This is a genomic window from Mycobacterium sp., from assembly GCF_032159565.1.
In the GTDB taxonomy this organism is placed as follows: domain Bacteria; phylum Actinomycetota; class Actinomycetes; order Mycobacteriales; family Mycobacteriaceae; genus Mycobacterium.
The window spans coordinates 1-48,282 of sequence record NZ_JAVHWR010000029.1; the positions used below are offsets into that span (position 1 = coordinate 1).

42 protein-coding genes are annotated in these 48,282 nt (G+C 66.4%); 27 read left to right on the top strand and 15 right to left on the bottom strand.

Annotated elements, in window-relative coordinates:
• From QOC76_RS03630 to QOC76_RS03640, 3 genes are all read left to right on the top strand, one after another.
• A partial coding sequence (locus QOC76_RS03630; RefSeq protein WP_526354265.1) for an alpha/beta fold hydrolase occupies positions 1-183 on the top strand: 183 nt, incomplete at its 5' end.
• Between the two features lie 186 nt (positions 184-369).
• The gene (locus QOC76_RS03635; RefSeq protein WP_526354267.1) at positions 370-630 is read left to right on the top strand and encodes a hypothetical protein; all 261 of its coding nucleotides are present in this window, start codon (positions 370-372) and stop codon (positions 628-630) included.
• Between the two features lie 187 nt (positions 631-817).
• Positions 818-1,687, top strand: a complete 870-nt coding sequence (locus QOC76_RS03640; protein WP_526354269.1) for a hypothetical protein — start codon at positions 818-820, stop codon at positions 1,685-1,687.
• A 710-nt stretch (positions 1,688-2,397) separates the two neighbouring features.
• On the opposite strand, the gene QOC76_RS03645 is transcribed toward QOC76_RS03640, so the two are convergent.
• From QOC76_RS03645 to QOC76_RS03685, 9 genes are all read right to left on the bottom strand, one after another.
• On the bottom strand, positions 2,398-5,058 hold the full coding sequence (locus tag QOC76_RS03645) for a tetratricopeptide repeat protein (RefSeq protein WP_526354271.1): 2,661 nt from the start codon (positions 5,056-5,058) through the stop codon (positions 2,398-2,400).
• A gap of 735 nt (positions 5,059-5,793) precedes the next feature.
• Entirely contained in the window at positions 5,794-8,130 is a 2,337-nt protein-coding gene (dnaB, locus tag QOC76_RS03650; RefSeq protein WP_526354273.1) for a replicative DNA helicase, read from the bottom strand.
• A gap of 477 nt (positions 8,131-8,607) precedes the next feature.
• Positions 8,608-9,066, bottom strand: coding sequence for a 50S ribosomal protein L9 (gene rplI, locus QOC76_RS03655; RefSeq protein WP_526354275.1), 459 nt, complete (start codon positions 9,064-9,066; stop codon positions 8,608-8,610).
• Between the two features lie 30 nt (positions 9,067-9,096).
• Positions 9,097-9,357: a 30S ribosomal protein S18 gene (gene rpsR / locus QOC76_RS03660; protein WP_526354277.1), complete on the bottom strand. Its 261-nt coding sequence runs from the start codon at positions 9,355-9,357 to the stop codon at positions 9,097-9,099.
• Positions 9,358-9,393: 36 nt separating this feature from the next.
• Positions 9,394-9,909, bottom strand: a complete 516-nt coding sequence (gene ssb, locus QOC76_RS03665) for a single-stranded DNA-binding protein (RefSeq protein WP_526354279.1) — start codon at positions 9,907-9,909, stop codon at positions 9,394-9,396.
• Between the two features lie 104 nt (positions 9,910-10,013).
• A complete protein-coding gene (rpsF, locus tag QOC76_RS03670; RefSeq protein WP_526354281.1) occupies positions 10,014-10,304 on the bottom strand; it encodes a 30S ribosomal protein S6 in 291 nt (96 codons plus the stop codon).
• A gap of 229 nt (positions 10,305-10,533) precedes the next feature.
• Positions 10,534-12,171, bottom strand: a complete 1,638-nt coding sequence (locus QOC76_RS03675; RefSeq protein ID WP_526354343.1) for a glycosyltransferase family 87 protein — start codon at positions 12,169-12,171, stop codon at positions 10,534-10,536.
• A gap of 32 nt (positions 12,172-12,203) precedes the next feature.
• Positions 12,204-14,681: a transglycosylase domain-containing protein gene (locus tag QOC76_RS03680; protein WP_526354283.1), complete on the bottom strand. Its 2,478-nt coding sequence runs from the start codon at positions 14,679-14,681 to the stop codon at positions 12,204-12,206.
• On the bottom strand, positions 14,674-15,099 hold the full coding sequence (locus QOC76_RS03685) for a DUF5318 family protein (protein ID WP_526354285.1): 426 nt from the start codon (positions 15,097-15,099) through the stop codon (positions 14,674-14,676). Before QOC76_RS03685 ends, QOC76_RS03680 begins: the two co-directional genes overlap by 8 nt.
• A gap of 111 nt (positions 15,100-15,210) precedes the next feature.
• Between QOC76_RS03685 and QOC76_RS03690 the strand changes: the two genes are divergently transcribed.
• From QOC76_RS03690 to QOC76_RS03705, 4 genes are all read left to right on the top strand, one after another.
• Positions 15,211-16,107 carry a DUF1707 domain-containing protein gene (locus QOC76_RS03690; RefSeq protein WP_526354287.1) on the top strand — a complete coding sequence of 299 codons (897 nt, stop codon included), beginning with the start codon at positions 15,211-15,213 and terminating at the stop codon, positions 16,105-16,107.
• Between the two features lie 17 nt (positions 16,108-16,124).
• On the top strand, positions 16,125-17,000 hold the full coding sequence (locus tag QOC76_RS03695; protein ID WP_526354289.1) for a DUF1707 domain-containing protein: 876 nt from the start codon (positions 16,125-16,127) through the stop codon (positions 16,998-17,000).
• A 111-nt stretch (positions 17,001-17,111) separates the two neighbouring features.
• Positions 17,112-17,657 carry a PadR family transcriptional regulator gene (locus QOC76_RS03700; RefSeq protein WP_526354291.1) on the top strand — a complete coding sequence of 182 codons (546 nt, stop codon included), beginning with the start codon at positions 17,112-17,114 and terminating at the stop codon, positions 17,655-17,657.
• Between the two features lie 48 nt (positions 17,658-17,705).
• On the top strand, positions 17,706-18,812 hold the full coding sequence (locus QOC76_RS03705) for an inositol-3-phosphate synthase (RefSeq protein ID WP_526354293.1): 1,107 nt from the start codon (positions 17,706-17,708) through the stop codon (positions 18,810-18,812).
• On the opposite strand, the gene QOC76_RS03710 is transcribed toward QOC76_RS03705, so the two are convergent.
• Positions 18,809-20,017 carry an enhanced intracellular survival protein Eis gene (locus QOC76_RS03710; RefSeq protein ID WP_526354295.1) on the bottom strand — a complete coding sequence of 403 codons (1,209 nt, stop codon included), beginning with the start codon at positions 20,015-20,017 and terminating at the stop codon, positions 18,809-18,811. The genes QOC76_RS03705 and QOC76_RS03710 overlap by 4 nt on opposite strands.
• 66 nt (positions 20,018-20,083) lie before the next feature.
• Here QOC76_RS03710 and QOC76_RS03715 point away from each other — a divergent pair, with 66 nt between their 5' ends.
• The 6 genes from QOC76_RS03715 (at position 20,084) to QOC76_RS03740 (ending at position 25,734) form a co-directional block, all read left to right on the top strand.
• Entirely contained in the window at positions 20,084-20,998 is a 915-nt protein-coding gene (locus QOC76_RS03715) for an Rv0045c family esterase (protein WP_526354297.1), read from the top strand.
• Between the two features lie 41 nt (positions 20,999-21,039).
• Entirely contained in the window at positions 21,040-21,834 is a 795-nt protein-coding gene (locus QOC76_RS03720) for an LLM class F420-dependent oxidoreductase (RefSeq protein ID WP_526354299.1), read from the top strand.
• Between the two features lie 96 nt (positions 21,835-21,930).
• The gene (locus QOC76_RS03725; RefSeq protein ID WP_526354301.1) at positions 21,931-22,617 is read left to right on the top strand and encodes a GntR family transcriptional regulator; all 687 of its coding nucleotides are present in this window, start codon (positions 21,931-21,933) and stop codon (positions 22,615-22,617) included.
• A gap of 49 nt (positions 22,618-22,666) precedes the next feature.
• Positions 22,667-24,466, top strand: coding sequence for an ABC transporter substrate-binding protein/permease (locus QOC76_RS03730; RefSeq protein WP_526354303.1), 1,800 nt, complete (start codon positions 22,667-22,669; stop codon positions 24,464-24,466).
• Positions 24,466-25,206: an amino acid ABC transporter ATP-binding protein gene (locus QOC76_RS03735; protein WP_526354305.1), complete on the top strand. Its 741-nt coding sequence runs from the start codon at positions 24,466-24,468 to the stop codon at positions 25,204-25,206. Before QOC76_RS03730 ends, QOC76_RS03735 begins: the two co-directional genes overlap by 1 nt.
• 57 nt (positions 25,207-25,263) lie before the next feature.
• Positions 25,264-25,734: a MarR family winged helix-turn-helix transcriptional regulator gene (locus tag QOC76_RS03740; protein WP_526354307.1), complete on the top strand. Its 471-nt coding sequence runs from the start codon at positions 25,264-25,266 to the stop codon at positions 25,732-25,734.
• Here QOC76_RS03740 and ggh read toward each other — a convergent pair.
• Positions 25,731-27,071, bottom strand: coding sequence for a glucosylglycerate hydrolase (gene ggh / locus QOC76_RS03745; protein WP_526354345.1), 1,341 nt, complete (start codon positions 27,069-27,071; stop codon positions 25,731-25,733). The genes QOC76_RS03740 and ggh overlap by 4 nt on opposite strands.
• A 34-nt stretch (positions 27,072-27,105) precedes the next feature.
• On the opposite strand from ggh, the gene QOC76_RS03750 reads away from it, so the two are divergent.
• Positions 27,106-27,771, top strand: coding sequence for an SDR family oxidoreductase (locus QOC76_RS03750; RefSeq protein WP_526354309.1), 666 nt, complete (start codon positions 27,106-27,108; stop codon positions 27,769-27,771).
• A 52-nt stretch (positions 27,772-27,823) separates the two neighbouring features.
• Positions 27,824-28,240, top strand: coding sequence for an ester cyclase (locus QOC76_RS03755; RefSeq protein WP_526354311.1), 417 nt, complete (start codon positions 27,824-27,826; stop codon positions 28,238-28,240).
• On the opposite strand, the gene leuS is transcribed toward QOC76_RS03755, so the two are convergent.
• The gene (gene leuS / locus QOC76_RS03760) at positions 28,237-31,104 is read right to left on the bottom strand and encodes a leucine--tRNA ligase (protein ID WP_526354313.1); all 2,868 of its coding nucleotides are present in this window, start codon (positions 31,102-31,104) and stop codon (positions 28,237-28,239) included. The two genes, QOC76_RS03755 and leuS, sit on opposite strands and share 4 nt — an antisense overlap.
• Before the next feature lie 195 nt (positions 31,105-31,299).
• Here leuS and QOC76_RS03765 point away from each other — a divergent pair, with 195 nt between their 5' ends.
• Together QOC76_RS03765 and QOC76_RS03770 are read left to right on the top strand one after the other, a co-directional pair.
• Entirely contained in the window at positions 31,300-32,178 is an 879-nt protein-coding gene (locus QOC76_RS03765; protein WP_526354315.1) for an LpqN/LpqT family lipoprotein, read from the top strand.
• A 34-nt stretch (positions 32,179-32,212) separates the two neighbouring features.
• Positions 32,213-32,578 (top strand): hypothetical protein, encoded by a 366-nt coding sequence (locus QOC76_RS03770; protein WP_526354317.1) that lies wholly within the window; start codon positions 32,213-32,215, stop codon positions 32,576-32,578.
• Positions 32,579-32,584: 6 nt separating this feature from the next.
• Here the strand turns inward: QOC76_RS03770 and QOC76_RS03775 are convergent, their stop codons facing one another.
• The gene (locus QOC76_RS03775) at positions 32,585-33,190 is read right to left on the bottom strand and encodes a YqgE/AlgH family protein (RefSeq protein ID WP_526354319.1); all 606 of its coding nucleotides are present in this window, start codon (positions 33,188-33,190) and stop codon (positions 32,585-32,587) included.
• 78 nt (positions 33,191-33,268) lie between these two features.
• Between QOC76_RS03775 and QOC76_RS03780 the strand changes: the two genes are divergently transcribed.
• Both QOC76_RS03780 and QOC76_RS03785 read left to right on the top strand, forming a co-directional pair.
• On the top strand, positions 33,269-34,552 hold the full coding sequence (locus tag QOC76_RS03780; RefSeq protein WP_526354321.1) for an MFS transporter: 1,284 nt from the start codon (positions 33,269-33,271) through the stop codon (positions 34,550-34,552).
• A gap of 10 nt (positions 34,553-34,562) precedes the next feature.
• The gene (locus QOC76_RS03785) at positions 34,563-35,339 is read left to right on the top strand and encodes a TIGR03084 family metal-binding protein (RefSeq protein ID WP_526354323.1); all 777 of its coding nucleotides are present in this window, start codon (positions 34,563-34,565) and stop codon (positions 35,337-35,339) included.
• Here QOC76_RS03785 and QOC76_RS03790 read toward each other — a convergent pair.
• Both QOC76_RS03790 and QOC76_RS03795 read right to left on the bottom strand, forming a co-directional pair.
• Positions 35,336-35,815 carry a pullulanase gene (locus QOC76_RS03790; RefSeq protein WP_526354325.1) on the bottom strand — a complete coding sequence of 160 codons (480 nt, stop codon included), beginning with the start codon at positions 35,813-35,815 and terminating at the stop codon, positions 35,336-35,338. The two genes, QOC76_RS03785 and QOC76_RS03790, sit on opposite strands and share 4 nt — an antisense overlap.
• 18 nt (positions 35,816-35,833) lie before the next feature.
• Positions 35,834-37,315, bottom strand: coding sequence for a CCA tRNA nucleotidyltransferase (locus tag QOC76_RS03795; RefSeq protein ID WP_526354327.1), 1,482 nt, complete (start codon positions 37,313-37,315; stop codon positions 35,834-35,836).
• Between the two features lie 78 nt (positions 37,316-37,393).
• On the opposite strand from QOC76_RS03795, the gene QOC76_RS03800 reads away from it, so the two are divergent.
• The 8 genes from QOC76_RS03800 (at position 37,394) to QOC76_RS03835 (ending at position 48,162) form a co-directional block, all read left to right on the top strand.
• A complete protein-coding gene (locus QOC76_RS03800; RefSeq protein ID WP_526354329.1) occupies positions 37,394-38,206 on the top strand; it encodes an NUDIX hydrolase in 813 nt (270 codons plus the stop codon).
• The gene (locus QOC76_RS03805) at positions 38,203-40,584 is read left to right on the top strand and encodes a hypothetical protein (protein WP_526354331.1); all 2,382 of its coding nucleotides are present in this window, start codon (positions 38,203-38,205) and stop codon (positions 40,582-40,584) included. The genes QOC76_RS03800 and QOC76_RS03805 overlap by 4 nt, the downstream gene beginning before the upstream one ends.
• Positions 40,585-40,694: 110 nt before the next feature.
• Positions 40,695-44,381: a murein biosynthesis integral membrane protein MurJ gene (gene murJ / locus QOC76_RS03810; protein ID WP_526354347.1), complete on the top strand. Its 3,687-nt coding sequence runs from the start codon at positions 40,695-40,697 to the stop codon at positions 44,379-44,381.
• Between the two features lie 99 nt (positions 44,382-44,480).
• Complete coding sequence (gene sigM / locus QOC76_RS03815) at positions 44,481-45,071, top strand: RNA polymerase sigma factor SigM (RefSeq protein WP_526354333.1); 591 nt, start codon at positions 44,481-44,483, stop codon at positions 45,069-45,071.
• A gap of 14 nt (positions 45,072-45,085) precedes the next feature.
• A complete protein-coding gene (locus QOC76_RS03820; protein ID WP_526354335.1) occupies positions 45,086-45,445 on the top strand; it encodes a hypothetical protein in 360 nt (119 codons plus the stop codon).
• Between the two features lie 73 nt (positions 45,446-45,518).
• Complete coding sequence (gene trxB / locus QOC76_RS03825; RefSeq protein ID WP_526354337.1) at positions 45,519-46,502, top strand: thioredoxin-disulfide reductase; 984 nt, start codon at positions 45,519-45,521, stop codon at positions 46,500-46,502.
• Complete coding sequence (gene trxA, locus QOC76_RS03830) at positions 46,499-46,840, top strand: thioredoxin (protein ID WP_526354339.1); 342 nt, start codon at positions 46,499-46,501, stop codon at positions 46,838-46,840. The genes trxB and trxA overlap by 4 nt, the downstream gene beginning before the upstream one ends.
• 134 nt (positions 46,841-46,974) lie before the next feature.
• Positions 46,975-48,162: an N-acetylmuramoyl-L-alanine amidase gene (locus QOC76_RS03835; protein ID WP_526354341.1), complete on the top strand. Its 1,188-nt coding sequence runs from the start codon at positions 46,975-46,977 to the stop codon at positions 48,160-48,162.
• Positions 48,163-48,282: the final 120 nt, after the last annotated feature.

Here is a 48,282-nt window from a genome sequence, read left to right on the forward strand (position 1 = left end):
CCGCACTTCTCCTACCTGCTGGCCGGTCTGATTCCCCAAGCCAAGATCAAAATCTACCCCGACGCTGCCCACGGGTTCCTGTTCCAGCACGCCACCGAGTTCGCCGCCGACGTCAACGCATTCCTCAACGACTGCGAGTCAGATCAAACCAAAGCTCCTGCAGATTCGGGCAATGACGTGTGAACCCACACTCCTGCCTGCCGGCCAGGACAATCCGTCGAGGTCCGGGCGACAACCAACCGGCAGCAGCAAAGCACTACTTCATCGCGACGGCGGCACGGCTGCTTCCTACTCATATGATGATTGTCGGTTCTCAAATTCCGTGTCATATAACGATCCCCTGACAAGCGTTCACTTAGCGTTGTGCTCATGCATAGGATGACGGCGTCCCACCTATCGGGCCTCGATCCGCACAAGCCATACATGCTCAGGGTGTTCGGCGAGGACGATAGCGCATGGCAGTTGGTTCGGCCGCCCGCGCGGGTAGAGCACCGGCCCGTGAAGATGCCGTCAGACACCCCTGGCGAACCGGACAAAAACGCTTGGCTTGACACGGTGACGGTGGATCTCGCCGATGGCGGGGTGCGCATCTTCAACTGGTCCGACGACGTCGAAGTCCGCGTGCCCTAAAGCCATGCCCAATCGCGCAGAGCGTCGTCGCGCCGAAAGGCTCGGGATCGTCTTGCGAGCAACCCCAACGCAGTGCCGAATAGATCTCGAGGACTGGGACCCCGAGAACGCCAAGATGGTGTGGTCGGACCCCCGTCCCGATGCACTCCAACGAGGATTCATCGAACTCGCCGAGCTACTGGCCGAATTGGCCGACGATCCAGCTGTCGTGACCTTAGTCATTCCGGTCGATCTCGCGGAAGCGGTGCAGAAAAGACAACCTGACGTGCCCTACACGATTGAAAGCGGATCGGGTCTTGTGGGCGGCCGCACCATGGCGACGCCCGACGGACGCATCGACGTAATCATCAACGCCGGCTGGCTCTTGGCGTACGACGAGAACAACGTGCCGATACTGAACCCCGAACCCATGACGGTCATTCGCCGCACAGTCACCCACGAAGCACAGCACGTTGTCATGCACCAGCGTCTATCGGGGTTCGACGAGTACGGCTTTGACGCAGTGGAGGGAAATTTCAACAGACAGTTGGCCGGGAACGCGGCGAAACTGTGCGATGAACACCGGGCGGAGTGGCAAGCCGTACAACTGACTGAGCCCGAGCTGCCGTCGGTGGGCGCCGTGACCGACGTGCTGGAGGCGCTCGGTAAACAGCTCGCCGATGTCAACAACGCTTACCAGGCGGCATCGGGCGAGCCGGATGCCGTCTGGGATCTTGCACGCGGTGTCTTCACCGCGTGCGGGCCATTCTGGACGTCGCTCGGTTACTGGACGGCTCAGCATCGGGCAGACGACGCCAACATCGCGGACTTACCCGCCGAGATCGCCGCGCTGCCCCTGTGGCAGCGATACGGCGGCAACGTGTGGTCTCTCCTACAGGACAGCCTTCGGCCCCTTCCGGTCGAAGACCTGACGACTAGTGGCGAAGTCCTGGGCGCTGCAGCGGAACTCGTTGCGTCGACCTTGACGTCATCGCTGGAGACGATTGGCTTCACCTACGAAGACACCGACGCCGGGGCGGCCTTCTACATCACTCGCTTTGACTTTCCGGACCAGTGAGAAGCCGCAATGGATGACACCGAGGAGATTGAACCGTAGGTGGACCTTGGCATCGTTGATCGGCCCAGCGGCATCGAAAAGGCTCGTCTCTCGCGTCTATCCGAAATACGTTGTGCTGCATTATATTTGCTGGCGTGAAAATATCGACTCGGGGTAGAAAACTCTCCTGACGTTCGTCAAGTCGTTGACCAGCCCCCACCTCGATATTTTCGGCGGGGAGGGTCGTTGTGCTGCAACGCCTTTCGTGTTTGCTGAGTGCGCCAATGTTGTTGCTGCGCAACAGGGCTGGTAGCACCGGGCCGCCGCGCCGCAGAGGAAAGGTGCTGCGGCTGCAGGCGGACTCGGTGCTGTTGTCGCCGGTCGTGCCGAGGCCATACCGACTGCGAGTGTCAGCGGCTCACGGCCGGCTTCATTTCCTACGGCCCACTTCCAATGCGATCGTCGGCAGACAGTTGGTCGCACCGTAGCTCTTGCGCTCCGTCTCGACCTACGGGCTAAGCGGTGGACAGAGTTCTGGTCTTAACGTAGGTGACGCGCCGGATTCGGCTCGGGCGAGAGATTTCCCGGTTCTCACGGTGGTCACCGCGGCAGTGGTGAGCTCACGGATACTCGGCGTGGGCGTGCCGAGCCGCTGAGTCCAAGCCTCGGCGTTAATTCGTCGCCGCGCGAGCATGAGCAGCTGGACTTCGACCTGCGTAGCCCACTGCGGGTCACCACAGACGCGCCTTATAGGTTTCAAGCACGCCAAATGACGATTCTTGCCAATGTTCTAGGAAGGCAACAACAAAGCGAGTTAGGTCATGTTGATGTCCAAGGGCGGTCTCACAATCTGCTAGTAAGTACTTCCATTGCAGGACCGCTTCACGTTGCAACCCGATGATGTAATACCTATAGGCGAGCTCATGTCGGAGCTCGAGCGTGCTGAGGTGGTCGTGCCCTTGCGTGCGCGCGGAATCCGCTAGCATCTTAAGGATTTGACCACTGGAGGAGAAGAAATTGCGCTCCTTCTGAATATCGCCAATAAGTCGTTGGACGGCGTGGGTCGCATCGTGTTGGGTACCCAGGTACTTGATGCAATCGTCGGCCACCAGCCCAAGCTGCGACAGTGCTTCATCGACCTCGCCGGAAAGAGCGAGCGCTAGACCCATCAGTCTCCGGGTCGCGAGCGTTGCTCGGTGGTCAGGTCCTAAGACATGCGTTTCGTCGGCTACTAGCCCCGGTAGTTCGGCAAGCGCTTCATCGATGCCCCCTGACATTGTGGTCAATTCAAATCTCAGCTGTCGTGTCTTCAAGGTGTACGGATGCGCGGTTCCCATTAGTCGAATTTGCTCGCTGACCACGTCGTCGAACATCCTTAGGGCTTCATCTACTCGTCCCGACTTGCCGAGCGTTGCGGCGAGCTTTCCGCGAACCATGAGCGAGTTCCAATCGCTGGCCCGCCCCTGCACGCGTTCGTAGTCGGAAAGAACCTGCTGAAATTGGGCGACCGCTTCGTCAAAACGGCCAGCCCGTCCCAGAACGTCGGCGAGGTTCTGGCGGGCCGTCAGGATCTTGTGCTCACGCCGGCTAGCGGCTCCCTGGTCGGCATCTTTGAGTCCGTCGGCTTGCCGTTCAAAGTCATTCAGCACTTCCTGCAACTCGTTGGCCGCCTCTCTGAAATCACCGGTGTTGCAGAGCCAGCAGGCGCGGTCGTGACGTGTGCTGAGTGTCGTCTCATGATCGGCGCCCAGAGCCCGTCGGCAGTCGGCTAGGAGCTCATCGGATTCCTTAACCGCGTCCGCGGATTGAAGTTCATCGGACTCGGCGAGCCATAGGATGAGGCGCCGACGTAGCGCAAGGACATCGGGGTCGTCTAGGTTGCGAACTCGTGCGGACTCATTGACCAGCTCGCGGAATCGAGCGGTTGCATCTTTGAACAAGCCCGCGTCACCGAACCAATCGGCCTGTGTCGCCCGCATTTCAAGAAAGTCTTCATTACTGACGTCAGCGCCATGCTCCGTGCCAGCTTCTATGTACGGCGTCAACAGCTGTGCTGCTTGCGAATATTGGTAGCTGTGCGCCAGTTGCTCAGCAACTTCGTATGCGGCGGCGAGGAAGGTAAACGGGCGTTGGGCGCCGATGGGCGGCATCTCGAGCAGCCAGCGGCTGACTAGGAGCGACTTCTCGGATGTATCGACGATGAGCCGGTCGCCTCTGGCGGTATCGATCCAGTCGGCTAAGGCCGTGGTGGCCGCGTTACGAAATGCTCGGTGTGCGTCTGGCAGCAGAATTTCCTGCACAAGATGGTGGTTAGCTACTTGCACTTGTAACGCTTCACGGAAGCGGTCGCCATCGCCATCGTCCACCAGCCATGCACCGGTGCTGGATGCTGCCTCAAGACCTTGCAGGGTTGCGTCGCGCTGGTTGGCGATGTCGGGGCAGCGCTCGACGGCGTCGGCCACGACCGTGCGTAGGAAGGGCCAAAGCTGGGCTGGTGCGGTTTCTGGAAGAGCGCCGGCAGCTATCGCGAGGGCGAACTGGCGGTCGGCGGGTTGTTCGCGAAATCTATCCCGATATATGCCCTCAAGACTCTGCGGATATACGTTGATCGCTTCGATTGGTAGCGCGCCGCCGTTTGTGGCAATAGCGCGTTCCACTAGCGGACTTCCCAGGATCGCTTCCAGCGCCAGCGGATTCGGATGCCGTCGAACGGCAAGCGTCGCCACATCGGTGGCGGTTTGCGGCGCGTACGCCAACACGATTTCTCGCAATTCACCTTCTGTGAGGGAAGGCATGTGGTGTATCTCCGCGCGCCCGCCGGCTAGCGCGCTTTCGCGCCACTGAGCATAGATGGGCGCTTCGCGGCTCTCCGGCCATGCTGTGGCCACTACTAACACCGGTCGTTTCGGGCCTTGGCCAGAGACGGCGTCGAGCAAGTCGCCTACTGTGGTGCTCATGAAGTGGATGTCCTCGACGACCACGATTGCTGGCAATTCGGTGTGAGCAGCGCCAACGATGAGAGCAGCGACCTCGTGGCTTAGAGATGCTCGGCGCACAAGGACATCTGCGCCAAGGTCGACCTCGCTTCGCTCTGCCTCTTTGAGTTCTCGACGATTTTTCAGCCATCTGTAACCCGTGATCCCGCCGGAGACCATCCCCCCGAGCCCTGGGATCGCGAACCCGGCCAATTCTTTCAAGACCTCGTTGGCTCGCGTGAAACCGGCCTTTAGGAAAGCCTCTCGCACCGACTCCACATCGGCCCGCGCCACCTCGGCGATGGCTTTGTCCTTCACTGACGACACCCGGTTCCACGCCAACATGACCGGCACCAAGTGCGTCTCGATCTCGGGACGAACTTGTGCAATCACATCAATTGCGTCGCCAGTCTGCATGCGCTCGCACTGCAACTGCCACCAAGCGAACCCCGGTACCGCGTTTGGCGGCCATTCGAATCCCCGTACGTCCGGTCCTATTCGCTTCCGGGCCGGCAAGGGGTCACGGCTGTGAGCCGCACCTTCACCTCCCTCCGCGATCTGTGGCCAATACCCATCGGGGTCACGGTCCAGGCGAAGTGATCGGTAGAGTTCGCGGACTACCCTCGACTTCCCACTACCGGCTGGCCCCTCAAGCAAAACGATGCGAGGAAGGGCTGTGTCGCCATCCGTGATCTGCTGTAGTCGCTCTCTGAGCACACCGACCAAGAGACGGTGGCCGTCTCCAATGAGCTCTTCCATCGAAACGAACCACCCAACACGTCGTAGTAAGGGGTGACGAGCTGCACATTAAGCGCAGCCACGACGACGTCGATCTCGCTGCTGTTGGAAACAACAAGAGTCCAATATTCGCACACAAACATCGGTGAACATCACGATTTCCCTGCGGCCGAACAGGACGGATAGTCGCCGCGCACCACTGGTGAGCGAAACTGCTCGCCGCAATGACGATGCTGCGGACCGGCTTCCTTATGCGACAGTGATGGGCGGTCGTCTTCGAGAAGCCGCGTCACGATTGAGCGAGCGCGCCCAGGCACGCGCCGACGGGCGGAGGACGATACGTTGTTGTTGTTGTGGGCACGCTTTTTGGTTGTTGGCGGCTGCTGCTCATCCTTACTTTATTACGCCAATTTACTACTTGGCCATGTTGGTAAAGCGCGACAGGTGAAGTTGATGTGCGACCGTGACGGTTTTGGTCGGGCCGTTGCGGTGCTTGGCAAGGATCAGGTCGGCCTCGCCGCCGCGCGGGTCGTCGCGTTCGAAGGCATCCGGGCGGTGCATCAGGATCACCATGTCCGCATCCTGCTCGATGGCTCCCGATTCACGAAGGTCCGACAGCATGGGCTTCTTGTCAGTGCGCTGCTCCGGACCGCGGTTCAGCTGGCTCATCGCGACCACCGGCACCTCCAGCTCCTTCGCCAAAAGCTTGAGCTGACGGGAGAATTCGGAGACTTCCTGCTGGCGCGACTCGACCTTTTTGCCGGATGTCATCAGCTGTAGATAATCGATGACGATCAATTTCAGGTCGTGTTTCTGCTTGAGCCTTCGTGCTTTCGCGCGGATCTCCATCATCATCAGGTTCGGCGAGTCGTCGATATAGAGCGGCGCTTCGCTGATCTCGCTCATTCGCCGAGCCAGCCGTGTCCAGTCGTCGTCATTCATCCGGCCCGACCGCATATCCGCTAGCTTGATCTTCGCTTCGGCCGACAGCAGCCGCATCACGATCTCGGACTTACTCATCTCGAGCGAGAAGATGACGCTCGACATCCGGTTCTTGATCGAGCACGACCGCAAAAAATCCAGTCCCAGGGTCGAATTGTGTGTCGGCACCATCGCGCGGCTCGTGAGGTACATGTGGTCGGAGTTATCCACCTGCACGCAGCGCACCGGAACACTGTCAATGGCTTCTACGTCGACGATCAGCCTGGAATTCGAGCTCGTCGCGCCAGTACTTGCACGACAATCCTTGTGCACCAGCGCCTTTCGCGTGAGAGCAAAGACCTCATCGTCGGTCGAGAAAGTTATCTTAAACGCCACAGAAGTCGACGTAGTGCGGCCCTTCACCCGCTTGGTCGATGTCTGGCTCGGGTAGCCCAGGCCGACGATCAGCTCGGCGACATCTGAGGCGAGCCGGTGGCTCGTCACCGAGAATTCAATGGCGCCGCCGGCGGTGACTGTACCGACCGTATCGAGGAGGCCTGCGAGCAGAGCCCGCCGCTGTTCCTCGGATGCACGCAGGTACCTGAGCGGAATGCGCTTGTTCTCAAGAACGCCCAGCGTCCGCAACCGCGCCTGCAGCGTTCCTTTGGCACCTTCGGCCTCGATGCGCATCACTATCTCGGGATCGGCGGACGTGATTTGAGCGGCCGCCGTCGTACCGTCGCCAAGCCACGTTCCCAGCGTGTAGGGCGGCACCAGAAGTTCCGCGACCGGAGCCTGTATCGGCTTGGCGTTGACCACGGAATGGTTCAATCGGCGGTCCGCAGCGGCGCATCGCAACGTTTCGGCGATCTCCTGGGTGGAACGCACGGCCTGTGCCGACTTCCGCGACGCCCTCGTTTCGGTCAGCCATTGGTGCGCAGCGTCCGCAATGATCTCGGTGCCGTCCGAGAAGGTGACCCGATAGCAGGGTCGTCCGTGCATCACATCCGTAACGGCCACGACGCGCGTCGGCTTACCGTCAGCGCCGATCAACTCGTCCCCGACCGCGACTTCGCCCATCGTGGTCCACCCCGTCGGCGTCGGCAGGGGCGTATCCAGAGACAACGCCTTTCCCACCCCCGGCCTCGCGGCGATCACGATCATCTGACCGGGGTGCAGACCGTTCGTCACCTCGTCGAGTTCCAGGAACCCCGTCGGCACACCCCGCGAAATGCCGCCCTGCGACGCGATCGCATCGATCTCGTCCATGGTGGGCTGCAACAGGTCTTCCAGAGCCACGAAGTCCTCGGACGTGCGGCCGTCGGTGACGTCGTAGATCTCGGCCTGCGCCCGGTCGACGATCTCCGCAACGTCGGCTCCATCCGCGCCGGCGTAGCCGTACTGCACGACGCGGGTGCCGGCGTCGACCAGCCGACGCAGCAGTGCCTTCTCGGCGACGATGCCCGCGTAGTACCCGGCGTTGGCGGCGGTGGGCACGGTGGAGATCAGCGTATGCAGATACGGGGCGCCGCCGATCCGCCGCAGGAGACCTCGCCGGTCCAACTCCGCGGCCACCGTCACCGCATCCGCGGGTTCGCCGCGGCCGTAGAGGTCGAGGATCGCGTCGTAGACGCTCTGGTGATTGGGGCGGTAGAAGTCGGCGGGGCGCAGCCGCTCGAGCACGTCGGCGATGGCGTCCTTGCTCAGCAGCATCCCGCCGAGTACGGCTTGTTCTGCGGCCTCGTCCTGCGGCGGCTGGCGACCGAAGTCCTCAGAGCGGGGAGGGGCGTCGTCGAAAGCCGAACGGCCACGGTCGTCCACGACAGCCACGGCGGCCCCACCCCCCTCAAGTCGGTCGAACGCATGTTCGAAAGTCGCTACCGTGACTGTAAGCGAGGCCTCCGACGGGCACAACCTCCCGACGCCGGAACCGCTTGCGACGGCCAACGCTAGACGTTGCTGGAGCGGTCCAAAAGCCACCCTGTGTATGAACTTGTGAATGGGGTGTGGATATCTACGCCCACCCGTGTTGAGGCGTTGGGGAGAACCTGTGGACGGACGGCGACGTCTGCCACATCCCTGCAGATAAGCGGACCACAAGGGTGTGAGCTATCTGTGGATGACAATTTCTTCGGCGTGTCGGGCCGGGTTGCCTTCCCGGGCGTGTTGTGTTTCGGGTCAGCGCCGCCGAGGTTAACGGCAGGTTAGCTTCGCTGGGCGGATAAGCCGAATTACAGTTCGCCAGAAATACAGCAACGGCGGCGCGAAGGCGGTTTAGGCCCTCACGCCGCCAATTGACGCTGGTGTTTAAGACTCGGCGACGACGTTCACCGAAACGGCGGCATCCACATCGGGATGGAGCCGTACGGCTACAGGATGCGTGCCGAGGGTCTTGATGTGACCCTTCGGCAGTTGCACCGTCCGCTTGTCCAGATTCGGTCCGCCCGCCTTCTTGATGGCGCCGACGACGTCGGCGGCGGTGATGGAGCCGAACAACTTGCCGGAGTCGGAGGCGGTCCTGGCCGGCAGGTCCACCGTGCCCAGACCCTCGAGCGCGGTCTTCAGCTCGTTGGCGTGCTCGATGCCGCGGACCGTCTTGATCTCGCGGGCCCGGCGAATCGCATCGGCCTGACGCTCGGCCCCCCGACTGGCAGCGATCGCCAGTCCGCGCGGCAGCAGATAGTTGCGCCCGTAGCCGTCCTTCACCTCGACGGTGTCGCCCGGCGCACCGAGGTGATCGACCTCGGCCGTAAGAATCAGTTTCATCTGTTCAGACTTTCCTTCCGTCCTGCGGGCTCAGCGGGTCGCCGAGCTGAACGGCAGCAGCGCGACCTCGCGGGCGTTCTTCACCGCGATAGCGATGTCGCGCTGGTGCTGCACGCAGTTGCCGGTGACGCGACGGGCTCGGATCTTGCCTCGCTCGCTGATGTAGGTCCGCAGCAGAGCGGTGTCCTTGTAGTCGATGGTCTGCCCCTTCCCCTTCTTCGAGCAGAACACGCACTTGCGGGTCTTGACCGGCTTCTCTGGAGCCGGACGCCGCTTGGTGGCCTTGGCCATGTCTCTATCTCTTTCTCAATTGCTATTTTGTTGGTTCTAAAAGGGCGGTTCGTCGTCGCCGCCGGAGAACGATCCGGACGCCGGAGCGCTGCCCCATGGGTCGTCCTTGGGCTCGGAGCCGCGAGAGCCACTGCGGTCGCCTCCGCCACCGCCGCTGCTCCCGAATCCGCCGCCACCGCCGCCGCTGCGGCTGGCCTTGTTCACCTTGGCGGTCGCATAGCGCAACGACGGCCCGATCTCGTCGACCTCGAGTTCGACGACGGTGCGCTTCTCGCCTTCACGGGTTTCGTAGGAACGCTGCTTGAGCCGGCCCTGCGCGATCACCCGCGAACCGCGGGTCAGGCTCTCGGCCACGTTCTCGGCGGCCTCGCGCCAGATGCTGCACCGCATGAACAGTGCGTCGCCGTCTTTCCACTCACTGCTCTGCCGGTCGAAGATCCGCGGAGTGGACGCCACCGTGAAGTTGGCGACGGCAGCGCCGGACGGGGTGAACCGCAGTTCGGGGTCGGCGGTCAGATTCCCGACGACGGTGATGATTGTGTCACCAGCCACGAAGTCCTCCTGGGCAGTAGTGTCCGCTCTCCACGCGAGCGCTCATCGCAGGGCGGTGGTTGTCGTGGGCGAGCCTACGCAGCCACCCCGACTACCGGCAGCCTTTAGTGCTTGTCCGTCCGCAGCACCTTGGTCCGCAGCACGGCCTCGTTCAGGTTGAGCTGACGGTCGAGCTCGGACACGGTCGCGGGCTCCGCCTTCACATCGACGACGGCGTAGATGCCCTCGGCGTGCTTGGCGATCTCGTATGCCAGCCGGCGCTTGCCCCAGATGTCGACCTTGTCGACGGAGCCGCCGTCCTTGCGGATGACGTTGAGGAACGTCTCCAGCGACGGGCTGACGGTGCGCTCGTCAAGGGTGGGGTCGAGGATGACCATGATTTCGTATGGACGCATGAGGACCTCATCACCTCCTATGGGCTAGTCGGCCGCGGCGTGTCCGTGGCAGGAGGGTCGCCTGCGTCGGCAACTGGCCCAGGTTACAGGAACCCCTGCTGATCTGCGAAATCGCTGCGGTTAGCGCCAGCAGGCCGGCTACTTGCAGGGCGCGGGACAGCCGCGGCCAATTTCGCCGCCCATGCCTCGTACGCCGCCGGCGTCGGATGAATGCCGTCTTCGACCCGCATCACGCGTTGAGAACAGCCGCCGGTCTCTCTTCGGGAATGCCGATTTCGGTTTCCGTCTGCACAGGCCGTAACCGTTTCGGCAACCAGCCCGGCGGACGATCCGGCGCGCCATCGAACACGCCTCCGGTTGGATCGTCGAACTGGCCGTGATTGCGCACCAGGTCGAACTCGGGACGATAGATCTGCCGTATCACCAACGCGCACAGCGCAATCACCGCTATATCGCGCAGCAGAACCGTGACGGTGAACCACTGCTCGGGCAGCCCGCGGTTCTGCTCGCCGTAGAGGAAAAGCATTCTGGGCACCCACACCAGCGCGTCGACGGTCATCCACGCCAGCACGATGCGCCGGTGCGGCAGCGCGAGCACCGCCAGCGGCACCAGCCACAACGAGAACTGCGGGCTCCACACTTTGTTCGTCAACAGGAACAGTGCGACGACGAGGAACGCCACCTGTGCGAACCGCGGCCGCTGCGGCGCAGTCAGCACGATGTAAGCGACACCGGCACAACACAATAGGAACAGCACGAACACCACTGTGTTGAGAATCTTAGGCGGCTCCCACAGCCCCAGCCCGGTGTCGAAGCCCTGCCAGTCGGTGAACGACTTCACCACGTTGAACAGCGAGTCCATGTCGTCACCGCGACGGGTGTTGAGCCGGAAGAACTCCGACCAGCCTCGCGGGAACAGCACCATCACCGGCAGGTTCACCACCAGCCACGCGACGACCGCGGCCACCGCCGTCTTACCCACTTCTCGAAGCCGACCCGTCCGCAGGCCGAGAAGTGCCAACGGGATCAGCAGCAGGATCGGATACAGCTTGGCCGCCACGCCGAGACCGATCAATACCCCGGCGAGCACCGGTTTTCGCCGCGCCCACGCCAATATGGCGCCTGTCGCGAAAGCCGTTGCCAGAGCGTCGAAGTTGGTGAAGATCTGGAAGATCACGATCGGCGAACCCGCGACCAGCGCCGCATCCCAGATCCGTCTGCCCGCCAGTCTCGACGTCGCCCACACGGTTGCGAACCACGCCAGCGCCAGGCCAAGCGCGGAGATATTGAAAAACATCACCACTTCCGCGATCGACCCGATGGGCACCAGCTTGCTCAACGCGGAGTAGGTCTTCGCCAACGCCATCGACAGATACTGATAGGTGCCCGTGATGACCGGATACTCCATGTACCGCACGGCGATGTTGCCGTCGAATTGCTTCTGCGGCTTGCCCTTACTATCGGTTTCGATCCAGCTCGACTTGTACGGGAATTTGCCGTGGTTCAACAGTTCCGCGGTGTAGAGCGGGACAGTGTCGGAGTAGCACAGCTCGTAGTACGCCCGCTGGTTCTGCCAGTTGGCGACCTTCTGATCGGCCGTCCCCGAACCCGTGGTCACCAGGCAGGCGGCCTTCGACGAGTAGCCCAGCGCGAGGAAGACCACCGCGATCACCAGCATCACCCGAAGCGGCGTCATGAAGCGCGCCCGGCCGATCAACGCGTGCCTTCCGACCGGTCCACCGATCACCTGCGAGAGCGCACCCGCCAAAGCGTCTGTCCTGCTGGGCAGATCGCGATTGTCGGCACTGCGCCTGTCGAGGGCCAGCGGAAGCGGAGACACCGGGGAGCGGACCGGCTCAGCTACCACTCCGTGCTCGACTTCGCTGTCTGCGCTCTCGCTCACGGGGGCGGAAGCGGCGGTTGCGGACCGGGTCCCGGTACGCCCGGCGGAACCGGCGTGCCCGGCGCACCGACCGCGTTCGGGTCGGGCGCCGGCTGCCCCGGCGGAGCGTTCGGCACCGTCGTCGGCGGACCGAACGGGATGGTGATGCCTGGCGCCACTTCGATACTCGGCTGGATCACCGTCTCGGACGGCTGCGTTGGCGTCGGCGACGGAGGAGGTGGCGCGGGCGGACCCGCGTAGCCTCCGATCTCCGTCGGCTTCGGGAACGACTCCTTGTCGGTGCCCTCCAGTGCGCCGTCCATCGTGTCTTTCCAGATGTCGGACGGCAGGCCGGACCCGTACACCGGAGATCCCGATTTGTTCTCCAGCGGCTGGGTGCCGTCGGTTGTGCCGACCCACACCGCCGTCGACAGCGACGGGGTGAACCCGACCATCCAGGCGTCCCGGTTGGCGTCGGTGTCGCCGAGCTGGTTGGTCCCCGTCTTGGCTGCCGACGGGCGTCCGCCCGCCAGGGCGTGACCTCTGGAGTACGCGGCGATCGGCTGCATGGCGGCGGTCACGTTGTCGGCGACGGCCTTGTCGATGCGCTGCTCTCCCGAGTTGTCCTCGTTGGCCGCGTCGAAGAGCACCTGACCATCGGCGTTGACGACCTTCTGCACGAAGTGCGGACGGTGGTAGACCCCCGATGCCGCGAGCGTGGCGTAGGCCGAGGCCATGTCGATGACGCGGCTCTGGTACTGGCCCAACACGATTCCGTTGTTCGGCGGGCCGCCCTTGCCGTCCTCGGACAAGGTGTGTTCCACGCCGGGGAAGCTCTCGGCGACACCGGCCTGGTGTGCGGCGGCGGCGACGTCGGACGGGCCGTTCTTCAGCTTCAGCATCAGCCGGTAGTAGGCGGTGTTCAACGACCGCTTCAGCGCTTCGGCGATGTTGCATGTTCCGCAACCTTCGCCTTCGACGTTGGTGATCTTGATGCCGTTGACCTCGACCGGCGAGCTGTCCACCTGATATCCCAGACCGATGCCCTGCTCAAGGGCCGCGACCAAGGCGAAGACCTTGAACGACGAGCCGGTCGGCAGCCCGGCCTGAGCGAAGTCGAAGCCCTGCGCGTCCGTCCCGCCGTAATAGGCCTTGATGCCGCCGGTCTTCGGGTCGATGGACACCACCGCAGAGCGCATGTCCGGATTCTGGCCGTCCAGCGTGTCGGTCACCGCTCCTTCGGCCGCCGATTGAGCCTTGGGGTCGATGGTCGTGGTGACCTGAAGGCCCTCGGTGTTCAGCGTCTGCTCGTTGATGTCGAACAGGTCGAGCAGTTCCTTTTGCACCTGCCGCTCGATCAACCCATTCGGGCCCGTCGTCTGGTTCTGGTTCTGCGCCTGATCGGACGGCACCGTCGGCGGAAACACTTGTGCCGTGCGGTCAGTTGCTGACAAGGCGCCGATCTCCACCATGCCGTCGAGCACCCAGTTCCACCGCTCCGAGGCCCCCTCGGGATTGATGGCCGGATCGAGCGCGGAGGGCTGTTGAATCAGCGCGGCCAGCAGCGCCCCGTCGGCGACCGTGAGCTGCTCGACCGGCTTGTCGAAATACGCCTTCGATGCAGCGGCGATGCCGTACGCGCCGCGGCCGAAATAGATGATGTTCAGATACGACTGCAGTACTTGGTCTTTGGACCACTCGCTGGACATTTTCGTCGAGATGACCAGCTCTTTGGCCTTACGCACGATGCCGCCAAGGCCCGATCGCTGCGAGCCGACCAATGCGTTCTTCACGTACTGCTGGGTGATCGTCGACCCGCCCTGGGTGTCGCCGCCGAAGACGTTGTTCTTGGCGGCCCGCGCGAAGCCGGTGAACGAGAAGCCCGGATTGGAGTAGAAGTCGCGATCTTCTGCGGCCATCACGGCGTCGCGCACATGCACCGGGATCTGGTTGATGTCGACGTCGACCCGGTTTCCTTCGGGCGGAACGATTTTGGCGAGTTCACTGCCGTCGCTGGCCAGGATCGTCGAGACCTGGTTGGTGCGGATGTCACCCGGCTTGGGCACCTCGACGATCATGTAGGCCATGCCGAACGTGATCATCGGCAACACGATCAGAACGGCGACCGTCACGTAGATGGAGCGCCGCACCCACTTCCAGTTGATCTGCTGCATCGCGGGCAGACGGCGAGGGGGCCGGCCGCCCGGCCCGCCACCGCCGGGCGGCGGACGGCGGGGTGGCCCCGGCGGCGGTGGCTTCTGCGGCGGCGTCCCGTCGAGCGCCGCCTTGACGGCCTCGACCGGGTCGCGCAGCGGCCGGGGGACGTCCCGTACAACCGGGATGACGGCGGTGCGTCGGTCGTCGAAGTGGCTGACGGGCCTACGGGGAGGACGCGGGCGTTGGACTTCCACCGTCTCGCGTTCCTCCACACCGTCAGCAGCCTGCCCCGCAGGGACATCTCTGGGTGACCGGTTATGGCGCCCTTCGCTATTCACTGGCCGTCCGCGCACCGTTGCGCGCGGTCCGGGTCGGACGCGAGCCCTTCGGCGGCCGAACCGCGCCGAGCACGTACGACTTCACCAGGTGATTCCAGCTGCAGGTGCGGCATACCTCCACCACGTGTACCGAGAATTCGTTGTAGCGGGTCGCCAGCATGACCAGCTCCTCGGCAGTCCGCGCCGAACCCGACACCGCGCCGAGGTGCTCGCCGAAGACCCATGACACCAAGGTGAGCTGTTCCTTGCGGCAGATCGGGCACATCACCGAGCTGGGCTTCCCATGGAACTTCGCGGCTCGCAGCAAGTACGGATTGGCGTCACAGACCTCCGAAACGCCGGTGCGTCCCGAGTAGACCTCCGCCAGCAGGGACCGCCGCCGAAGCGCGTAGTCCACCACCTGTCGCTGCAATCGCACGATGACCAGAGTACGTCGGGCCTCCCGGGCATGGAGGCGTGACGGGGTCAGGCGCCTGGCGCGTCGGCATCTGTCTGCGAAGATGCGCACCCGACTCTTACGATCATCGACGTGGCGACGCGGCGGACACCGGGCACCCGTGCGAAGGACAGCGACCGGGCCGATACCTGTCAGGTGCTCGACAGCGCGCTCGCCGAGGGGCAGCTCTCGATGGAGGAGCACCGGCAACGGGTTGGTGCGGCCACCAACGCCACCACGCTGGGCGAGCTGCAGTCGTTGGTCACCGACCTGCAGCCGTCGAATCCGGCGCACGAGCCCGCCACACGATCATCGAATCTGCGCCGCGGCCCGGTCGTGATCGCGGCGGTGACAGGTGTGGTGGTGGTGATCGGCGCGGCGATCGCGTGGGCCAAGACGAGCGACACCGGTCCCGCCCCGGATGCCACCACCCCGACACCGTCAGCCGAGGCCGGGGCGCCCCACGTCATGACCGCGATCCCGACGACGGAAGCCCAGGTTCCCGACGAGCCGGCGCCGGTCGTGCTTGCTCCGCCCCGGCAACTGCACACGGCGGACGGGATGGCCGGTCTGATCGACGAGATACGGAAGAGATTCGGCGACACCATGGGCTATGAGCTGGCCATCTCACCCGACGAAGCGGTGCTCGCCCGTCCCAACCCAGCCGACGACCGCTCGAAGCTGATCTACTCGTTCAAGGGTGGCTGGGGCGATCCGGACACCAGGCCCCGGTCCGACACCGACGACGTCACCGACCTCGGCGCGTTCGATGTGCAGACGGCGGCCGCCGCACTGCAGGGCGCGCCCGACGCCCTGCGGATCGCACCCGCCGACGTCTCGGACACCGTCATCGACATCGACCACATCTCGGACCCGGCCGGGCCGGGAGCACTGGAACTCTTGGTCAAGGTCACCACGACATCCGGCAGGAACGGGTTCATCTATCTCGACGGGGCGAGCAACGTCAAGCGCGTCGAATATCCCGGTTGACATCTACGATCATCGACGTGGCGACGCGGCAGGCACCGGGCACCCGTGCAACAGACAGCGACCGCACCGATACCTGCCAGGTGCTCGACAGCGCGTTCAGCGAGGGACAACTGTCGATGGAGGAGCACCGCCAGCGGGTGGCGTCGGCCACCACTGCCGCCACGCTGGGTGAGTTGCGGGACTTGGTCGCCGACCTGCAGAACGCGAACGCCCCGGTACAACTGCCGACCCTCAAGTCGCGGCCACGCTCCCCTAGCAAGCTGTGGGCCCAGCCCGCAGGCGGCGGCTGGGGCCTTCGGCTCGCGACCGGCGGCGTGCTTGTGCTTCTCGGTATGGGCATCGGCTGGGGCTTGTACGGCAACACCAGTTCGCCGCTGAGCTTGCAGACCGACCCGGGGGCCAAGTCCGACGGCATCTCCGCCAAGGTGCTGACGCCGCCTCGGCAGCTGCAGTCGCTGGGTGGGCTCAACGGATTGTTCGAACAGATGCGGCAGAAGTTCGGTGACACCAAGGGCTTCGAATTGAACATCCGTCCGGACCGGGCGACGCTCTACCGCCCCGACACCGAGGATCCGCGCCGCAAGCTGATGTTCGGCTATCGCGGCGGCTGGGGGGACCCCAACTCCACCTCCACCGTGGACAGCGACGATCGCGTCGTCGACCTGGGGAAGTTCAACTTCGAGCAGACCATCGCGGTTCTGCGAGGCGCGCCAGAGACGTTGAAGATGCAGCGCAAGGACATCTCCGACACCTGGATCGACGTCGAGCCGTCGAAGGATCCGGCGACGCCGGACGCGGTCAACATTCGTATCTACCTCAGCAGCGAGTTCGGCAGCGGCTTCATCGACCTAGCACCTGACGGCGCGATCAAGCAGATCAACGAGCCGAGCTAGCCGCTGGTCAGAGCTCCTTCGGCGGCACCCGATGTAGCGGCGAATATATCGGCGCGATACTATTGCGCGAGGTGTCGAGACGTCGTAGCGGCAAGCAAAGGAGGTGGTTCGATGCTGGAGCTCGCGGTGCTGGGTCTTCTGCTCGAGTCGCCGATGCACGGCTACGAGCTGCGTAAAAGATTGACGGGCCTCCTGGGTGCTTTCCGGGCGTTCTCCTACGGCTCGCTGTATCCCGCGCTGCGCCGGATGCAGGCCGACGGGTTGATCGTCGAGAATGCGGCACCGGACGGCATTCCCAAGGTGCGCCGTGCACGCCGGGTGTACCAGCTGACCGACGCAGGCAAGCAGCGCTTCGCCGAGTTGGTGGCCGACACCGGTCCGCAGAATTACACCGACGACGGGTTCGGTGTTCATCTCGCCTTCTTCAACCGCACCCCTGCCGAAGCCAGGATGCGGATCCTGGAGGGCCGGCGTCGTCAGGTCGAGGAACGCCGAGAAGGCCTTCGTGAAGCCGTCGCGCGGGCCAGCAGTTCGCTTGATCGCTACACCCGTCAGCTGCACCAGTTGGGGTTGGAGTCCAGCGAGCGCGAAGTGAAGTGGCTCAACGATTTGATTGCGGCCGAGCGGGTAGCTCAAGGCCGAGCCGAGCAGTCGTAGAACAAGCAGAGTTTTCAATGGCACTGGATCGAGAGGAAGAACATCCACATGACTGAGCACGTCGGAGCCGGATCGCCGGCGATATCCAACTCAGAGGTGCGGGTCGCGATTGTCGGTGTCGGCAACTGCGCTTCATCACTTGTGCAGGGTGTGCAGTATTACCAGGACGCGGACGAGAACGCCACGGTGCCCGGCCTGATGCACGTCAAGTTGGGCCAGTACCACGTCCGCGACGTCAAGTTCGTCGCCGCCTTCGACGTGGACGCCAAGAAGGTCGGCTTCGATCTCTCCGAGGCCATCTTCGCCTCGGAGAACAACACCATCAAGATCGCCGACGTCCCGCCGACCAATGTCACCGTGCAGCGCGGCCCGACGCTCGACGGCATCGGCAAGTACTACGCCGAGACCATCGAGGTGTCCGACGTCGACGCGGTCGACGTCGTCAAGACACTGAAGGACAACAACGTCGACGTCATGGTGTCCTACCTGCCGGTGGGTTCCGAAGAGGCCGACAAGTTCTACGCGCAGTGTGCGATCGACGCGGGCGTGGCCTTCGTCAACGCACTGCCGGTGTTCATCGCCTCCGACCCGGTGTGGGCCAAGAAGTTCGCCGACGCCGGTGTGCCGATCGTCGGCGACGACATCAAGAGCCAGGTGGGCGCGACGATCACCCACCGCGTGATGGCGAAGCTGTTCGAGGATCGCGGCGTTCAACTCGACCGCACCATGCAGCTCAACGTCGGCGGCAACATGGACTTCCTCAACATGCTCGAGCGTTCGCGTCTGGAGTCGAAGAAGATCTCCAAGACCCAGGCCGTCACCTCCAACCTGCAGCGCGAGTTCAACACCAAGGACGTGCACATCGGTCCGTCCGATCACGTCGGCTGGCTCGACGACCGCAAGTGGGCATACGTCCGCCTGGAGGGCCGCGCCTTCGGTGACGTGCCCCTGAACCTGGAGTACAAACTCGAGGTGTGGGATTCGCCGAACTCGGCAGGCGTCATCATCGACGCGGTCCGCGCGGCGAAGATCGCCAAGGACCGCGGCATCGGCGGCCCGGTCGAGGCCGCATCGGCCTACCTGATGAAGAGCCCGCCCAAGCAGATGCCCGACGACGTGGCCCGGACCGAGCTCGAAACGTTCATCGAAGGCTAGAAGCCATAGCCGAGCTCAGCCGGCACGTGGGTGACGAACGCCGCGTCCAGCGCAGTCAAGAGCTCAGAATCGTTGCACCGCAGGCGATGTGCGGAGGCAAAGGCCGAGGCGCGGTGGCCACCCATGTACAGGCTGCCGAGCACCGACCGATTGGTCTGCACATCTGCGGCGGCCTCGGTGGGCGCGCATCGCGCCATCCCGTCGCGCACCTCGAGCGCGTATCTGCCGCCTCCGTCCAGCACGTCGTCCGAAATATCGAGCACCACAGACACATCGGAGGCGTAGCTACGCGCCTCCAGCACCGCCGGTATGTCCAGCATCCGCAGCCACAGCGCATCCTCGACAAGGGTTGTTCGCGCCAGCCGCGGATCCGTCAGCAGATAGGGCAGCACATCGTCCGGATGCGTCCACGCGGTCACCTTCTCGTAGAGATCCATACCGAGCAGCACCCGCCACAGTGCGATGTGCGCTTCGGGCGTGGCCGCAGCCAGCTTGGTGATCTCGATCCTTTTCTTCTCGTCGCCGTGCACCCGATACAGCGCGAAGCCGTCGGCGTGCAGAAGGCAGAACAGTGCGCTGCCGCCGGATCTCTGCGCCTCGCGGTCGGCGAACACCTCGTCCCACAGTCGGCGCGGGCTGTGTAGTCCGCCCGGCGTCCGCAGCCGCCACCGTTCGTAGATGTCCTCCAATTGCTTGCGGTGCTCCGCCGGCCGTACCGTCCTCACGCCGCCGGGGTCGGGCACGTCGTCGTGGAACCTGGCCTCTCGCCGGTCAACAGCGAGCTCACGCCACGCCGTCGCGGGCCCGTACCCGAACCGGCCGTAAATGCCCGCCTCACTCGCCTCCAACCCGGCGATCGGATAGGCGCCCATCCGACTGTGCAGTTCGGCGAACATCCCCGTCAGCACACCGCGTCGACGATGTGTCGGGGAAACCGCCACCCAGGAAACACCGGCCATCGGCAGCACGGCGCCACCCGGCACGGTGAGTTCCAATTCCAGGTACAGCGCCACGCCGACGACGTCGGGCCCGTCGCACGCAACGACGCCGCCGTCCGCGGGCATCATGGTCCGCCACGCCTCGTTGGACTCCTCCGGACGCCAGGAACCGAAACACGTCGCCGCCAGCAGCGCCATCGCGGGCCAGTCCGCGTCCTCGGCCGTGCGGATCGTCAATCCTTTCGGAGCGTGCGTCTTCGGAACCATGCACTCGACGCTGACACAATGTCGTTCCGATGGCACCCGAATTTCGGGGGTGCGTAATGTCGAGCCGTGGCGGAAATCCCCGATGACGAACTGGTGAATCTCGACGAGTTCGCACTGCTACCCGAGAACGCCGAACAGATCGGCCACACCGGCCCACTGCCGCCGGTTGTCCGCGTGGATTCGGGCGACATCAGCGCATTGAAATGGGGCGACGAGCCGCCCGAGGTGGTGTTCCTGCACGGCGGCGGCCAGAACGCGCACACCTGGGACACCGTCATCCTCGGCCTCGGCCTGCCCGCGCTGGCAATCGACCTGCCCGGGCACGGGCGGTCGGCGTGGCGCGAGGACGGCGACTACGGGCCGAAGCTCAACGCCGAGACACTGCGACCCGTACTGCGGGAGTGGGCGCCGGATCCGCGGCTCGTCGTCGGCATGTCGCTCGGCGGATTGACCGCACTGCGCATCGCCGCCACCGAACCGGCGCTTGTTCCCGAACTGCTGCTCGTCGACGTCACCCCGTCAGCGCCGGAGCGCCACGAGGAGATGACCAAGGCGCAGATGGGCACCGTCGCGCTCGTCCAGGGCGATCGCACCTTTCCGTCGTTTGAGGCCATGCTCGATGTGACCGTTCAGGCCTCACCGCACCGCGACCGGATGTCGTTGCGGCGGGGCGTTTTCCACAATTCGAAGCACAACGACGACGGCACCTGGACATGGCGCTACGACACCTTCCGAAGCAAGAACAAAGAGATGCCGGATTCGTTTACGGGTCTGTGGGACGACGTGCCTGGGATCACCATGCCGACCACCCTGGTGCGCGGCGCCAACTCGTTCTTCGTCAACGACGAGGACGCCGACGCCTTCGCCAAGGGCGCTCCCGGTTTCCAGCGCACCCACATCGTCGCCGACTCGGGGCACTCCGTACAGGGCGATCAGCCGCGCGCTCTGGTCGACATCCTGCGCGGCGTGCTTGGGATCTGACTGCCCGATTGGCGTGTAGCCGAATCGGGAATGATTGACCCGTGCCCCCTTCGATCCGTGTCGGCGTGCAGCTGCAGCCGCAACATTCACCTTCCTACGGCCATCTCCGGGACGCGGTCCGCCGCTGCGAGGACATCGGCGTCGACGTCGCCTTCAACTGGGACCACTTCTTCCCGCTATACGGCGACCCGAACGGTCCACACTACGAATGCTGGACGATGCTCGGTGCGTGGGCTGAACAGACTTCGCGCATTCAAATCGGCGCGCTTGTGACCTGCAATTCGTACCGTAACCCGGAATTGCTGGCCGACATGGCGCGCACCGTCGACCACATCTCCGACGGCCGGCTGATCCTCGGCATCGGGTCGGGCTGGAAGCAGAAGGACTACGACGAGTACGGCTACGAGTTCGGCACGGCAGGCGGCCGCCTCGATGACCTGGCCGACGCGTTCCCCCGGATCACGTCGCGGCTGGCCAAGCTCAACCCGCAGCCGACCCGCGACATCCCGGTGCTGATCGGCGGCGGGGGCGAGAAGAAGACGCTGCGGCTGGTGGCCCAATACGGCGACATCTGGCACTCGTTCAGCGACAGCAGAGAATATCCGCAGAAATCGGAGGTGCTCGCGCGGCACTGCGCGGACGTCGGTCGCGACCCTGAGGCGATCGAGCGCTCGGCGGGTGTTTCCGGCAAGGGAACCGACGCGTTGCTCGCTGAAGCCGACGCACTCGCCGACCTCGGAGTCACCCTTCTCACCGTCGGCGCCAACGGTCCCGACTACGACCTGAGCGAGGCAGAAGCGTTGTGCCGCTGGCGCGATCAACGCGCCGGAGAATAATTCAGGCTGGGCTGCGTCGAAATCCGGCGACACAGAAGAGTCCTATTCGGTCAATCGCCGCCGACTGACCAATTCCCGTGATTAACTGTCGCCGCTATGCCGAAGAGGTATGGAGTCAAAGAAAAGGACCAGGTTGTTTCGCACATCATCAACCTGGTGCTCACCGGCAAGCTGCGCTCCGGTGATCGGGTCGACCGCAACGAGGTCGCCCAAGAGCTCGGCCTGAGCCGTGTGCCGATTCAGGAGGCCGTCGTTCAGCTGGAGCACGACGGCATCCTGTCCACGCGCTATCACCGCGGCGCGTTCGTCGAGCGCTTCGACGAGTCCGTCGTGCTCGAGCACCACGAGCTCCACGGCCTCCTCCTCGGCATCGCATCGGCGCGCGCAGCCAATGACCCGCGTCCGCACGTGCTCGCCCAGCTGGACTCGCTGACCGACTTCATGCGGGCCAACCGGGAGTCGCGCGCGTTCCAGGAAGCGGCCTGGCGGTACCGGCAGACCATCAACGACGAATACGCCGGCCCGCGACTGCTTGCCGAGATCCGCGCCTCCCAAAGCTTCATGCCCCGCTCGTTCTGGGTCACCTACATGAACAACCATGACGAGATGCTGCCGTTCCTCGAAGCCGAGACCGCGGCGATCCACACCCATGACCCGGAGGGCGCGCGCGCCGCGAATGCCGGCCGTTCGGCACTCATGGGCCGGATCATGGTGGTCGAACTTGTGCGCCGCGGTGTGTTCAGTCCCTCGAGCCTCGCCAAGCAGCCGTCGGTTGCGTTCTGAATGAGCTGAAGCCGGTTCCAACCCGTTCCCTCCCGCTACGTTGACTCCGATGACCCCATTCACGGGCCGGATAGGTAAAGCGTTCGTTTCGGCCCTGGTCGCACTGCTGGTGTTCAGCATTCCCCTCGCCGGGCCCGCGGCTGCCGACGTCGACCAGTGCGCGCCGCCTGGCGTCGACAGCGCCAGCGCAGTTCCGACGAACCTGGCGTCGGCCGCCCAAGGACCCGGCGAGGACAAGTACACGACGCCGACGGTGCAGCTGCTCGACACCGTCAAGGTCGACGCGCTCGGTCTTGGCACGCCCGGCGTGCTCACGGTCGGCACGCTGTCCGACGCGCCGCCCAGCATTTGCATCAACTCAGCGGGCCAGTTCACCGGCTTCGACAACGAGCTACTACGCGCGGCCGCCGAAAAGCTCGGATTGCGAATCAATTTCGTCGGCACCGAGTTCTCCGGACTCCTCGCCCAGGTGGCATCGCGGCGCTTCGACGTCGGATCGTCGTCGATCACCACCACCGACGCCCGGCGCAAGACCGTCGGGTTCACCAACGGCTACGACTTCGGCTACTTCTCGCTGGTCGTGCCGACCGGTTCGGCGATCACCGGATTCGACAAACTCGCCGCCGGGCAGCGCATCGGCGTCGTGCAGGGCACCGTGCAGGAGGCCTACGTCGTCGACTCGCTGCACCTGGACCCGGTCAAGTTCCCCGACTACAACACCCTCTACGCCAGCTTGAAGACCCGCCAGGTCGACGCGTGGGTGGCGCCGTCGCAGCAGGCGCAGGGCACCGTGCAGCCCGGCGACCCCGCCGAGATCGTCGAAAACACCTTCAGCCTCGACAATTTCGTCGCCTACGCCGTCGCCAAGGAAAACAAGCCGCTGATCGACGCGCTGAACTCCGGGCTGGATGCCGTCATCGCCGACGGCACCTGGTCGCGGCTGTACTCCGACTGGGTGCCGCGCGAGCTGCCCTCCGGGTGGAAACCGGGGTCCAAGGCCGCGCCCGTACCGAAACTGCCCGATTTCGCGGCCATCGCCGCCAGCCACCAAGGCGAGGCTGCGGGTTCAACTGCGGCGCAACCGAAGTCGGCGCTGTCGCAGCTCGCGGACACATTCCTCGATTGGGACCTGTACAAGCAGGCGGTCCCCACCCTGTTGAAGACGGGCCTGCCGAACACCCTGATCCTGACCGTCAGTGCCAGTGTGATCGGGCTGCTACTCGGAATGGCGCTGGCGGTCGCGGGCATCTCCCGCGCCCGTTGGCTGCGCTGGCCCGCGCGTGTGTACACCGACATCTTCCGCGGCCTGCCCGAAGTGGTGATCATCCTGCTGATCGGCCTCGGTATCGGCCCGGTGGTCGGCGGGCTGACCGGAAACAATCCCTATCCGCTCGGCATCGCGGCACTGGGCTTGATGGCGGCCGCCTACATCGGCGAAATATTCCGCTCCGGGATCCAAAGCGTCGAGGCCGGTCAGCTCGAGGCTTCGCGGGCGTTGGGCTTCAGCTACTCGTCGTCGATGCGTCTTGTGGTGGTGCCACAGGGGATTCGACGGGTGCTGCCTGCGCTGGTGAACCAGTTCATCTCACTGCTCAAGGCCAGTTCGCTGGTGTATTTCCTCGGCCTTGTCGCCAACCAGCGCGAGCTGTTCCAGGTCGGCCGCGATCTCAATGCGCAGACCGGCAACCTGTCACCGCTGGTGGCCGCGGGCCTGTTCTATCTGGCGCTGACCATTCCGCTGACCCACCTGGTCAACTACATCGATGCCCGATTGCGCAGCGGCAAACCTCCCGAGCCGGAGGATCCGCTGTCGCCGGTCAACCCCGCATCGTCGCAGGAGATGATCTGATGTCGGCCACTGCACAGCCAGTCTCATTGACCGGCACGGACATTCATCTGTCGTTCGGCCCCAGCGCGGTGTTACGCGGCGTTGACATCGACGTGCCCGCAGGCACGACCGCCGCGGTGATCGGACCGTCGGGCTCGGGTAAGTCGACACTGCTGCGCACGCTCAACCGGCTCTACGAGCCGGCCAAGGGCGACATCCTCTTGGACGGTAAGTCGGTGCTGCGCGACAACCCCGACGCTCTGCGCCAACGGATCGGCATGGTGTTCCAGCAGTTCAATCTGTTCCCGCACCGCTCCGTGCTCGACAACGTGACGCTGGCACCGCGCAAGCTCAAGAAACTCGGCGCCGACGAGGCCCGCGGGCTCGGGTTGGCTCAGCTGGAGCGAGTTGGTCTGCGGCACAAGGCCGATGTTCGGCCGGGAACTCTGTCGGGCGGCCAACAGCAGCGTGTCGCCATCGCCCGTGCGCTCGCCATGACTCCGCAGGTGATGTTCTTCGACGAGGCCACCTCGGCGCTGGACCCGGAACTGGTGAAGGGAATCCTCGAGTTGATCGCCGACCTCGGCGCGGACGGCATGACGATGGTGGTCGTGACACACGAGATGGGCTTCGCGCGGTCGGCGTCGGATGCCGTGGTGTTCATGGATCACGGCAAGGTCGTCGAGTCGGGCCCGCCGGAGCAAATCTTCGACGCCGCGCAGACAGGAAGGTTACAACGGTTTCTGTCGCAACTTTTGTAACCACAAACATTGCGTGATTGCATACCGGCAGGTCCTCACCGGTTAGACTAGCGAACTATGGTGGAGACAGAAGCGCAGGTCGACGAGCTGGCAGCCGAGCTGCAGCGCGTCCTGTCCAAGCTTTTCTCCGTCTTACGGCGCCGCGACGTCAAGGGCAGCACCGCAGGAGGCGATCTGACGCTCGCGCAGCTCTCCATCCTGTTGACCCTGCTGGAAAAGGGTCCCATCCGGATGACCGACCTTGCGGCCCACGAACGCGTGCGCACTCCGACCACCACGGTGGCGATCCGCCGGCTGGAGAAGCTGGGCCTGGTGAAACGGTCGCGCGACGCATCGGATCTGCGCGCGGTTCTGGTCGAGGTCACGCCGCGTGGGCTGGTCCAACACCGGGAGGCCCTCGCCGCGCGGCGGGATGCGCTGGCGGCGATGCTCGGCAAGCTCACCAACGACGACGTCGAAACCCTGACCAAGGCGTTGGGTCCGATGTCGCGGCTGGCCGACCAGGGAAGCGGCCAGGAAGAAAGCTAGCCCAACCAGTCGAGCACCGCGGCGGCGGTCCATGACTGCTGCATACTGCCCAGCGGCTCCCCGGTGAACGGTTCGTAGTACTCGGCGAAGGTGCCGTCGCTGGCCTGCCGCAGGCCTTCTCGCCGCAGGATCAGCGACCGCTCGGCCCAGCCCCGGCGGGCGAAGGCCCAGGAGAACAACCAGGTCATCACCGGCCAGACCGGCCCACGCCAGTACTCGCGAGAGCGGAAGTGGCGAGACACCGGGGACGTCGACGGGATGAGGGCGTACCTCAGGTCCGGGTGCCCGCAGAACCGCGGGCCCTCCAACAGCCGCAGCAGCGTCCGCTCCTTGTCGTGCGGCAGGCCGCCGCACAAGAGCGGGGCGAACTGCGCGACCGTCTCGGTGGCGATCCACCTGCCGGCCCGGACGTCGTAATCTCTTGCCGCGCCGGTTCTTTCATCGGTTGTCTCGACGACGCCCGCGCGGAATCGCTCCGCCCACCCGTACAGGTCCCTTACGTCGGCGTGCGGGCGCTTGTAGTCCTCGCCGATCTCAGCGAGCACCGTGCATGCCACCGACAGCACAGCCGAGACGAACACGTCCTCGACGGCGAAGCTCATCACCTTGGGCAGCAGGTCGTCGTCGTAGTGCGCCGACTTCATCTCTTCGACCAGCCACAGGTAGCGGTCGTACTCCAGGTCGGACGGACGCTGGCTGGCGTCGGTGACGATGGTGTTGTCCTCGCGCTGGTATTCCGGCACATTGCCCGGAATCACGTTGGCGTAGGCGGCATCCCAACGCGGCGAATTGTCCATCCCCGACTCCCACCCGTGGTACAGCGTCACCCTGCCGTGCGAGTTCTGATCGCGGGCTTCGGCCAGCCAGCGGTGCCAGCGCACCAGACCGTCCCACCGGCGGTCGAGGAACGCCTCGGCCACTGCGCGGGTTGAGCGACCGCGCGACCGGGCATGGTCGAGGATGCGCTGCACCGCGATCGCGTGCACCGGCGGCTGCGTGATTCCCGACGTGTGCCGCGTGCGCGGCGCGTTGACGGCCAGCGCGGACGTCGCCCATCGCGCGGGCCCCGGGAAGTAGCCGTCGACCCCGTTGGCGAACACGATGTGCGGGATCATCCCGTTGGTCCACTGCGCCGACAGCAGGGTGTCGAGTTCGACGACGGCCCGCTCGACGCTCAGCGGGGCCAGCCCGATGGACACGAAGGCGGCGTCCCAGCTCCACATGTGGGGGTAGAGCAGCGGGGCCGCGGTCGTCATCACACCCAGGTCGTTGCCGCGCAGCAGATATGCCGCGCGCGCCGCGAGCTGCGTGGGAGCGAAGCTGGGATCCGGTGCCATCTCCTCAATACTCGCAGTAGGTAGGGTGACCGGCATGCCGACCGCCTTCATCACCGGACCGGCGGGCGGGCTCGGGACGGCCATCGCCGAGGCCCTCGCACCCAGCCACACGCTTTTTCTCGGCGGCCGGCCGTCGGACCGGCTCGACGCCCTCGCCGAGCGGCTCGCCGCCACCACCTGGCCGCTGGATCTGGAGGACGCCGACGCCATCCCCGCCGTCGTGGAGCCCATCGACGAGCTCGATGTGCTGATTCACAACGCGGGCGCCGCCTTCCCCGGCAGGGTCGCGGAGTCGACGGTCGACGAGTGGCGCGTCACCATGGAGGTCAATGTCGTTGGCGCGGTGGCCCTTACGCTGGCCCTATTGCCTGCCTTACGCACCGCCCGCGGTCAGGTGCTGTTCATCAATTCCGGCGCAGGGATCAACGCGTCGCCCGGACTGGCGTCGTATAGCGCCAGTAAGTTCGCGCTGCGTGGCTTCGCGGACTCGCTGCGCAACGACGAGCCGCAGCTTCGGGTGACGTCCATCCATCCGGGGCGGATCGCGACGGTGATGCAGGAAGGGCTCGTCGCCTACGAGGGCGGCGAGTACAAGCCCGAGCGATTTCTCAGCCCGCAGACCGTCGCGAATATCGTGGCCGCCACCGTCAACGCCCCGCCCGAGGCCGACATCCAAGAGGTCATCGTCCGGCCCCGGTGATTTCGGCGTGATTTCCGGCGCCGAGCGTAGGTTTTCGCGCCAGAATCACTGTATGAGTTCGATCAGGGAGACCGCAGGACAATTCTTCGACGCGTGTGAGACCGGCAAGGGATGGGACGGTTGTGCGCCGTACTGCCATCCCGGCGCGACATTCGCAGGCCAGACCGATGCGCTGGCCGGCATCGACACCCTCGAGGCGTACACCGAGTGGATGAAGAACCTGCTGACACCGCTGCCCGACGGCACGGCAGAGGTGCGCTCGTTCGCCGTCGACGAGGACCGCAACAACGTTGCGGCTTACGGAATCTTCCGCGGGACGCATACCGGCGAGGGCGGCCCGGTGCCGCCGACCGCCAAGAGCGCAGCCGCCGACTACGTCTACGTCATGGATTTCGACGGCGACAAGATCGGCCACATGACGAAGATCTGGAACGACGGCTACACCCTGCGCCAGCTCGGCTGGAACTAGACGACCAGGTTGACCAGGCGGCCGGCGACCACGATCACCTTCTTCGGTGCCGCCCCGTCGAGGAACGCCTGCACCTTCTCGTCGGCCAGCGCGGCCGTCTCGATCGCATCGGCATCGGCGTCGGCGGGCACCGTGATGTGGCCGCGCACCTTCCCATTGACCTGCACCGGGAACTCGACGGTGTGCACGGTCAGGTACGCCTCGTCGGCGACCGGGAATGGACCGTGTGCCAGCGACTTCGGGTGGCCGAGCCGCTGCCACAGTTCCTCGGCGAGGTGCGGGGCCAGCGGCGCCACCATCAGCACGAGCGGTTCGACCGCGGCGCGCGGCACCGCTCCGCTGTGCCGTTTGGTCAAGTGGTTGGTGTACTCGATCAGCTTCGCGCCCGCCGTGTTGTTGCGCAGCGACGCATAGTCGTCGGTCACCCCGGCGATCGTGCGGTGCAACGCCCGCAGCGTCTCGTCGTCCGGTTCCTCGTCGGCGACGCGGAGATCGCCGGTCTGTTCGTCGACGACAAGTCGCCACACCCGCTGCAGAAACCGGTATGCGCCGACGACGTCCTTCGTCGCCCACGGCCGCGACGCTTCGAGCGGGCCCATCGCCATCTCGTACATCCGCAGCGTGTCCGCGCCGTAGTTGTCGCAGATCTCGTCGGGCGACACCGAGTTCTTCAGGCTCTTGCCGATCTTGCCGAACTCCTGGTTGACCTCGATCTCGCCGTCGGGCCCCTCCCAGTAGTACCTGCCCTCCCGCTCGACGACTTCGGCGGCAGGGACGTACGTGCCGCGCGCGTCGGTGTAGGCGTGCGCCTGGATGTAACCCTGGTTGACCAGCCGGCGGTACGGCTCCCGCGACGACACGTGCCCGAGGTCGTAGAGCACCTTGTGCCAGAACCGCGCATAGAGCAGGTGCAGCACCGCGTGCTCGACGCCGCCGACGTAGAGGTCGACACCGCCGGGATCGTCAGGACCGTGCTCGGAGGGCCGCGGCCCCATCCAGTACGCCTCGTTCTCCTTGTCGCACATGGCTTCGGAGTTGTGCGGATCGGTGTAGCGCAGCTGGTACCACGAGCTGCCCGCCCACTGCGGCATGACGTTGGTGTCGCGGGTGTAGGTCTTGGGGCCGTCGCCGAGGTCCAGCTCGACGTGCACCCAATCGGTCGCCTTGTTCAGCGGCGGCGACGGGACGCTGTCGGCGTCGTCGGGGTCGAACAAGACCGGCGAATAGTCTTCGATGTCGGGCAGTTCGACGGGCAACTCGGATTCGGGAAGGGGGTGCGCGCGCCCGTTCTCGTCGTAGACGATCGGGAACGGCTCACCCCAGTAGCGCTGCCGGGCGAACAACCAGTCTCGCAGCTTGTACTCGACGCGGGCCCTGCCCCGCCCGTCGGCCTCCAACCGCTTGGTGATCGCCTCCTTGGCCGACTCGACGCTGAGGCCGTTCAAGAAGCCTGAGTTCACCATCTCGCCGTCGCCGTTATAGGCGGCCTGCGAAATATCGCCGCCCGCAACGACTTCGATGATCGGGAGGTCGAATTCCCTGGCGAAGTCCCAGTCTCGTTGGTCTCCGCCGGGAACCGCCATGATGGCGCCCGTGCCGTAGCCGACCAGGACGTAGTCGGCGATGAAGACCGGGATCTGCGAGCCGTTGACGGGGTTGGTCGCGTAACTGCCCAGGAACACGCCCGTCTTCGACTTGTTCTCCTGACGCTCCAGATCGGACTTCGCCGCGATCGAGCGCCGGTAGGCGGCGACCGCCTCCGCCGGGGTGGCCGCCCCGAAGGTCCACCGCGGGTTCACCGCGTCGGGCCAATCGGCCGCGGTCAGTTCTTCGACAAGCGGATGCTCGGGAGCCAGCACCATGTAGGTGGCGCCGAACAGCGTGTCCTGCCGGGTGGTGAACACCTCGATGTCATCGGCGTCGGTCGCGAACGACACCGACGCGCCGGTGGACCGGCCGATCCAGTTGCGCTGCATGCTCTTGACCTTCTCCGGCCATTCCAGCACGTCGAGATCCTCGAGCAGCCTGTCTGAGTAGGCGGTGATGCGCATCATCCACTGCCGCAACCGCTTCCGAAACACCGGGAAGTTGCCGCGGTCGCTGCGCCCGTCGGAGGTGACCTCCTCGTTCGCCAGCACGGTGCCGAGTCCCGGGCACCAGTTGACCATCGAGTCGGCCCGATACACCAACCGGTGGGCGTCGATGACGTCGGCGCGTTCATCCGATGACAACGCCGACCACTGCCTGCCGTCGTCGAGGCCGCGGCGCCCGGATTCGAACTCGCCGACCAGTTCCTCGATGCGGCGGGCCCTGTTGAGGTCGACATCGAACCACGCGTTGTAGATCTGCAGGAAGATCCACTGCGTCCACTTGTAGAACTCGACGTCGGTTGTGGAGAAGCTGCGGCGGGCATCGTGGCCGAGTCCGAGTCTGCCCAGCTGACGCCGGAAATTGACGATGTTCGCCTCGGTCCTGGTGCGCGGATGGGTGCCGGTCTGCACCGCGTACTGCTCTGCGGGCAGGCCGAACGCGTCGAAGCCCAACGCGTGCAATACATTGCGGCTCGTCATCCGGAAGTAGCGGGCGTAGACGTCGGTCGCGATATACCCGAGCGGATGCCCGACGTGCAATCCCTCGCCCGACGGGTACGGGAACATGTCGAGGACGAACATCTTGTCGGCGGGAATCGGCGTTCCGTCCGTCGGCGCCAACGAGCCCACCGGGTTGGGCACGTGAAAGGTGCCCTGCTGCGACCACGTCTGCTGCCAGGCACGCTCGATCTCCCCGGCCAGTTTCGCGGTGTATCGATACTTCGGGGTGTCGGCTGGCGCATCGGCGGTGTCGGCGACCGACTCACTGCTCACGTGAACAAGGGTAAAGGGCCGCTGCGGACCGTCCTTCGGCCACGGGCAGGTATCGGTTGCATTGCGGAGCGGTCAGGGGTTCATTCCAGCTCGGTCCCAGGCCTGGTGGCCAACTCCGCCCCGGGGTTACGGTCGCCCCCTGACCAGGGGCATGTCTCGCCCCGCAGCCGAAAGGACTCGGGAGGGGATCGGGCGATGAAAGACAATGCCCGCCGCTGGCGGATCTTGGCAGGCGGTGTCGCCGCGGGTATGGCCGGCGTGCTCGGCCTGGCCGGCAACACCGCCGCAGCCGACCCTGTCTATCCCTATCTTCCGCAGCCCGCGCCCGCGACCGTCGCCCAGACGGTGCCCGTCATGCCCGGTGCCGCCGCGGCCGCCCAGGCCACCGGCCCACTCGGCGTCGCACCCTCCGCACCCGCCGCCCAGCCGCTGGCCGGTGCCGGCGTGATGCCCGCCGCGGCCGCGGTGACGCCCCAAACGCTGGTGCCCGCCGCCTCGGTGCCATTGGCAGATTTCTTCAAGGAGAAGGGCGTCAAGCTCGAACCCCAGGTGGCCCACGACTTCAAGGCGCTCAACATCGTGCTGCCCGTCCCGCGCGGCTGGTCGCAGGTGCCGGACCCGAACGTGCCCGACGCGTTCGCGGTGCTCGCCGACCGGGTCGGCGGCGACGGCGTCTACACCTCGAACGCGGCACTAGTCGTCTACAAACTCGTCGGCGGCAGCTTCGATGCCAAGGACGCCATCACCCATGGCTACATCGATTCCCAACAGCTGACCGCATGGCGCACCACCAACGCGTCGCTGGCCGACTTCGGTGGCATGCCGTCGGCGATGATCGAAGGCACCTACCGGGACAACAACATGACGCTCAACACGTCGCGCAGGCACACCATTGCCACCGCCGGTCCCGACAAGTACCTCGTGTCGCTCTCGGTCACCACTACCGCCGCTGAAGCCGTCCCCACCGCGAGCGCCACCGACGCAATCACCAACGGATTCAAGATCAGTGCCGTCGGCGCACCAGCTTCAGCGGCGGCGCGGGCGCCGGCGCTCGCGCAGTCACCGCCCCGGTAGCGCGACATGGGCGGTGCCCCCTAAGGTAGGCCGCATGCTCTTCGCGGCGGTGGGTTGTTTGTCTGCCGCCGCCGCGACCGCCGCCCTCGGCGCGTGGACGTTGTCGCGTCCCCGCTCCGCCGACATGATCCGGCAGGTCCTGCGCGCAGTCGCACCGACACAGCTCGCCGCCGCGGCGATGCTGACCGTCGCGGGAGTGGTGGCGCTGTCCTCGCAGCCGGACACCGGCGCAGTTGTCGTCGCGGTCTGTGTGATCGGGGCGGTCGCCACGGTGGCCGCCGGTTGCTGGCAGAGCGCGAAGTTCGTCGCGGCGAGTGCGATAGCGGCACCCGCTTGTGCAGGAGTGTCGGCGGGATGCGGAACCGCCGCCTGCGCGACCTGCACCCTGTCGCGCAACTAGGCGAAACTAGTTGCGGCTGATATCGATCGGGTGTGTCGCCAGCAACGACAACGGCAGCGGCTGGCGCCGCAGCACGCGTCCCCACAGATCCACCCTCGCCTGGACCAGAACGTCGGATGGCAGCGCCGACAATACGATCCAGTCGTCGCGCTCGATCTCGCCCTCGAGTTGGCCGATCGTCCAGCCCGAGTACCCGGCGAAGATGCGCACGCCTTCGACCAGCGGCGCGATCGCCTCGGGTTCGGCGTCCAGGTCGACCATCACCATCCGGCCCTGCACATGCCGGATGCCCGGCACCCCGCTCGGATCGGTGCCGACGCGCAATGTCGCAAGACACAGCGCGGCGTCGCGCTTCACCGGACCGCCGATGAACATCGTCTTCGGCTTGGTGGCGAGCTTGGCCCACTGCGGCAGCACGTTGTACACGGCGGTTTCGCTGGCCCGGTTCAGAACCACCCCGAGTGTGCCGCCGTCGTTGTGCTCGACGATGTAGATGACGCTGCGGCGGAAGGTCGGTTCGAGCAGATCGGTGTTGGCCAGCAGCAGCGTTCCGGCGCGCACCCGGTTCGCCGTCGGAGCGATGAAGTCCTCCGGATCTTCTGACTGCGCCACCTGACCATCATGTCACCAGCGAACGATCAAGGTGGCGAACAAGCGCGGCCTGCCGGGATATTTGTACTGTTAATCCCTGTGGTTGACGCTCACGCACCGATGGCCCTGTGGCGGTCTGTGCGCAGCCTTCCCGAGTTCTGGCGACTGCTTGAATTGAGGACGGCGAGCCAGTTCGGCGATGGCCTGTTTCAGGCCGGCCTCGCGGGCGGATTGTTGTTCAATCCCGACCGCCCGGCAGGCCCATGGGAGGTCGCGGGCGCGTTCGCCGTCATGTACCTGCCGTACTCGGTGCTGGGTCCGTTCGCAGGTGCGCTGCTGGACCGATGGGACAGGCGACAGGTGCTGATCGGCGCGAACTGCACGCGGGTCGTCCTCGTGCTCGCGATCGCCGCCCTACTGTTGGCCGGCGCCAGCGATCTACCCATCCTGTTCGGCGCGCTGGTCGTCAACGGCTTCACCCGCTTCGTGTCCTCCGGCCTGTCGGCCGCCCTGCCCGACGTGGTGCCCCGCGACCAGGTGGTCACGATGAACTCCGTCGCGACGGCCACCGGCGGTGCTGCGGCGTTCCTCGGCGCCGCCTTCATGTTGGCGCCCCGCGGACTGATCGGGGCCGACGACACGGGCGCCGCAGCAATCATCTTCATCGTCGTGATCCCGGTCTCGCTGGCGTTGCTGTTGTCGGTGCGCTTCCCCGCTCATGTACTCGGGCCGCACCGAAGTGTGCGGACGATTCACGGGTCGGTGGCCTACGCCGTTGCGACCGGCTGGCTGCACGGCGCGCGCACGGCGCTGTCGGTGCCGACTGTCGCGGGCACGCTCGCCGGGCTGGCCACTCATCGGATGGTGCTCGGGATCAACACCATGCTGGTGCTTGTCATGGTGCGACACGGTGACACCCAGAGCGTCGCGGGCATCGGCACCGCCGCGCTGTTCCTCGGCGCAGGCGGCGTCGGGTTGTTTCTGGCGACGCTGATCACGCCGGGCGCCGTCGGCCGATGGGGCCGGTACCGGACCGCCAACGGAGCGCTGTTGCTGGCGGCGGCCATCCAGCTCGGCGGCGTCGGTCTGCAGCTGCCCGTGATGGTGCTGTGCGGGTTCCTGCTCGGCGCGGCCGGTCAGGTCGTCAAGCTGTGCGCCGACACCGCGATGCAGATCGATGTCGACGACGCGCTGCGCGGCCATATGTTCGCCGTCCAGGATGCGGTGTTCTGGATCTCGTTCATCGCCGCGCTCACGGCGGCGGCGGCGGTCATCCCCGCCGACGGCCGGTCCCCCGGGCTGGCCGTCGCCGGTTCGGCGCTGTACCTCATCGGCCTCGCGGTGCATGCCGGCGTCGCCCGGCGCGCCCAAGCGCCGGGCTAAGGTGACCGCCATGGCGACAGCGGCTCCGATTCTGGACGACCTGCGAGCCGAGAGCGACTACCTCGACGGTCTGGTCGCCGACCTGCTGGCCGACGCCTGGACGACGGAGACCCCGGCGCCGGGCTGGACCGTCGCACACCAGATCGCTCATCTGCTGTGGACCGACCGGGTGGCCCTGTTGTCGGTCAACGACGAGGGCGGTTTCAACGAAGTGCTCGGTGCGGCCGCCGTAGACCCGAGCGGTTTCGTCGACCGCGGCGCCGAGGAGATCGCCGCCACCGCACCCGCCGACCTGCTGGCCGACTGGCGCCGCACCCGAGACCAGTTGCACGACGCGCTGGGCACGGTGCCCGACGACCGCAAGCTGCCCTGGTTCGGACCGCCGATGAGCGCCGCGTCGATGGCCACCGCACGGTTGATGGAGACGTGGGCGCACGGCCTCGACGTCGCCGACGCGCTCGACGTGAAACGGCCCGCAACTGCGCGGCTGCGCTCGATCGCGCACATCGGTGTCCGGACGCGTGACTTCGCGTTCGCGATCAACGGCCTTGCGGTGCCGACGGACCCGTTCCGGGTCGAGCTGACGGCTCCCGACGGCGCCGTGTGGATGTGGGGCCCGCAGGAGGCGCCGCAACGCGTGACGGGGTCGGCGGAGGACTTCTGCCTGCTGGTCACTCAGCGGCGTCCCCTGGCGGAGCTCGATGTCACTGCCGAGGGTGACGACGCGCAGAAGTGGCTGACGATCGCGCAGGCTTTCGCGGGCCCGCCCGGGCCCGGGCGCGGCTAGAGTGCGTTGGCGGCGTCGGCCCTGCCGTCGCCGTCGCTGTCGGTCAGCTTGAGGTCCCACGCGCCGTCGCCGTCGGTGTCGACGTAGGCGATGCCGTCGCCGAGCGCGCGGTCGGCCAGCCCGTTGCCGTCGATGTCGATGAGCCGGTCGCCGGCCTGCCCGTCGCCGTCCAGATCGGCCGTTGGGCCGCCGACCTGTTCGACGCCGTCGAGGCCGAACCACCGCAGTTGCCCGCCGCGGTCCACGCTGACCGCCCACGTGCCCGACCCGTCGTCGGTGAAATAGCTCTCGCCGTCCAGCACCGCGTGATCGGCGATGCCGTCACCGTCGAGATCGGCCAGCGCGTCGTCCACGCCGCCGTCGCCGTCGACATCCAGACCGACCGCGTCGAGTGTGCCGTTGCCGTCCACATCGGTATCCAGCGGTGCGCTCCACATCGTCGCCGACCCGTCCCCGTCGGAAAGGCAGTAGTCCATACCCGCTACGACGCCCGGCTAGCTCCTGGCGTTCCACCACCTGGTCAACTCGGCCACCGCCTCGTCGTGGTCGAGCGGCCCGCGGTCCAGCCGCAGCTCCTTGAGATAGCGCCACGCCTCGCCGACCTGCGGGCCCGCCGGGATGTCGAGGATCTTCATGATCTCGTTGCCGTCGAGGTCCGGCCGCACCCGCTGCAGGTCTTCCTTGGCGGCCAGCTCGGCGATCCGCGCCTCGAGATCGTCGTAGTTCGCCTGCAGCCGCGCGGCGCGCCGCTTGTTGCGCGTCGTGCAGTCGGCGCGCACCAGCTTGTGCAGCCGCGGCAGCAAGGGGCCCGCATCGGTGACATAGCGCCGGACCGCCGAGTCGGTCCATTTCCCGGCCCCGCCGGCATCCGCGTAGCCGTGGAAACGCAAATGCAGGTACACCAGCTGCGACACGTCGTCGACCATCTGCTTGGAGTACTTCAGTGCCCGCATCCGCTTGCGGGTCATCTTGGCGCCCACCACCTCGTGGTGATGAAAGCTCACCCCGCCGTCCGGTTCGTGCCGACGCGTCGAGGGCTTGCCGATGTCGTGCAGCAGTGCCGCCCAGCGCAGCACCAGATCGGGGCCTTCCCCTTCCCCTGAGTCGCTTCGCTCCAGCCCCCTGGGATCCTCCAGCTCGATCGCCTGCCGCAGCACCGTCAGCGAATGCTGATAGACGTCCTTGTGCTGATGGTGTTCATCGATCGCCATCCGCATCGCGCCGAGCTCGGGCAGCACCACATCGCCGAGTCCGCTCGCCACCATCAAGTCGATGCCTGCCACCGGATCCGAACCGAGGATCAGCTTGTCGAGTTCGGCGGCGACCCGTTCGGCGGTGATGCGTTCGAGCTGGCCTGCCATCGCCGCCATCGCCTCGCGGACCCGCGGCGCGACGGTGAAACCGAGTTGCGAGACAAACCGCGCGGCCCGCAGCATCCGCAACGGATCGTCGCCGAACGACACCTCCGGCGCGGCGGGTGTGTCCAGCAGGTGTGCGCGCAGCGCAGCCAAACCGTTTAGGGGATCGAGGAATTCACCGGGGCCGTCCGGCGTGATGCGCACCGCCATTGCGTTGACGGTGAAGTCGCGGCGAATCAGGTCGTCTTCGAGGCGGTCACCGAAGCGCACCTCCGGGTTGCGGGACACCTGGTCGTACGTGTCGGCGCGGAAGGTGGTGATCTCCAACCGTTGGTCGCCCTTGCCGACGCCGAGGGTGCCGTATTCGATGCCGGTGTCCCAGAGTGCGTCGGCCCACGGCCGCAGCATGCGCTGCATCTGCTCGGGCCTGGCGTCGGTGGTGAAGTCCAGGTCGGCGCCGAGCCGGCCGAGCAACGCGTCGCGGACGGTACCCCCGACGAGATACAGCTCGTGACCCGCGTCAGCGAACAGCCGGCCGAGATCCCGCAGCAGCTCGGCGTACTGGTGCAACGCCACCTGGGCAGCGACGAGCAGTTCAGCGTTGTCGGACACGTTCAATGAGCGTAGAGGTAACGGTCCTGCACCGAGCGGCGAGTGCGGGAGGAGCGAATATGCACGGCAGCTACTATCGCTTGGGTGTCGGACGGCGAACAGGCCAAACCACGACGGCGCCGGGGGCGGCGTCGTGGTCGTCGCGCGGCCGGTCCCCCCGACGCCGACGCCGCGCAGCACAACAACAACGCGGTCGTGCCGGACATGAACTCCGGCGGCCGGGCCGTCGATCCGGCCCATGCGCCGGTTCCCGACGGCAGGCCCAAGCCGCACAAACCGCGGGGTTCGCGCCGTGGCCCCGATCGGCTGCGCACCGTGCACGAGACATCGGCCGGCGGCCTGGTCATCGACGGTATCGACGGCCCGAAGGACACCCAGGTCGCCGCGCTGATCGGACGGGTCGACCGCCGCGGCCGAATGCTGTGGTCACTGCCCAAGGGCCACATCGAACTCGGTGAGACCGCAGAACAGACCGCGATCCGCGAGGTCGCCGAAGAGACCGGCATCCAGGGCACCGTGCTGGCGGCCCTCGGCAGCATCGACTACTGGTTCGTCACTGAGGGCAGGCGGGTGCACAAGACCGTGCACCACTACTTGTTGCGATTCCTCGGCGGCGAGCTGTCCGACGAAGATGTTGAGGTCAGCGAGGTGGCGTGGGTGCCGCTCAAGGAGCTGCCCGCCCGGCTCGCCTATGCCGACGAACGCAAGCTCGCCGAGGTCGCCGACGAGCTGATCGACAAGCTGCACACAGACGGGCCCTCCGCATTGCCGCCGCTGCCCCGCAGTTCGCCCCGCAGGCGCGCCCAGACGCACTCGCACACCCGCAACCGACGTCCCGACGAGGCAGGCCCACCCAAACCGGGCCGGCGGACGAACGGCTGCGGACCAGGGCCGTGACGGCCTGCCGGGGGTCCGGCACGGTGCTGCCCCGTCTGCTCGCCGTGCTGACACTGCTGATCCTGATAGCCACCCCCGCGGTGTCGCCGCACGCGGCCGCGGGCGAACCGGGCTCGGTGCCGTTTCTGCAGGTGCGCATCGACCGCGTCACGCCCGAGGTGATGACGACCACCAGCGATCCCATCGTCACCGTCTCCGGAACGGTGCTCAACGTCGGCGACCGCCCAGTCCGGGACGTGATGGTCCGACTCGAGTACGCCGCGGCCGTCACTTCCTCCGCCGGGCTCCGCACGAACCTCGGCGGCGACAACGACCAATTCGAGGCGGTCGCCGACTTCATCACCGTTTCCGCGGAATTGCAACGCGGACAGGACGTTCCGTTCAACCTGACGGTTCCGTTGCGCTCGGCGCAGACGCCGTCGCTGCGCATCGACAAGCCCGGGGTGTACCCGCTGCTGGTCAACGCCAACGGCACCCCCGACTACGGCGCCCCCGCCCGGCTCGACGACGCCCGCTTCCTGCTACCGGTGATCGGGGTTCCGCCGGAGCCCGCCGCGAACTCGTCGGCCGACGCACTCGCCGACGTCGTTGCGCCCGACACGTCCAAACCCGTCCGCACGACCGTGATGTGGCCGCTCGGCGACCGGCCACGGCTGGCGCCCGGGGCGCCGGGCGGCTCGACACCGGTGCGGCTGACCGACGACGAACTCGCCACCGAACTGGCGGTCGGCGGGCGGCTCGACGTGCTGTTGTCGGCGGTCGACTTCGCGACCAGCCCGTCCGTCGATCCCAGCGGTCAGGTGACCAGCGCGCTCTGTCTGGCCGTCGACCCCGACCTACTGGTCACCGTCAATGCGATGACCGCCGGATATGTCGTTGACGACGGACCCGATGCGGGACCTGCCACGCCGACGCATCCGGGCACCGGCCAGGAAGTCGCGCTGAATTGGCTCACCCGGCTCAAGGCGGTGGCCCAGCGGATGTGCGTGGCGCCTGCGAACTACGCGCAGGCCGACCTCGACGCCCTGCAGCGGGTGGGTGACGCCATGCTGAGCGCCGTCGCCACCAACGGCGCGGGCGATATCGTCGACCAGATCCTCGGCATCACCTCGGTCCGCGGCGCCACCCTGGTCGGAGACGGTCCGCTGACCGAGCCTGCGGTGCAGCTGCTCTCTGCACAGGGACCGACGGTCGCCGTCGCGGCGGCCAACCTCAACGCATCCGATTCGCAGGACGGCGGACGGGCCACCGCCGACGTGAGCCCAGTTCGCTACACCCCCGAAGTGGTCGTCGCGCCGTTCGACCCCACCGTGTCCGCCGCGTTGGCGGGGGCGGGTACGGATCCATGGTCGCCCACGTATCTCGATGCTGCCCTTGATATTCCGGTGCAGCACGATTCGGCGGTGGCACGCAGGCAGGATGCGCTGGGCTCTCTGCTGTGGCGGACCATCGCGCCGGAGGCCGAGCCTCGCACCCAGCTCCTGATGCCGCCGATGGAGTGGGGTCTGCAGGCCGACGACGCCGCAGCGATCCTGTCCGCGGTGGCCACCTCCATCCGGGCAGGCCTTGCCGCACCCCGTCCGCTGACGGCGGTGATCGCCGAGAGCCAGGCGGTGCCGCAACAGGACTCCCGTCCGATGCCCGGCAACGTGGCCGCCAATCCGCGTGCCCGCTTCGACGACGCCGTCATCTCCGGCATCGCGGGCACCGCTGGCCGGCTGTGGGGATTGACGTCGGCGCTGACGACCGACGAGCGCACCGGGCTCACCGGCACGCAGTACACCGCGCCGCTGAGGGAGGACATGCTGCGTGCGCTGAGCCAGTCAGTGCCGCCCGACGTTCGCAACGGGCAGGCTCAGCAGCGGTTGTCTGTCACCAGCGCGACGGTCAACGACCTGTTCAAGGCGGTGACGATCGTCAACCCAGGTGGTTCCTACACCCTGGCCACCGAACGCAGCCCGCTGCCCTTGGCCCTTCGCAATGACCTGCCGGTGCCGATTCGGGTACGGCTGCAGGTCGACGCTCCGCCCGGCATGACGGTCACCGACATGGGCGAGATCGTGCTGCCGCCCGGATACCTGCCGTTGCAGGTGCCCATCGAAGTGCACTTCACCCAGCGCGTCGCCGTCGACGTCTCCTTGCGCACCATCGACGGGCTGCCGCTCGGCGATCCGGTACGGCTGTCGGTGCACTCCAACGCCTACGGGAAGGTGCTGTTCTTCATCACGCTCGCGGTCGGCGCGGTTCTCGTCGCGCTGGCCGGTCGCCGGCTGTGGCACCGGTTCCGCGGTCAGCCCGATCGTGCGGACCTGGACCGGCCGGACCGTCCGGATCCGCTCGACACCGCGCTCGCGCACAGCGACGGAACCGAGAAATGAGCACCACCGGCCGGCACTTCGGACCGGCGCAGCCACCGTTCGACCGGCGCGGTGGCCCCGTGGGCCGACCGCCGATGCCTCCCCGAGCCGTGCCGCCACCACCGCCCGGCATGCGGGGCTATCCCCCGCCACCACCGCCCCGGCGGATGCCGCCACCACCGCCCAGACAGCGGATCCCGAGGGGACCGGCACCGCGGCGGCGGGCCGGTAGGCCCGAGCTCAGCGACGCCGCGGTGGTGTCGCGGTCATGGGGCATGGCAGTCGCGACGCTGGTCAGCCGGATCACCGGGTTCATCCGCATCGTCCTGCTCGCCGCCATTCTCGGCGCGGCGTTGTCCAGCGCCTTCTCGGTGGCCAACCAGCTGCCCAACCTCGTCGCGGCGCTGGTGCTGGAAGCGACGTTCACCGCGATCTTCGTCCCGGTGCTGGCCCGCGCCGAACGCGACGATCCCGACGGCGGCACCGCCTTTGTCCGCCGTCTCGTCACGCTGGCCGTCGCGCTGCTGTTGGTCGCGACGGTGGTGTCGGTGGTGGCGGCGCCCCTGCTGGTCCGGCTGATGTTGGGCAGCGACCCGCAGGTCAACCGGTCGCTGACCACAGCCTTCGCCTATCTGCTGCTTCCGCAGGTGATCTTCTACGGCCTGTCGTCGGTGTTCATGGCAATCCTGAACACCCGCAACGTCTTCGGGCCGCCCGCTTGGGCACCGGTTGTCAACAACGTCGTCGCAATCGCCACCCTCGTCCTGTATCTCATTGTGCCGGGTGAGCTTTCGATCGATCCCGTCGAGATGGGCAACGCCAAGCTACTGGTGCTCGGCATCGGCACCACGCTCGGTGTGTTCGCGCAGACGGCGGTGCTGCTCGTGGCGATCCGCAAGGAACGGATCAGCCTGCGTCCGCTGTGGGGTGTCGACGACCGCCTCCGGCGGTTCGGCGGGATGGCGGCGGCGATGGTGCTCTACGTGTTGATCAGCCAGGTCGGCCTGATCGTCGGGAACCAGATTGCAAGCGCCGCAGCGGCTTCGGGGCCCGCGATCTACAACTACACGTGGCTGGTGCTGATGCTCCCGTTCGGGATGATCGGCGTGACGGTGCTCACCGTGGTGATGCCGCGACTGAGCCGCAACGCCGCGGCCGACGACACATCGGCGGTGTTGGCCGATCTGTCGTTGGCGACGCGGCTGACCATGGTGACGCTGATTCCCATCGTGGCGTTGATGACCGTCGCGGGCCCGGCGATCGGCAGTGCGCTGTTCGCCTACGGCAACTTCGGCGACGTCGACGCGGGCTACCTGGGCATGGCGATCACGCTGTCGGCGTTCACGCTGATCCCGTATGCGCTTGTGCTGCTACAGCTTCGGGTGTTCTACGCGCGCGAACAACCGTGGACGCCGATCGTGGTGATCATCGTCATCACGACGGTGAAGATCGCCGCCTCACTGGCAGCACCTCATCTGACCGAGGACCGCGAGTTGGTGGCGGGATATCTCGGCCTGGCCAACGGAATCGGATTCCTCGCGGGCGCCATCGTCGGCTACATCCTGCTGCGCGCCAATCTGCGCCCGCCGGGCGGCCGCCTCATCAACCTGGAAGTGGTGCGAACCGTCCTGGTCGCCACCGCCGCGTCGATGATCGCCGGGCTGGTCGCTCATGTGGTCGATCAACTGCTCGGCCTGCAATCGTTGACCGAACACGGCGGCGGTGCCGGGTCGATGCTGCGGCTGCTCGTCGTCGGCCTGATCATGCTTCCGATCATCGGCGGGGTGATGCTTGCCGCCCGCGTTCCCGACGCGCAGGCCGCCCTGGCCTGGGTTCAGCGCCGCCTCGGCAAGACCCCGGACGTAGCCGGACGGTCGCTTGACCAACCCGTCCGATCACGCTCACGGGTGCCTCTCACGTACCCTGAGCACAGCAATTCGCTCGCGCCGCGTGGTCGTCACAGCCCGGCGGCCGCTTGGCGCGGGCCCCCGGCCTCGGTTGCCGGGGCAGGCATGCGGAAAGGACCAGCGGTGACCGACGAATCCGCAGGCGACTCCGCACCCCTGCCTGACAACGGCGCGACGACCCAAATGCCCCGCCCCACCGCGGACGACTTCGAGCCCGATGTTCCCGTTGACGGGGCGAATGTGCCCGGCCCTGGGGCCGGCGGCGAGGCGGAGCGGGGCGACCCGGGAACGATGCCGGTCAGCACCGTGTCACCGCCGACATCGGGTCGACCTCCCGCCGATTACGGCGGCGACCCCACTCGCGAGGGCCTGCCGTTCGACATTCCACGTGAACCGCCGATCGAGGCCGCGACCTCGGATGAAGACGTGCACCTCATTCCGGGCGCCACCATCGGCGGTGGCCGCTACCGGCTGCTTGTCTTCCACGGCGGGCCGCCCAACCTCCAGTTCTGGCAGGCGCTCGACACGGCGCTGGACCGCCAGGTCGCCCTGACGTTCGTCGACCCCGACGCCGCGCTGCGGGACGAGGAGCTGCAGGAAATACTGGACCGCACGCTTCGGCTCAGCCGGCTCGAGACTCCCGGCATCGCCCGCATCCTCGACGTCGCGAACACCGGATCGGGCGGGCTGATCGTGAGCGAGTGGATCCGCGGCGGGTCGCTTCAGGAAGTCGCGGCGACGTCACCGTCCGCGATCGGCGGCGCCCGCGCGATGCAGACGCTGGCCGCCGCCGCCGAGCAAGCCCATCGGGCGGGTGTGGCGATGTCGATCGATCATCCCAGCCGGGTCCGGGTGAGCATCGAGGGCGACGTGGCGCTGGCGTTCCCGGCGACCACGCCGGACGCCAGCCCGGAGGACGACATCCGCGGCATCGGCGCAGCGCTGTATGCACTGTTGATCAACCGCTGGCCGCTGACGGAGTCCGGGGTGCGCAGCGGGTTGGAGCCCGCGGAGGTCGACGCGGCGGGCGAGCCGGTCGAGCCGCGGTCGGTCGACCGCGACATCCCGTTCCAGATCTCGGCCGCGGCCGCGCGCTCGGTGCAGGCGGGCGGCGGCATCCGCAGCGCCCCCACCCTGCTCAACCTCCTCCAGCAGGCGACCGCCATCGCGGACCGGACCGAGCAGATCAACCCCCTCGCCCGACCCGAGGCCGTGCCGACGCCCGCCGGGGTTCGCGGCCCCGCGCCCGATGACCCGGACGGGGCCGCGCGCAGGCGCAAAGGGCTGATCGTCGGCCTGAGCGTCGGCGCGGCGGTGATCGTCATCGCTCTGATCGTGTTGGGGTCGGTGCTGAAGGGCATCTTCGGTGACGTCGGTGGGTTCTCCCAGGACCAACTGGGGCTCAGCGCGCCCACCACTTCCGCGGACGGCGGCGGGGGCGGCGGTGGCAGTGGCAGTGGCGCGACCATCAAACCCGTTAAGGCAACGGTGTTTTCGCCGGAGGGCGAACCTGACGCTCCCGATCAGGCGCCGTTGGCGATCGACGGCAATCAGTCGACGGCGTGGCCCATCGACACCTACAGCGATCCCGTTCCGTTCCCCAACTTCAAGAACGGCGTCGGGCTGATGCTGCAGCTGCCGCAACCCACCACGGTCGGCGAGGTCACCATCAATGTGAACAGCACCGGCACCTCGGTCGAGATTCGCTCGGCGCAGACGCCGAAGCCGTCGTCGCTGGCCGGCACGACCGTGCTGACACCGGCGACGCCACTGAAGCCCGGAACCAACACCATCAAGGTCGACAATGCCTCCCCGACGTCGAACCTGCTGGTCTGGGTGTCCACCCTGGGTCAGGTCGACGGTAAGAGCCGCTCGGACATCGCCGAGATCACCGTGAAGGCGGCCTCCTAGCGCGTTATCCCAAGCGCAGGCCTGGTGAAGCACCAAGTCAGCGGGCATCGCGCAAACTGGTGCACCAACCGGTGTCCGGGGATGCTTAGGGTTCGCTGTGTGGGCAGCATCGGAGGGGTTTCCGAGAGAGATCGCAGCGACGCCGAGTTGCTGGCCGCGCATGTCGCGGGAGACCGGTACGCCTTCGAGGAACTGTTCTACCGCCACCATCGGCAGCTGTACCGACTGGCGATGATGACCAGCCGAAACCCAGACGATGCCGCCGACGCGTTGCAGGACGCGCTGCTGTCCGCCCACCGGGGCGCGGCCTCATTCCGCCGGGACGCCGCGGTGAGCAGCTGGTTGTACCGCATCGTCGTCAACGCGTGCCTGGACCGGTTGCGCCGCAACAAGCTCCGCCCAACCACGGAGCTCAACGACGACAACTGCCCCGTCGGCGACCACAGCCCGCGGGTGGACACCGCGATCATGGTGGAACGCGCCCTTATGCGGCTACCGGTCGAGCAGCGTGCCGCGGTGGTCGCGGTCGACATGCAGGGTTACTCGGTGGCCGAGACCGCCCGGATGCTTGGCATCGCCGAGGGCACCGTGAAGAGCCGCTGTTCGCGTGCCCGCGCCAAACTCGCCGACGCGCTTGGCTATTTCGATACCCGCGTGGACGTGCCGGACGCCCGGGGCGCCATGCGGTGAGTCACTATTGACGGATGCGAGGCGGCGAATCGGGGCTTCCCGGGGAGCGGGTGCGTCAGGCACTCGTCCATCTTGGGACCGACTCGGCCTCGGCACCTGACGTTCCCGCTTCCGTGACGGCCCGCATCAGCGCGGCGCTGCGCGCGGCACCGACCGCGCCGTCGCACGCCACCGCCCGACCGCGGTCAAGCCGGTCGCGCACAATTCTGCTGCTTGTCGGCATCGCCGCCGCGGCAGCCGGGATCACGGTGGCCGTGGCGTTGCTGCTGCACACCACTGCGAACCCGCGTTTCCCGTCCGGACCGACGGCCGAGAAGATCACCGTCTCGACGACACCCGCCGACACGCCTAAAGCCGTGGTCACGCCCCCGTAACGCAGCCCACCACCGATGGGGGAACACCCCGGCTTACCCTGGTGTTTGTATCCGTGCAGGCAGAAAGGCTCGCATGACTTCTCAATCTTCTGTGCACGACGTCATCATCATCGGCTCAGGACCGGCCGGCTACACGGCTGCGATCTACGCGGCCCGGGCCCAGCTCACACCCCTGGTGTTCGAGGGCACGCAGTTCGGCGGCGCGCTGATGACCACGACCGAAGTGGAGAACTACCCCGGCTTCCGCGACGGCATCACCGGACCCGAGCTGATGGATCAGATGCGCGAGCAGGCGCTGCGGTTCGGCGCCGATCTCCGGATGGAAGACGTCGACGAGGTCTCGCTCAAGGGGCCGGTGAAGTCCGTCACCGTCGGTGACGAGAAGTACCACGCCCGCGCCGTGATCCTCGCGATGGGCGCAGCGGCCCGCCACCTGGGCGTTCCCGGTGAGGACAGGCTGCTGGGCATGGGTGTGAGCACGTGTGCCACCTGCGACGGCTTCTTCTTCCGTGACCAGGACATCGCCGTGGTCGGCGGTGGCGACTCCGCAATGGAGGAGGCCACCTTCCTGACCCGGTTCGCCCGCAGCGTGACGTTGATCCACCGGCGCGACGAGTTCCGCGCATCGCGCATCATGCTGGAACGCGCCAAGGCGAACGAGAAGATCCGCTTCATGACCAACACGCAGGTGCTGGAGGTCCAGGGCGACAACCGGGTGACCGGGGTGCGTCTGCTCAACAGCGCGACCGCCGAGGAATCCAGCCTGGCCGTCACCGGTGTGTTCGTCGCGATCGGTCACGACCCGCGGTCAGATTTGGTCCGCGGCCAGGTCGACCTCGATCCGGCCGGGTACGTGCTGGTGCGTGACCGCACCACCAGCACGTCGGTCGAAGGTGTCTTCGCGTCGGGCGACCTTGTCGACCACATCTACCGGCAGGCGATCACCGCGGCGGGAACCGGCTGTTCGGCCTCGATCGACGCCGAACGGTGGCTCGCCGAAACCGCTACGGGGACAACGCAAACCATAGACACCGACCTGATTGGAGCACAGCCATGACCGGCACTGAGAAGACCAGCAAGACGGTGAACGTCACCGATGACTCGTTCTCGGAAGACGTACTGTCGAGCAGCACTCCCGTTCTGGTGGACTTCTGGGCCACCTGGTGCGGTCCGTGCAAGATGGTCGCCCCGGTGCTCGAGGAGATCGCGGGCGAGAAGGCCGGTTCGCTCACGATCGCCAAGCTCGACGTCGACGCCAACCCCACCACCGCGCGCGATTTTCAGGTCGTGTCGATTCCCACCATGATTCTGTTCAAGGGCGGCGAGCCGGTGAAGCGGATTGTCGGCGCCAAGGGCAAGGCGGCACTGCTTCGCGAGCTCTCTGACATCGTCTGAGGTCTGGCAACCCCGCGGCGACTCGCCTGGCGTTTTCTTGAATCGGGCCTGCTTCTGAGATAATTCCGCTGAGCCTCTCCTGCAATCGTCACCGTCGGACCGCCGCCGATAAGCGTTATCGAAAGGGCCCATACATGTCGAGTCTGCGTCGAGGTGACCGCGGGGGTGCGGTCACCGAGATCCGGACCGCGCTCGCGGCGCTCGGGCTGGTGGACAGCCCCGACGCCGACCTGAGCACGGGTAGACACGTCGCGGTCGACTTCTTCGACCTCGAACTCGACGAGGCGGTTCGCGCTTTCCAGCAGCATCGTGGCCTGCTCGTCGACGGCATCGTCGGCGAGGCGACGTATCGCGCACTCAAGGAAGCGTCCTATCGACTCGGCGCGCGCATCCTCAGCCACCAATTCGGCGCGCCGATGTACGGCGACGACGTCGCCACCCTGCAGGCGCGCCTTCAGGACCTCGGTTTTTACACCGGGCTGGTGGACGGCCATTTCGGGCTGCAGACCCACAACGCGCTGATGTCGTATCAGCGTGAGTACGGAATGTCCCCCGACGGTATCTGCGGCCCGGAGACGTTGCGCTCCTTGTACTTTCTGGGCTCACGCGTCACCGGCGGCTCCATCCACGCCATCCGCGAGGAGGAAGTGGTCCGCCGGTCGGGACCCCGGCTGTCCGGCAAGCGCATCATCATCGATCCGGGCCGCGGTGGCGACGACCACGGGCAGATCACCCAAAGCTCCTCGGGTCCGATCAGCGAAGCCGACATCCTCTGGGATCTGGCGAGCCGGCTCGAGGGCCGGATGACCGCCATCGGCATGGAGACCTTCCTGTCCCGGCCACCCAACCGCAGCCCGTCGGACGCCGAACGGGCCATGACTGCCAACACCGTCGGCGCCGACCTGATGATCAGCCTGCGGTGCGCCACCCAGGCAAGTCCGTCCGCGAACGGCGTCGCGTCGTTCCACTTTGGAAACTCGCACGGTTCGGTGTCCACGATCGGACGGAACCTCGCTGACTTCATACAGCGAGAAGTCGTGGCGCGCACTGGTTTACGTGACTGCCGCACCCATGGGCGGACGTGGGATCTGCTCCGTCTGACGCGGATGCCGACGGTTCAGGTGGACGTCGGCTACATCACCAACCCTCGGGACCGCGGCATGTTGGTCGCCAACCAGACCCGGGACTCGATCGCCGAAGGCATCCTCGCCGCCGTCAAACGGCTCTACCTGTTGGGCAAGAACGACCGCCCCACCGGAACCTTCACATTCGCCGAGCTGCTCGCGCACGAGCTGTCGGTGGAACAGGCCGGCCGCAGCTGATAGGCCATGAGTAGTCACTGGGCGGATCCTCAGATGAGGTCCGGTTCGGAGGAGGCTGCTCATGTCGGTGTTGAAGGTTGCGCTTGATCCGTCGACGGTGATCGTCGCCGTGGACCCGGG

Coding starts and splice junctions, on each gene's coding strand:
- trxA (WP_526354339.1), top strand. CDS start 46,499: ATGACCGGCACTGAGAAGACCAGCAAGACGGTGAACGTCACCGATGAC.
- QOC76_RS03635 (WP_526354267.1), top strand. CDS start 370: ATGCATAGGATGACGGCGTCCCACCTATCGGGCCTCGATCCGCACAAG.
- QOC76_RS03740 (WP_526354307.1), top strand. CDS start 25,264: ATGGTGGAGACAGAAGCGCAGGTCGACGAGCTGGCAGCCGAGCTGCAG.
- QOC76_RS03790 (WP_526354325.1), bottom strand. CDS start 35,815: ATGGACTACTGCCTTTCCGACGGGGACGGGTCGGCGACGATGTGGAGC.
- QOC76_RS03765 (WP_526354315.1), top strand. CDS start 31,300: ATGAAAGACAATGCCCGCCGCTGGCGGATCTTGGCAGGCGGTGTCGCC.
- QOC76_RS03820 (WP_526354335.1), top strand. CDS start 45,086: ATGCGAGGCGGCGAATCGGGGCTTCCCGGGGAGCGGGTGCGTCAGGCA.
- rpsF (WP_526354281.1), bottom strand. CDS start 10,304: ATGCGTCCATACGAAATCATGGTCATCCTCGACCCCACCCTTGACGAG.
- QOC76_RS03770 (WP_526354317.1), top strand. CDS start 32,213: ATGCTCTTCGCGGCGGTGGGTTGTTTGTCTGCCGCCGCCGCGACCGCC.
- QOC76_RS03785 (WP_526354323.1), top strand. CDS start 34,563: ATGGCGACAGCGGCTCCGATTCTGGACGACCTGCGAGCCGAGAGCGAC.
- ggh (WP_526354345.1), bottom strand. CDS start 27,071: ATGGCACCGGATCCCAGCTTCGCTCCCACGCAGCTCGCGGCGCGCGCG.
- trxB (WP_526354337.1), top strand. CDS start 45,519: ATGACTTCTCAATCTTCTGTGCACGACGTCATCATCATCGGCTCAGGA.
- QOC76_RS03730 (WP_526354303.1), top strand. CDS start 22,667: ATGACCCCATTCACGGGCCGGATAGGTAAAGCGTTCGTTTCGGCCCTG.
- QOC76_RS03710 (WP_526354295.1), bottom strand. CDS start 20,017: ATGGTTCCGAAGACGCACGCTCCGAAAGGATTGACGATCCGCACGGCC.
- QOC76_RS03700 (WP_526354291.1), top strand. CDS start 17,112: ATGCTGGAGCTCGCGGTGCTGGGTCTTCTGCTCGAGTCGCCGATGCAC.
- rplI (WP_526354275.1), bottom strand. CDS start 9,066: ATGAAACTGATTCTTACGGCCGAGGTCGATCACCTCGGTGCGCCGGGC.
- QOC76_RS03835 (WP_526354341.1), top strand. CDS start 46,975: ATGTCGAGTCTGCGTCGAGGTGACCGCGGGGGTGCGGTCACCGAGATC.
- QOC76_RS03755 (WP_526354311.1), top strand. CDS start 27,824: ATGAGTTCGATCAGGGAGACCGCAGGACAATTCTTCGACGCGTGTGAG.
- QOC76_RS03735 (WP_526354305.1), top strand. CDS start 24,466: ATGTCGGCCACTGCACAGCCAGTCTCATTGACCGGCACGGACATTCAT.
- rpsR (WP_526354277.1), bottom strand. CDS start 9,357: ATGGCCAAGGCCACCAAGCGGCGTCCGGCTCCAGAGAAGCCGGTCAAG.
- QOC76_RS03645 (WP_526354271.1), bottom strand. CDS start 5,058: ATGCAGACTGGCGACGCAATTGATGTGATTGCACAAGTTCGTCCCGAG.
- QOC76_RS03705 (WP_526354293.1), top strand. CDS start 17,706: ATGACTGAGCACGTCGGAGCCGGATCGCCGGCGATATCCAACTCAGAG.
- murJ (WP_526354347.1), top strand. CDS start 40,695: ATGCGGGGCTATCCCCCGCCACCACCGCCCCGGCGGATGCCGCCACCA.
- QOC76_RS03725 (WP_526354301.1), top strand. CDS start 21,931: ATGCCGAAGAGGTATGGAGTCAAAGAAAAGGACCAGGTTGTTTCGCAC.
- QOC76_RS03750 (WP_526354309.1), top strand. CDS start 27,106: ATGCCGACCGCCTTCATCACCGGACCGGCGGGCGGGCTCGGGACGGCC.